General features: G+C 49.8%; 48 protein-coding genes (1 of these 48 running past the window's edge). 44 read left to right on the forward strand and 4 right to left on the reverse strand.

Annotated features, from left to right (window positions below; translation table 11 throughout):
* Positions 1 to 636 precede the first annotated feature (636 nt).
* The 7 genes from ACFVRY_RS12355 (at position 637) to leuS (ending at position 8,977) form a co-directional block, all read left to right on the forward strand.
* Positions 637 to 1,911, forward strand: coding sequence for an MFS transporter (locus ACFVRY_RS12355; protein WP_387500503.1), 1,275 nt, complete (start codon positions 637 to 639; stop codon positions 1,909 to 1,911).
* A 129-nt stretch (positions 1,912 to 2,040) separates the two neighbouring features.
* Positions 2,041 to 2,499 carry a 2-thiouracil desulfurase family protein gene (locus tag ACFVRY_RS12360; RefSeq protein ID WP_387500504.1) on the forward strand — a complete coding sequence of 153 codons (459 nt, stop codon included), beginning with the start codon at positions 2,041 to 2,043 and terminating at the stop codon, positions 2,497 to 2,499.
* Positions 2,500 to 2,630: 131 nt separating this feature from the next.
* A complete protein-coding gene (locus ACFVRY_RS12365) occupies positions 2,631 to 3,782 on the forward strand; it encodes a cysteine desulfurase family protein (RefSeq protein WP_387500505.1) in 1,152 nt (383 codons plus the stop codon).
* 96 nt (positions 3,783 to 3,878) lie between these two features.
* The gene (locus tag ACFVRY_RS12370; RefSeq protein WP_387500506.1) at positions 3,879 to 4,400 is read left to right on the forward strand and encodes a PRC-barrel domain-containing protein; all 522 of its coding nucleotides are present in this window, start codon (positions 3,879 to 3,881) and stop codon (positions 4,398 to 4,400) included.
* Between the two features lie 14 nt (positions 4,401 to 4,414).
* A complete protein-coding gene (locus ACFVRY_RS12375) occupies positions 4,415 to 4,624 on the forward strand; it encodes a hypothetical protein (protein ID WP_066364384.1) in 210 nt (69 codons plus the stop codon).
* A gap of 229 nt (positions 4,625 to 4,853) precedes the next feature.
* Positions 4,854 to 5,921 carry an AI-2E family transporter gene (locus tag ACFVRY_RS12380; protein WP_387500507.1) on the forward strand — a complete coding sequence of 356 codons (1,068 nt, stop codon included), beginning with the start codon at positions 4,854 to 4,856 and terminating at the stop codon, positions 5,919 to 5,921.
* A gap of 605 nt (positions 5,922 to 6,526) precedes the next feature.
* On the forward strand, positions 6,527 to 8,977 hold the full coding sequence (leuS, locus tag ACFVRY_RS12385; protein ID WP_387500509.1) for a leucine--tRNA ligase: 2,451 nt from the start codon (positions 6,527 to 6,529) through the stop codon (positions 8,975 to 8,977).
* A gap of 109 nt (positions 8,978 to 9,086) precedes the next feature.
* Here the strand turns inward: leuS and comER are convergent, their stop codons facing one another.
* Complete coding sequence (gene comER, locus ACFVRY_RS12390) at positions 9,087 to 9,938, reverse strand: late competence protein ComER (protein ID WP_387500510.1); 852 nt, start codon at positions 9,936 to 9,938, stop codon at positions 9,087 to 9,089.
* Between the two features lie 186 nt (positions 9,939 to 10,124).
* Here comER and ACFVRY_RS12395 point away from each other — a divergent pair, with 186 nt between their 5' ends.
* The 7 genes from ACFVRY_RS12395 (at position 10,125) to ACFVRY_RS12425 (ending at position 19,657) form a co-directional block, all read left to right on the forward strand.
* A complete protein-coding gene (locus tag ACFVRY_RS12395; RefSeq protein WP_387500511.1) occupies positions 10,125 to 10,904 on the forward strand; it encodes a ComEA family DNA-binding protein in 780 nt (259 codons plus the stop codon).
* Positions 10,905 to 11,009: 105 nt separating this feature from the next.
* Entirely contained in the window at positions 11,010 to 11,528 is a 519-nt protein-coding gene (locus ACFVRY_RS12400) for a deoxycytidylate deaminase (RefSeq protein WP_387500512.1), read from the forward strand.
* A 201-nt stretch (positions 11,529 to 11,729) separates the two neighbouring features.
* Positions 11,730 to 14,420 (forward strand): ComEC/Rec2 family competence protein, encoded by a 2,691-nt coding sequence (locus ACFVRY_RS12405; protein ID WP_387500513.1) that lies wholly within the window; start codon positions 11,730 to 11,732, stop codon positions 14,418 to 14,420.
* Positions 14,421 to 15,402: 982 nt separating this feature from the next.
* Entirely contained in the window at positions 15,403 to 16,554 is a 1,152-nt protein-coding gene (locus tag ACFVRY_RS12410) for a serine hydrolase domain-containing protein (protein WP_387500514.1), read from the forward strand.
* A gap of 401 nt (positions 16,555 to 16,955) precedes the next feature.
* Positions 16,956 to 17,504, forward strand: a complete 549-nt coding sequence (locus ACFVRY_RS12415) for an RNA polymerase sigma factor (protein ID WP_387500515.1) — start codon at positions 16,956 to 16,958, stop codon at positions 17,502 to 17,504.
* A complete protein-coding gene (locus tag ACFVRY_RS12420; RefSeq protein WP_387500516.1) occupies positions 17,501 to 18,562 on the forward strand; it encodes a hypothetical protein in 1,062 nt (353 codons plus the stop codon). Before ACFVRY_RS12415 ends, ACFVRY_RS12420 begins: the two co-directional genes overlap by 4 nt.
* A gap of 81 nt (positions 18,563 to 18,643) precedes the next feature.
* A complete protein-coding gene (locus ACFVRY_RS12425; protein ID WP_387500517.1) occupies positions 18,644 to 19,657 on the forward strand; it encodes a LacI family DNA-binding transcriptional regulator in 1,014 nt (337 codons plus the stop codon).
* A gap of 98 nt (positions 19,658 to 19,755) precedes the next feature.
* Here ACFVRY_RS12425 and ACFVRY_RS12430 read toward each other — a convergent pair whose 3' ends face one another.
* Entirely contained in the window at positions 19,756 to 20,706 is a 951-nt protein-coding gene (locus tag ACFVRY_RS12430; RefSeq protein WP_387500518.1) for a sugar kinase, read from the reverse strand.
* A gap of 372 nt (positions 20,707 to 21,078) precedes the next feature.
* On the opposite strand from ACFVRY_RS12430, the gene ACFVRY_RS12435 reads away from it, so the two are divergent.
* The 4 genes from ACFVRY_RS12435 to holA all read left to right on the forward strand — a co-directional run bounded on the left by ACFVRY_RS12435 (position 21,079) and on the right by holA (position 25,189).
* Positions 21,079 to 21,720 carry a bifunctional 2-keto-4-hydroxyglutarate aldolase/2-keto-3-deoxy-6-phosphogluconate aldolase gene (locus ACFVRY_RS12435; RefSeq protein ID WP_387500519.1) on the forward strand — a complete coding sequence of 214 codons (642 nt, stop codon included), beginning with the start codon at positions 21,079 to 21,081 and terminating at the stop codon, positions 21,718 to 21,720.
* 353 nt (positions 21,721 to 22,073) lie between these two features.
* On the forward strand, positions 22,074 to 22,622 hold the full coding sequence (locus ACFVRY_RS12440; protein WP_387500520.1) for an RNA polymerase sigma factor: 549 nt from the start codon (positions 22,074 to 22,076) through the stop codon (positions 22,620 to 22,622).
* Positions 22,619 to 23,860 (forward strand): anti-sigma factor family protein, encoded by a 1,242-nt coding sequence (locus tag ACFVRY_RS12445; protein ID WP_387500521.1) that lies wholly within the window; start codon positions 22,619 to 22,621, stop codon positions 23,858 to 23,860. The genes ACFVRY_RS12440 and ACFVRY_RS12445 overlap by 4 nt, the downstream gene beginning before the upstream one ends.
* A gap of 309 nt (positions 23,861 to 24,169) precedes the next feature.
* Positions 24,170 to 25,189 carry a DNA polymerase III subunit delta gene (gene holA / locus ACFVRY_RS12450; protein WP_387500522.1) on the forward strand — a complete coding sequence of 340 codons (1,020 nt, stop codon included), beginning with the start codon at positions 24,170 to 24,172 and terminating at the stop codon, positions 25,187 to 25,189.
* Positions 25,190 to 25,351: 162 nt separating this feature from the next.
* Here holA and rpsT read toward each other — a convergent pair whose 3' ends face one another.
* Entirely contained in the window at positions 25,352 to 25,624 is a 273-nt protein-coding gene (rpsT, locus tag ACFVRY_RS12455) for a 30S ribosomal protein S20 (RefSeq protein ID WP_066364350.1), read from the reverse strand.
* Between the two features lie 179 nt (positions 25,625 to 25,803).
* On the opposite strand from rpsT, the gene gpr reads away from it, so the two are divergent.
* The 22 genes from gpr to ACFVRY_RS12565 all read left to right on the forward strand — a co-directional run bounded on the left by gpr (position 25,804) and on the right by ACFVRY_RS12565 (position 50,318).
* Positions 25,804 to 26,802 carry a GPR endopeptidase gene (gene gpr, locus ACFVRY_RS12460; RefSeq protein WP_387500523.1) on the forward strand — a complete coding sequence of 333 codons (999 nt, stop codon included), beginning with the start codon at positions 25,804 to 25,806 and terminating at the stop codon, positions 26,800 to 26,802.
* Positions 26,803 to 27,086: 284 nt separating this feature from the next.
* A complete protein-coding gene (locus ACFVRY_RS12465; RefSeq protein ID WP_387500524.1) occupies positions 27,087 to 28,502 on the forward strand; it encodes a stage II sporulation protein P in 1,416 nt (471 codons plus the stop codon).
* 28 nt (positions 28,503 to 28,530) lie between these two features.
* Entirely contained in the window at positions 28,531 to 29,022 is a 492-nt protein-coding gene (locus ACFVRY_RS12470; RefSeq protein WP_387500525.1) for a hypothetical protein, read from the forward strand.
* A 219-nt stretch (positions 29,023 to 29,241) separates the two neighbouring features.
* Positions 29,242 to 31,056: a translation elongation factor 4 gene (gene lepA, locus ACFVRY_RS12475; RefSeq protein WP_387500526.1), complete on the forward strand. Its 1,815-nt coding sequence runs from the start codon at positions 29,242 to 29,244 to the stop codon at positions 31,054 to 31,056.
* A gap of 237 nt (positions 31,057 to 31,293) precedes the next feature.
* Positions 31,294 to 32,466, forward strand: coding sequence for a radical SAM family heme chaperone HemW (hemW, locus tag ACFVRY_RS12480; protein WP_387500527.1), 1,173 nt, complete (start codon positions 31,294 to 31,296; stop codon positions 32,464 to 32,466).
* A 95-nt stretch (positions 32,467 to 32,561) separates the two neighbouring features.
* Positions 32,562 to 33,050, forward strand: coding sequence for an N-acetyltransferase (locus ACFVRY_RS12485; RefSeq protein ID WP_387500958.1), 489 nt, complete (start codon positions 32,562 to 32,564; stop codon positions 33,048 to 33,050).
* 222 nt (positions 33,051 to 33,272) lie between these two features.
* On the forward strand, positions 33,273 to 34,304 hold the full coding sequence (gene hrcA / locus ACFVRY_RS12490; protein WP_387500528.1) for a heat-inducible transcriptional repressor HrcA: 1,032 nt from the start codon (positions 33,273 to 33,275) through the stop codon (positions 34,302 to 34,304).
* Between the two features lie 48 nt (positions 34,305 to 34,352).
* Positions 34,353 to 34,913, forward strand: coding sequence for a nucleotide exchange factor GrpE (gene grpE / locus ACFVRY_RS12495; RefSeq protein WP_387500529.1), 561 nt, complete (start codon positions 34,353 to 34,355; stop codon positions 34,911 to 34,913).
* 155 nt (positions 34,914 to 35,068) lie between these two features.
* Entirely contained in the window at positions 35,069 to 36,913 is a 1,845-nt protein-coding gene (gene dnaK / locus ACFVRY_RS12500; protein WP_387500530.1) for a molecular chaperone DnaK, read from the forward strand.
* A gap of 162 nt (positions 36,914 to 37,075) precedes the next feature.
* On the forward strand, positions 37,076 to 38,200 hold the full coding sequence (gene dnaJ / locus ACFVRY_RS12505; protein WP_387500531.1) for a molecular chaperone DnaJ: 1,125 nt from the start codon (positions 37,076 to 37,078) through the stop codon (positions 38,198 to 38,200).
* Positions 38,201 to 38,349: 149 nt separating this feature from the next.
* Positions 38,350 to 38,709 (forward strand): hypothetical protein, encoded by a 360-nt coding sequence (locus ACFVRY_RS12510; RefSeq protein ID WP_387500959.1) that lies wholly within the window; start codon positions 38,350 to 38,352, stop codon positions 38,707 to 38,709.
* A 44-nt stretch (positions 38,710 to 38,753) separates the two neighbouring features.
* Positions 38,754 to 38,933 carry a YfhD family protein gene (locus tag ACFVRY_RS12515; protein WP_066364322.1) on the forward strand — a complete coding sequence of 60 codons (180 nt, stop codon included), beginning with the start codon at positions 38,754 to 38,756 and terminating at the stop codon, positions 38,931 to 38,933.
* 104 nt (positions 38,934 to 39,037) lie between these two features.
* The gene (locus ACFVRY_RS12520) at positions 39,038 to 39,727 is read left to right on the forward strand and encodes a 4'-phosphopantetheinyl transferase family protein (protein WP_387500532.1); all 690 of its coding nucleotides are present in this window, start codon (positions 39,038 to 39,040) and stop codon (positions 39,725 to 39,727) included.
* 176 nt (positions 39,728 to 39,903) lie between these two features.
* Complete coding sequence (locus tag ACFVRY_RS12525; protein ID WP_387500533.1) at positions 39,904 to 40,278, forward strand: hypothetical protein; 375 nt, start codon at positions 39,904 to 39,906, stop codon at positions 40,276 to 40,278.
* A 249-nt stretch (positions 40,279 to 40,527) separates the two neighbouring features.
* The gene (locus ACFVRY_RS12530) at positions 40,528 to 41,088 is read left to right on the forward strand and encodes an RNA polymerase sigma factor (protein WP_387500534.1); all 561 of its coding nucleotides are present in this window, start codon (positions 40,528 to 40,530) and stop codon (positions 41,086 to 41,088) included.
* Positions 41,048 to 42,709, forward strand: a complete 1,662-nt coding sequence (locus tag ACFVRY_RS12535) for a DUF4179 domain-containing protein (RefSeq protein WP_387500535.1) — start codon at positions 41,048 to 41,050, stop codon at positions 42,707 to 42,709. The genes ACFVRY_RS12530 and ACFVRY_RS12535 overlap by 41 nt, the downstream gene beginning before the upstream one ends.
* A 394-nt stretch (positions 42,710 to 43,103) precedes the next feature.
* Complete coding sequence (locus ACFVRY_RS12540) at positions 43,104 to 43,667, forward strand: DNA-3-methyladenine glycosylase I (protein ID WP_387500536.1); 564 nt, start codon at positions 43,104 to 43,106, stop codon at positions 43,665 to 43,667.
* Positions 43,668 to 43,753: 86 nt separating this feature from the next.
* Entirely contained in the window at positions 43,754 to 44,806 is a 1,053-nt protein-coding gene (prmA, locus tag ACFVRY_RS12545; RefSeq protein WP_387500538.1) for a 50S ribosomal protein L11 methyltransferase, read from the forward strand.
* Between the two features lie 2 nt (positions 44,807 to 44,808).
* Positions 44,809 to 45,492: a site-2 protease family protein gene (locus tag ACFVRY_RS12550; RefSeq protein WP_387500539.1), complete on the forward strand. Its 684-nt coding sequence runs from the start codon at positions 44,809 to 44,811 to the stop codon at positions 45,490 to 45,492.
* 158 nt (positions 45,493 to 45,650) lie between these two features.
* On the forward strand, positions 45,651 to 46,415 hold the full coding sequence (locus ACFVRY_RS12555; RefSeq protein ID WP_387500540.1) for an RsmE family RNA methyltransferase: 765 nt from the start codon (positions 45,651 to 45,653) through the stop codon (positions 46,413 to 46,415).
* Positions 46,416 to 46,418: 3 nt separating this feature from the next.
* The gene (gene mtaB, locus ACFVRY_RS12560) at positions 46,419 to 47,753 is read left to right on the forward strand and encodes a tRNA (N(6)-L-threonylcarbamoyladenosine(37)-C(2))-methylthiotransferase MtaB (RefSeq protein ID WP_387500541.1); all 1,335 of its coding nucleotides are present in this window, start codon (positions 46,419 to 46,421) and stop codon (positions 47,751 to 47,753) included.
* A 330-nt stretch (positions 47,754 to 48,083) separates the two neighbouring features.
* On the forward strand, positions 48,084 to 50,318 hold the full coding sequence (locus tag ACFVRY_RS12565) for a translocation/assembly module TamB domain-containing protein (RefSeq protein WP_387500960.1): 2,235 nt from the start codon (positions 48,084 to 48,086) through the stop codon (positions 50,316 to 50,318).
* 186 nt (positions 50,319 to 50,504) lie between these two features.
* Here ACFVRY_RS12565 and ACFVRY_RS12570 read toward each other — a convergent pair whose 3' ends face one another.
* Positions 50,505 to 51,491: a Na/Pi cotransporter family protein gene (locus ACFVRY_RS12570; protein WP_387500542.1), complete on the reverse strand. Its 987-nt coding sequence runs from the start codon at positions 51,489 to 51,491 to the stop codon at positions 50,505 to 50,507.
* Positions 51,492 to 51,584: 93 nt separating this feature from the next.
* Here ACFVRY_RS12570 and ACFVRY_RS12575 point away from each other — a divergent pair, with 93 nt between their 5' ends.
* The 4 genes from ACFVRY_RS12575 to ACFVRY_RS12590 all read left to right on the forward strand — a co-directional run.
* Positions 51,585 to 52,985, forward strand: a complete 1,401-nt coding sequence (locus tag ACFVRY_RS12575; RefSeq protein ID WP_387500543.1) for a class I SAM-dependent rRNA methyltransferase — start codon at positions 51,585 to 51,587, stop codon at positions 52,983 to 52,985.
* A gap of 730 nt (positions 52,986 to 53,715) precedes the next feature.
* Positions 53,716 to 54,786, forward strand: coding sequence for a helix-turn-helix domain-containing protein (locus tag ACFVRY_RS12580; RefSeq protein ID WP_387500544.1), 1,071 nt, complete (start codon positions 53,716 to 53,718; stop codon positions 54,784 to 54,786).
* Positions 54,787 to 54,903: 117 nt separating this feature from the next.
* Positions 54,904 to 56,703 carry an ABC transporter ATP-binding protein gene (locus ACFVRY_RS12585; RefSeq protein WP_387500545.1) on the forward strand — a complete coding sequence of 600 codons (1,800 nt, stop codon included), beginning with the start codon at positions 54,904 to 54,906 and terminating at the stop codon, positions 56,701 to 56,703.
* A gap of 1 nt (position 56,704) precedes the next feature.
* On the forward strand, positions 56,705 to 57,671 hold the 5' portion of the coding sequence (locus ACFVRY_RS12590) for an ABC transporter ATP-binding protein (protein ID WP_387500546.1). It continues 773 nt past the right edge of the window; 967 of the gene's 1,740 nt are visible here — the first part of the coding sequence; the start codon lies at positions 56,705 to 56,707; its stop codon lies beyond the right edge, outside the window.

Here is a 57,671-nt window from a genome sequence, read left to right on the forward strand (position 1 = left end):
TATCGCTTCCGTTCTGCCACGGCTACCACCTCTTCTGGAGTTTATTCTATTATCTATGGGTTGGATTTACCGTGTCCACTTTTTAGTCTAGTTCATTTTGTACCTTATTTTTCTTGAATATAGGCAAATGAGGGAAATAAGGGCATTATTGTATCTTATTTTTCGTAAAAGCACCCTAGAAGGGCATTCTGGAAGATTTAAGGTACAATATTGCACTTAATCTTCATTAACCCTTAGCTGCAGAGGATTTAAGGTACGAAAATGCCGTTAATTGCACTTCGATCCTTCATTAGTAGTGATAAGAGTTCTTTTTAAATAATCCACTATATGTCGTTGCAATTGATTCGCCTCCTTAACTCTCATTTCTTATGTTACTACTATCGGACCCCCCCGGGTACTTTTCAACTATACTCATTCTTTCCCCTGCTTAAGCGGCACCCAATGAATATAATTAATCTCAACTAATTTCGGAGGTGTAATCATATGCGACAGAGAAACTTGGCTGCTTGTTCACTCACAGTATGGAAAGGAAGTACAGACCGGTAGAACTTTCGCACGGCTTAGACTGGAATACATGAAGCCGGGATGAACGTGTACGGATGATTCTGCCGTGAATAGAGAGGCGGACCCGGTTTTATGAAAAGCAAGCTTAATGCAAGACATGTGTATTCCTTTATGGGATTTTGGACATCCCTTGCCAGTGCCACAATGTTTACTACCTATGCGGTGTATCAGGTCATCACACTCGGACTTAGCCCACTGCAGCTGCTGATGGTGGGTGTGGTGCTGGAGCTGACGGTATTGATTTTTGAAGGGATTACCGGTGTAATCGCGGATGTGTATAGCCGCAAATGGTCGGTGATCATCGGAATGTTCATCTTGGGCGTAGGCTTTGTAGTTGAAGGTAGTGTACAGGCGCTGGAGAGCAGCGTTCCGTTGCTTTCAGCTTTTGCGTGGCTCTTAGTGTCGCAGGTTTTCTTTGGCATTGGTTACACGTTCACGAGTGGTGCTGACATTGCCTGGATTGTAGATGAAGTTGGCGAGCAGGAGGCCGGGCGTGTTTTTCTGACCGCCAAGCGGCTGAGTCTGTTCGGAACACTGGCCGGTATTGGCATTAGCGTAGGTCTTTCTACAATCCAGTCTAATCTGCCTTACGTGGCAGCTGGCTTGATGTATCTTGTGCTGGGATTCTTTCTGATTCGGTATATGAGGGAGACGAAGTTTGTCAGACAGGAGAAGAGTGAAGGAACGCCATTTGCGCATTTGAAAAGTATGAAGGGCGCTTGGCTGTCTGGAGCAGGCATGATTCGCCGTCATCCGGTTCTGCTGATGCTGCTGCTCGTTACCGTGTTTAGTGGTGCAGCCTCGGAAGGGTATGACCGGTTATGGCAGGCCCATCTGATCACAGACATCGGTTTCCCCGAAGGAATAACGGCCTCGGTAGCAGTATGGGTCGGATTGATCGCTTTGCTGTCGACACTGGTCAGTCTGCCGGTTGTCTGGCTCGCGGAGAAAAAACTGGATATCAACAGCCGGCCGCTGTTACTCTTCAGTCTAATTGTACTGACTGCTTTGCGGATCGGAGCAATCCTGCTCATGGCGTTTGCTCCCGGCTTCGGGTGGGCGCTTGCCGCTGTGCTGCTGCACGATACGGTCATGACCCTGAACGGACCGATATACAATACATGGCTCAATCAGCACATCGAGAGTAAGTCACGGGCAACGGTGATTTCGATGATGAGCCAATCGGATGCGCTCGGTCAGTCGGCGGGAGGACCGCTGGTAGGCTGGATTGGTAACCGTTTGTCTGTCCGTGCCTCTATCGTCGCTTCAGCTGTGCTGCTGACGCCAGTTCTTGGCCTGTTTGCCAGACAGATCCGGGACCGGGCAGCAGAAAAACAGCGCGAATAAGGCGATTTTCTGGTATACTTAACAGTATAATGTTACTCAAACAAAACGGGCACCGTCCCTGATGGGGATGGTGCATCCGTTTTTTCTTGTGCCTCCAGGACATTATAATTTTTGAATAGAGGTGTTCCGGTGATTCTGGTAAGTTCATGTCTGGCAGGAATGAAAGTAAGGTATAACGGCACGGATTGCTTGCATGAAAGCATTCAGAAACTTCTGGACGAGGATAAGGCCGTGGCGGTCTGCCCAGAACTGCTGGGCGGCTTTACTACCCCACGGGAACCGGCCGAAATCGTTGGCGGAGACGGCTACGATGTACTGGAAGGAAACGCCCGGGTGATGGACAGGTCCGGAGTCGATGTGACTGAGCTGTACCTTCGTGGTGCGCACATTACGCTGGACAAGGCCCGGGAGATGGGGGCCACCGTAGTTGTATTGAAGGAGAATAGTCCGTCTTGCGGCAGCGCAATGATCTATAATGGCGAGTTTTCGGGTGAAAAGATTACCGGGGATGGCGTCACCTCTGCACTGCTGCGTAAACACGGCATCACCGTGATCTCCGAGGATCATCTGGCCGACATATTGGACTGATTGATAAAACTCTAAGTTGAATCTGTGCCTTAATATTAATCCATGCAATAACTTTTTTTGGAAAATTTTCGCCTTTGGCGTTATAATCAAATTACCAATTCCCATATCTATAGAAGTGGAGAACTTTAGCTATGAAATCCATCTACTTGGACCATGCTGCCTCAACACCGATCCATCCTGAGGTAGCGAAGGTCATGCTGAATATAATGACAGAAAGTTATGGCAATGCGTCCAGTGTGCATCAATTCGGGCGTTCGGCCAAAAGAATTTTGAACGGGGCGCGTGATTCCATCGCGGCCTTTTTAGGCTGTTTCCCCGATGAGTGGGTGTTCACTGGCGGAGGGACAGAGAGCGACAATTTGGCACTGTTCGGTGCTGCGGCTGCCTCTATAGACAAAGGTCACCATATCATTACCACGACGGTCGAGCATCATGCTGTGCTGCATACTTGCGAGGAACTGGAGCATCAAGGGTACACAGTTACTTATCTACCTGTTGATGAGACAGGCCGGGTCTCTGTAGCTGATGTGGAGGCCGCGCTGCGTGAAGACACTGTGCTGATCAGTGTGATGTATGGTAACAATGAAGTGGGCACTGTTGAGCCGATTGAAGAGATCGGCCGGTTGGCTGGGGAGCGGGGTATCCTGTTCCACGTCGATGCGGTTCAGGCACTAGGGGCATTGCCGATCAATCTGCATGAGCTTCCTGTGGACTACATGAGCTTCACCGCTCACAAAATAAATGGTCCGCAGGGCATCGGCGGTCTCTATGTACGGCGCGGTGCGCCGGTGCATCCGAGACTGCACGGAGGTCTGCAAGAACGTGGCCGGCGTGCGGGCACAGAGAATCTGGTAGGCGCCGCCGGGTTCGCGAAGGCGGTAGAGCTGGCGGTTCAGGGGCAGGAGCAGCGTAGCGCGAAGGCGCTGGAACTGCGGAAGCTGCTGCAGGATGAGCTGGAGCGTCTGGTCGGGAAGGAGGGATTCGTGGTAAACGGGAATTCCGAGCATTTTTTACCGTCAATATTGAATGTGAGCTTTCCAGGGATTCGAACCGATGTCATGCTGATGAACCTGGATATGGAGGGGATTGCCGCAGCTAGCGGTTCGGCCTGCACCTCAGGATCACTGGAGATTTCCCATGTGCTGCAAGCGATGAAGCTCCCCGGGAATCTTTTGGACACGGCGATTCGTTTTAGCACGGGTTTGGGTAATACTACTGAGGAAATAGAGTATGTTGCCCAAAAAGTTGCAACCATTTTGAATCGTCTGCGTAGTAGAGACTAGGCGTTTCTTCGGTTCTGACATGGAGTGCTGGGATTTGGGCATCTGGCTCTTTGGAATTCCAAGTACACTTCACAAGCAGGGGGACCACGAACAGCCATGAAACTTCAGGATATGATCGGCCTCGCTGTATTTGAGGTTGAAGAAGGTCAGGAAGTCGGGAAAATTGTCGATATTCTGGTGGATTCAAACTGGAATATTACGGGTATTGAACTGGAAAGCAAAACTTTTTTCACCAATCATGTGAAAGTTGTGGCATGGAACGAAATGATCGCCTATGGCGAGGATGCTGTTATGATTCGCAGTAAAGAGTCGATTGAAAAGGCAGAAGCTGACCACATACCATATACTTTTCTTCTGGGCAAACGTAAATTGAAGGATTTGCAGGTCATTACTGCAGCCGGAACGATACTGGGCCGGGTCTCCGATGTTTATTTTGACCAAAAGATGGGAAACACAATAGTAGCGCTGGAAATCAGTGACGGACTTGTGACTGATTTGATCGAAGGCCGCAAATGGCTGCCTTGTTCTGAAGAGATGTCTATCGGTGAGGATACCGTCATGGTGCCCGCGATGAGCGAAGAACGGCTACAGAAAGCCATTAATATTGTTAACGGATAGGTGGAATATATATTATGAAGTGTCCAAATTGTGGCTCTAAAGATATCGGAAAGATCGGCTCGCATCAATTTTATTGCTGGGGCTGCTTTATTGAATTAACGGTGAACGGGGAGAAAATGTCCGTGTACCAGGTGGAGGAAGACGGTACGCTCAGCTCGCTGGACGACCTCTTTCCCGGAGAAGAAATCGCCCAGGATTTCCCGCAGATTCACGCCTCTTCCTGAGTTAGTGTTGGGAATGATCTGAACAGCGGTACATAGGTCATATAACGTCAATTTCCTTTCAGCGAACTCAAGCTGCAGGGTTATTGGCGTTTTTTGGTTTTGGGCACTCTTTTTGCTCGGGAGACGGAGCCTTATTTTGGCGCTGCTGGAGTAGATGCGATTATTTTACTGCGGTAGAACATATACTTATGTACGTAGCCAGTCCAGTTATACGCAGGAGGTCACACTCATGGAGCAATGGTCCCAAAGTAAATGGTTCCGCTGGATGATCGGGGTGCTGCTCTCTCTGATCATTTTGTATTTTGTTTGGCAGCTTCGTCCGATGCTGATGGGCATTTGGGTGTTTTTAAAAGCGATTCTGGCCCCTTTTCTGGCAGCCATGATTATTTCTTATGTGCTTAATCCCGTAGTCAGCATGCTAGCCGGACGCAAAATGCCGCGAAGTGTCGCTGTTCTGCTTATATATGCCGTATTTCTGACAGCTATTGCCGTCATTGCGATCAATCTGATCCCGATGTTCATCGAACAGTTGGAAGAATTAAATGAGCATCTGCCGGAAATGACACTCCGTGCCCAGAGTTTGATGAGCGGCATGAACTCCAAGCTGATACCGCCGGGGGTGGGAATGGGGATGAACAACTGGTTTTTTCAGCTGGAAAATCGTTTGGCAGAAGGGATCTCTAACTTTCTTGATAATATCGGCTCTACCATTAACGTGCTGTTTAATGCCTTCATCGTACCGTTTCTTGTTTTCTATATCCTCAAGGACTTTGAAGTGTTTGAACGGACGATTGTCTCGTGTCTGCCAAGGTCACGGCGAAAATCGATTGTTACCCTGTTTAAAGATATTGATGAGGCGCTTGGAAATTATATTCGCGGTCAATTTCTGGTCTGCTTAATTATTGGAGTGTTTGCGTATATTGGCTATGCGATCATCGGAATGCCCTATGCGCTGCTGTTCGCCAGTGTCGTTGCGGTGTTTAATATCGTGCCCTATATGGGGCCCTTTCTCGGTGCAGCACCGGCTATTGTGATGGCTTCGACCGTCTCGCTGAAGCTCGTGCTGCTGGTTGCACTGGTGAACACCCTGTGCCAGATTGTGGAGAGTAATATTATTTCACCCCAGGTCGTGGGCCGAACGCTTCATTTGCATCCACTGCTGATTATTTTTGCCCTGCTGGTCGGAGGCGAGGTTGCCGGGATGCTTGGATTAATTCTGGCAGTGCCGTTTTTCGCGGCTGCCAAGGTCGTCATTCAGCATTTTGTAGCATATTATATTAGAAGAAAGCCGGTGTAGATGTGGTTAATGATTGACTACAGACGGGGCTATTGTATATAATGTTGTGGAATATTACGATTTATATCGTGAATAGCAGTTCAATGATGAGGAGCATTAGTTCCAGATAGACCGTTATTGCAGAGAGCCGGCACAAGGGTGCGAGCCGGTTGACGGACAGGAATGAACTCACCTCGGAGTAACGATGCAAGCCGCAGAAGTAATGCAATCCCTAGGGAAGGCATCACAATGTGTGTGAACCATCGTCGCCTCACCCCCGCTAAAGGGTGCAAAGTGAGTGGCCGGTAAAGCATATCCAGCCGCTAACTAGGGTGGTACCACGGGAATTCAGACCTCTCGTCCCTAGCGATTATACGCTAGGGATGGGAGGTTTTTTTGAAAATATAAGGATTTATATGTTTACGCTTATAAATCACTTATATTTCTCGCTGAAACGGATACCGTCCATCAGAGGACGGCTATGCCGGTTCTACTTGAATATAAGAATGTATATGCTTCGTGCAGTACATACGGCTTATATTTTTTACGAGAAACGCATGTCTTCCTCTTCTTGAGGATGGCACAGTCGTTTCTTCTAATCAGCAACACTCCAAGGAGGGCATAAGATGAGCGATAATAAAGCAAGCACGTCAGCCAATACAGGCTACCGCGCACAAACCATTGAGCCGAAATGGCAGAAATACTGGGATGAACAGAAGACTTTCAAAACTGGTGAAGAACCGGGCAAATCGAAATTTTACGCGCTGGATATGTTTCCATATCCTTCGGGTGCAGGGCTGCATGTAGGCCACCCGGAAGGCTATACGGCAACAGATATCGTTTCCCGCTATAAACGCATGCGTGGTTTCAATGTACTGCACCCAATGGGCTGGGATGCCTTTGGCTTGCCAGCAGAACAGTACGCGCTGGATACTGGACAGGACCCGCGGGAATTTACGTTCAAGAATATCGACAACTTCCGCCGTCAGATCAAGTCCCTGGGCTTCTCGTATGACTGGGACCGTGAGATCAGCACAACAGATCCGGAATATTACAAATGGACACAGTGGATTTTCATTCAGCTCTACAATCGTGGTCTGGCTTATGTAGCAGAAGTGCCGGTGAACTGGTGTGAGGCGCTGGGAACAGTGCTGGCGAATGAAGAAGTCATCGATGGCAAAAGTGAGCGCGGCGGTCATCCCGTGGTGCGCAAGCCAATGCGTCAGTGGATTCTGAAGATCACCGATTATGCGGAGCGCTTGCTTGAGGATCTGGAAGAACTGGACTGGTCCGAGAGCATCAAGGATATGCAGCGTAACTGGATCGGCAAATCAACCGGTGCGGAAGTGACCTTCGCTATCGAAGGACACGAGTCCAGCCTGCAAGTATTTACGACCCGCCCGGATACTTTGTTCGGAGCCAGCTACTGCGTATTGGCGCCAGAACATGAACTGGTAGACGTAATTACCACTGAAGCACAGCGTGCAGCGATTTCGGAATACCGTGAGAAGGCTTCGCGCAAGAGTGACCTGGAACGTACTGATCTGGCAAAAGAGAAGACCGGCGTATTTACCGGAGCTTATGCGATTAACCCGGTTAATGGTGCGCAGGTGCCAATCTGGATTGCCGATTATGTACTGGCCGGTTATGGAACAGGAGCTATTATGGCTGTGCCGGGTCATGATACACGCGACTGGGAATTCGCGAAGCAATTCGGTCTGAACATCGTAGAGGTTGTGCAAGGCGGCAACATTGAAGAAGAAGCTTACGCAGGAGACGGCCCGCACGTTAATTCCGGGTTCCTGGATGGTCTGAATAATGCAGAAGCTATCGCCAAGATGATTTCTTGGTTGGAAGAGAACGGCAAAGGTCAAGGCAAAGTGACTTATCGACTGCGCGACTGGTTGTTCAGCCGTCAGCGGTATTGGGGTGAGCCAATTCCAATCCTGCATTTGGAAGATGGAACGATGAAGACTGTACCAGAAGATCAGTTGCCACTGATGCTGCCGGATGTTGATGTCATCAAGCCGTCCGGCACAGGAGAATCTCCGCTGGCCAACGTGACCGAATGGGTAGAGACTGTTGATCCCGAGACCGGTATGAAAGCGCGCCGCGAGACCAACACCATGCCGCAATGGGCAGGCAGCTGCTGGTACTATCTGCGTTATATTGATCCACACAATGACAAGGAAATTTGCTCGCCAGAGAAGCAGAAAGAATGGCTTCCTGTGGATCTCTATATCGGCGGAGCAGAGCATGCGGTGCTTCACTTGCTGTATGCCCGTTTCTGGCATAAGGTGCTGTATGATCTGGGCGTAGTGCACACCAAGGAGCCATTCCACAAACTGGTGAACCAAGGTATGATCCTCGGAGACAACAATGAGAAGATGAGTAAATCGCGTGGTAACGTTATTAATCCGGATGAGATCGTGGAAGCTTTTGGCGCAGACACACTGCGTGTCTATGAAATGTTCATGGGACCCCTTGAAGCTACCAAGCCTTGGAACGAGAAGGGCGTGGAAGGTATCCACCGCTTCTTGTCCCGGGTATGGCGCTTGTTCGTGAACGAGGACGGCAGCTTGAGCAGCAAGATTACAGGTGATGGTGGTAGTGACGAGTTCAAACGGACCTGGCACAAGACATTGAAGAAGGTCACTGAGGACTTCGAGCACCTGCGTTTCAATACGGCGATCAGCCAGCTCATGATCTTCATCAACGACGCTTACAAGCAGGAGACGCTGTCTGCGGAAGCGGCTGGGAACTTCGTTCAAATGCTGTCGCCTCTGGCGCCTCACCTTGCGGAAGAGCTGTGGCAGCTACTGGGTCATGAAGGTGGCATCAGTTATGTAGCTTGGCCAACTTATGATGAGGCATGGACGGTGGATGCTGAGGTTGAGATTGTCGTGCAGGTAAACGGCAAAATCGTACAACGCGCCCTGATCCCGCAGGATATGAGCCAAGAAGACATGCAGGCCCACGCGCTTGCACTCCCGAACGTGAGTGCAGCCGTTGAAGGTAAGACCGTACGCAAAATTATTGCCGTTCCCGGCAAGCTTGTAAATATCGTAGTGGGTTAAGCGAAGAACGCAATTTTACCCGCAGCATCGGAGTGATCCGTGCTGCGGGTTTTATTTTGCGGAATACGGGTGAAGCAGTCTGAACGGGGCTTCTTTTCGTGGGAAGTTACTAGCTATCTAGTGAGTTTTTGGGAGTGTCGTCCAATGCGAAGAGCAGATTCAGCTTGTCGACATCCTCGTCGTATTTGTCATGGGTTGTAGAGATCAACTTCTCGAAGACACCATCTAAACTGTGGCGCAAATGGTTCAGCGCTTCCGCTGTTATACCGCCGGGAACGGCGACCCGTTCCTGCAGCTCCTGCGGGCTGAAGTTTCCTTCGGTCAGCAGCTTACCTGTGCCAAGTAACATTTCACCGGCCAGGCGACTGATTAAATTTCCGTCAATACCGGTTGCGACGATAGCGGTATTGATCCAGCGCTCTATGAAATAGCTCAGAAAAGCAGGTCCGCAGCTGGAGAAATCAGAAGCAATTCGAGTATGGGCTTCGTTGATCTCTATAGGAACGCCGATAAATGACAGAAGACTGAGCAGCTTCTGCCTGTCATCCGTATTTAGCCGACTGCCAAAGATGCAAAGTGAAGAGCCGCTCTTGACGCTGTGCGTAATGCTGGGAATCACCTTGGCGATTTTGGATGGCAGAACGCCTTCCAGATGATGCAGCTGCACAGGGCTAGTAATGGAGACTACAATTTGCTCTTTCGTCAAGATAGAGCCGATCTCATCCGTTAACGTTTTGAATTCCAGGGGCTTCACGCATATAAAAAGGATATCGCTTCCGCCAGCGGTCTCGCTGTTGCTGCCGCATAGTTCGATACCGGGATGTCGCGCTTGAAGTTGCAACAGCCTGCCCGGGCTGCGGTTGCTGGCCAGCACCTGACTTGGCTCCAGTGCACCGGAGGAAATGAACGCGTCAATCAACAGACTGCCCATGCTGCCGGTTCCGATAAATCCTATCTTCATCCTAAAGTTCCTCCTTTCCCATGTTGCTTTTTTGAGGAATGACATGAATTCTCTTCGTTATATGTATGCAGGGTAGCCTTGGACTCATGACAGGTTTTGTATAAAACAACAAGAGTTTATATTGCATAGGTTGTATTTATATTCAAAAAAACGAATAGAAGGATGCAGAGAAAGGAGCGAGGTTAGGTGAATAAAGGAACAATCATTGGTGGAATAGCCGCGGCGCTGATTGGCAGCGCTCTGATATGGACTGCGAGCGGCAGTAGTTCCGGTATAGCTGGTTGGGAGACGCTTAACGTAAGCATGGGGGAGGCTATTGGGGTTCCCGTTCATGAGGAAGCAAAAGTGCCAGCTGGTGAAAAAGGCGGCCAGGACAAGGGGGCTTTGTCCGAGTCTGTTCAGCCAGGGGCGGAAGGGGCTGCGGCAAAAGCACCTGTTGCATTGGGGGGCGCAGCTGATGCGGCGGGGGCAAACACAGGGGCGGCGTTGCCTGCAGGAGCTGCAAATGCCACAAATGCTACAGATGCTGCGAACGTTGCAAGTTCTGCAAACGATACAAATGCTGCGAATGCAGTTTCTCCGTCAGGGCAGCAGACGTCTGTGGATGGACAAGCACCGGGCCAGCCGGGTGCCGGAGTGAGTGCTGGAGCAAGTGTTGGAGCAAATGCTGAAACGAGTGCTGGGGCAAGCGCTGAAGTGGGTGCTGGAGCAGGTGCTGGAGTGAGCGCTGCTGCAGCTGCTCCTCCTGCCCCGCCACCCGCTGCCCCGGCTTCCGGTCTGATCAACGTGAATACGGCAACTGTAGCGGAATTAAGGAATTTACCAGGGATCGGGGAGAAGAAGGCGCAGGCCATTATCGATTATCGTAGCAGCAAAGGTGCTTTCAGAGGCGCGACTGACCTGGGCAAGGTTAAGGGGATCGGGCCAAAGGTGCTGGAGAAACTACGGCCACTGGTGACTTTTTAATGGAACCCTTCATGAGCAGGGAGGACTTGTTATCTAGTGCATACATGCGGTGATGTGCTACAATAGTAAACAAATATTTTGAAGTAGAGAAGATGGAGATGGAAGATGACTGTAGTCAAACGCAAAAACTGGGATACCTATTTTATGGACATTGCTTGCATGGTTTCGACCCGTTCGCGTTGTAATCGTCGTCATGTCGGTGCTGTGCTGGTGCAGGGCAAGAAGCTGCTGGGTACCGCCTATAATGGCGCCCCGATGGGAGTGCCGGATTGCTCGGAAGCCGGCTGTATGATCTCGGAGACGGTTGAGATGGCTGTAGTGGACGGTATCGAAACGATGGTCAAGAAGCAGCGCTGTATTCGCACGATCCATGCGGAGCAGAATCTGCTGCTGTTCACAGACCGGATTGACCGTGAAGGCAGTACCGTGTATGTCACTGATGAGCCCTGCTGGACCTGTGCCAATATGCTGGCCAACAGCGGGATTGTAGAGATCGTGTACTATCGTCCTTACCGGAAGGATATGGAGAAAGTCCAGGCCATGATGGCCTCCAAGGGAATTATATTCCGTCAGTTGGAGAGCTATGAGCCACCGCCGGAGACGATGATCACGGTATCGGAATAAACCGGAAACCACGAATTAAATAAGGGATGAACCGGGGGGAAGAACCTCTGTAGACGCATGATTGGTGCGGATACAGGGGTCTTTTTTTATGTTTAGACAAGATGATTGGCATTTGTTGCCGATAAATTTCAATGGATTTGAAGGATCAGAAGGACGAATGCATTCTGTTCTGCTGGATGCAAAGAGAGGGAGGGCGAGAGTTTGAAAGCTAGACCGTTGTTAAGCTTTACTGTATGCTGGGTGATCGGCAGCACTGCGGCCTGCTTGTATTCCGGGAGCAGACTGCTTCTTGCCGGGGCCGGATTATTATTGCTGCTCGCGGCGCTGGCCTGTACGGGGAGGCTGGGTCTGAAATATGCCGCAGTATTGGCACTAGCCTTGATTCTGTCGGGTGGCTACTGGGAATGGAACGAAGTTCATCATGTTAGCCGGCTTCTAGAAGCTCTTCAGTTACAGCCTACGGAGACGAGAGAGATAGAAGTACAGGCAGAGGGATTCATAACTTCTCCGGTGGATCGCGACGGGGATCGTGCAGATTTTACAATGAAAGTATCGGGGATTACTCGTAGTGGAGAGTTAGGAGGACAGGAAGGGGGGAGCCCCGGCAGTGGTCCTGATCACATCGGATTACAACGCAGCGGGAAGACTGGTGGCTCAGGGTCAGGGGAGCAGATTGCTGTGCAGGTGAAATTGCAGGCCGAATCGGAGATTGAGATAGCTGCTGCGTGGAAGCGGGGCGACCTTGTAAAGCTGACAGGTGTACTGGAGCAGCCCCAGGAAGCCCGGAACTTTGGCGGTTTCGACTATAGAGCCTACCTCCAGACTCGGGACATCTACTGGTTGCTGAAAGTAACGGGAGCAGAGACAGTGGAGACAGCGCCACCGGCATCTTGGAGTCTGTCTACGGTGTTACGCTGGAATGATGGAGTCCGGGCAACGCTTGGTGCAGAACTGGATCGTTTATTTCAAAAGCTACACTCAGGGTATATGAAAGGCTTAATTATCGGAATGCAGGATGACCTTGATCCTGATACGTTCCGGCAGTTCTCCCAGTTGGGATTGACGCACATTCTCGCGATATCAGGGATGCATGTAGCAGTGTATGTAGGTGCTATTCTATTTATTTTAAAGCGCTGTCGTCTGACCCGAGAGACGACGTTAACCGTTACGTTCATGCTTGTACCTGTGTATGTGCTTTTGTCCGGGGCGGGACCTTCGGTCATTCGCGCCGGACTGATGAGCATGATTGCTTTGGCTGCTGCGCGTGCCGGGATTCTAAAAGACGGCCTAAACATTCTCTGCGCCTCCGCGCTCGTCATGCTGATCTGGAATCCCTATATGCTGGTAAATGTCAGCTTCCAGTTGTCGTTCCTGGTGACGGCCGGGCTGATGATTTATGTACCGCTGGCGGATGTTTTGCTGCGGAGACTGCCTCGCTGGCTAAGGAGTGCTGTATCCGTAACTATAGTCGCGCAGTTTATTTCTTTTCCACTCACCATCTACTATTTTAACCAATTTTCCCTGATGTCCTTCATTGCCAATCTCGTGCTGGTGCCCTTTATTACCTTTGTTATTTTGCCGCTTGGCACTGTCGCGCTGCTACTGGGGCGTTTATGGGGGGATGCGGCAAGCTTGCTGGCCACCGTTACAGAGCTGCTGAATAATCTCACCTTTGGCTTAGTAGAGTGGATCAACGGATTTCCCAGCGGGGTGATGATCTGGCGTTCACCTTCTCTGCTATGGATCTGTGTCTATTACGTCCTGCTCTTCGGCCTACTGTACTTCGCCAAGCTGCGGATCGAAACGCGGGATAGGGCAAGGCAGTATACAGAAGACGAGACAAGACCATTGGCGGAATCAATGGAGTCTGAAAGAGTCCGGAGTGTGGGCGGAATTAGAGAACTGTCAACGATGTACACCGGATGGAGGGCACCAGCGCTGCGATGGAGTGGGATAATCCTGTTTGCGATGTTTGCAGGATTTAGTCTGCTATTGTATCAGGGCTATCAACCAGATCAGCTTCCGGGTGGCGGAAGCATCAGTTATCTCGACATTGGGCAGGGCGACAGCACTCTGATCACAACCCCAGGCGGGTCTCACATCCTGGTGGACGGCGGCGGGACAGTCAGTTTTGGCAAAAAAGAGGAGTGGCGTATCCGCCGTAATCCATTCGAGGTAGGGGCCAAGGTGCTGGTTCCGCTTCTTAAAAAGCGCGGCATTCACCGCTTGGACGCCATCATTCTGACCCATGCCGATCAGGATCACGCCGGAGGGTTACAGGCTGTGCTGGAGAATATCCCGGTCTCTGCCTTTTTATTCAACGGAACTATGGCCGAGCAGGATTCCTATAAGAAGCTGATGCGGACCGCACTGGAAGCCGGTGTCCGGCTGTATGCTGTACATCAGGGGATGGAGCTGGCACCGGATAAAGCGACACGCTTATTTTTCCTGTGGCCGCAGCCGCTGGACGAAGGAGAAGGTCCTCTTCCAGAGACGGACAACCAGAATCATGCCTCCGTGGTCTTTCGCCTGAATATGAATGAGCGGAATTTCCTGTTTACAGGGGATATGGATATGGAGGCAGAAGAAGAGATTGTCGCCCAGGGGGGAGCATTGGGATTTCGCACTGGACCGCAGGTCGATGTTCTAAAGGCGGCGCATCATGGTAGCAAGACCTCGACGGGCGAGGAGTGGCTGCGGTTCTGGCAACCAGCGGCTACCGTCATCTCTGCGGGCGTTAACAACATGTACGGACATCCAGCGCCAGTGGTGATGGAACGCCTGACCGACAGTGGCACAGCGGTGTATCGCACGGATCAGCAGGGTGAGATACAGATGAAGGTTACGAGGAATGGGATTAAGGTGAGGCATAAGCTGGATGTGGGGGAATGAGATTGAACAGCCATTTTTGACACGTTGTCGGACTTGCTTGGGTGAAGGCACCTGTTGATGTCTCAGTTGAATGAAACTGCTGGTCATATTATCTCTTCTTCCAATGCATAGCGCTACATAGCATGCTTTGAATTCTTACACAGCAAGGAATATGAAAGCGCGATGGCGAATAAGAAAAATATGGTCTTTGTTTCTTGCTTATATACCGTGAAGGAAACATATCTGAAAATACGACAGACTGTGTGTGCATTTTTCGAATAAACAGGCAAATGATAAGAGCAAATCATGGATAACTACTAATGGATTCATGATAACAGCTCCAGCGAGTGATCTTGAAGAAGCGATTACTATGTCTATTTGTGGTTGATTCGTGTTTTGATACATGAAGCGGACTCAGGTGACGTTATTTATACTAAAGCAGGAGAGCTGGACAAGTTATTGCATTGGTAAGGTCAGTGGAGTCCGCTACTAGATAAGGGTAAGTGATGTTTTAGTGTTAATTTTAAAAAAACTAATATTTCAGATTTATGTGAGAATTCCCGATAATTATATTTATATAGGGATGTTGTCATTAAGCTGAAAGGGTGTTCTACATAGAAAAGTATATGAAAGTAATTATTTCTATTCTTTTATCCCAAGTAACGAAAAAGCTATGGCCATATACATGGGGGTATTAGTGATTAGTTTGCTGGGATTTATTTTAACATTACTATTATCAAAAATGTATTTCTATATGAAGATTTCTCTCTTTAATTAAGAGTTGTATAGCCTCTGACGAATTTTTCAGGTGTGTTGTAATCATGAATGTTTAGCCTAAACGTCGTCGTTGAGTGGGTGGGAGAAAGATTACAGGGATGCTGCTTAGGAATTACCGTTCCTCTATGCAAGAGGAGGTATATCATCCAACGCATGTATTGATGTTCTATTTTGAATGCGGTTACATATTCTGTGTGAGTTAAACTTTCGAATGGAGGAAGGACACGTGAACTTTTCAAAATTAGAGGCGTATTTAGATTCGTTCTATAAAGAGAAGAATGTCCCTGGTCTGGGGCTTGCTATGTACCACAAGCATCAGCCAGTATTTGAGCATTATGCCGGGTTTTCTGACGTAGAGAATGGAGTGCGTTTCGGCCAGGACACGATTTTTCGGTTGTATTCTGCAACGAAGGTAATCACATGTACGGCACTTCTGCAATTGTATGAGGCAGGGAAGTTCCGGCTTGACGATCCATTGTCCGCCTATATCCCGGAATACAAGCATATGACCGTACGGCATACGCTCAAGGATGGATCGGAGGAGCTTCGGCCTGCACAACATCCCATCACCATCGAGCACCTGTTCAGTATGACAGCAGGGATCGATCAACGGGATACGAAGGATACGCTTCGTGTGATTGAAGAGTCGAACGGGGAAGGCAAAACGCTAGATGTGATTAAGGCGTTAGCGAGCGAACCGCTCATTTTCGAACCGGGATCACGTTTCAAATACGGTGCTTGTCATGAAGTACTAGGGGCTCTGATTGAAGTGCTGTCTGGACAAACATTTGGGACCTATCTTCAGAACAATATTTTTGATCCGCTTGGAATGAAAAATACTTCTTTCCAGCTGAAGGATGAGAAGCGCTTCTGCAAGCTGTATAATCACTTCAATGGGCAGAACCATACGCATGAAAGCATCGGCGAACATTTTAATCTACAGCCAGGCAGTGCTTATGAGAACGGTGGAGGCGGGTTATATTCGACCGTTCCGGACTATATTATGTTTGCCGAGGCGTTATGCAATTATGGTCTGGCCCCGAATGGCGAGCGGATTTTGAGCAAAGGGACTATTAACGAGATGAGAACAAGACGCCTGAACCCGCAGGCACAGCAGGATTTTGCCCAATTCGGTGGTGTGTACAAAAGCGGTTATAGTTACGGGCTCGGGGTACGCACACTGGTTGAGCGGGAGGAAAATAACGCTCTAAGCCTTAACGGGGAGTTTGGGTGGGATGGCGCCCGCGGTTGTTATGTTGTTGTAGATCCGGAAGCTGAGGTGGCATTGTTCTATGCACAGCAAGAGAGTGGTTCTCCGTGGTTCCGTTGGCACGGCACCATCCGCAACTACGCTTATGCCAGTGTGTGGGAAGATTAAGTTCGCAAATGGGTAGAACAGCGGGATGAGCGTTTGATCATGACCTCATTCCGCTTCATATCATTTATGGCGACGCTACCTCTTTTTTGATGGCTATTTTCACTAAAAGTCTATTAGGAACGGTCGGGATTGGCATATTAACGGTTATGATACTGTGCTTCCTGCTTTAGTGATCTGCATACATAGCACTTAACTATAAAATGTTATACATGCAGTACAATGGGCATTCACGCCTGTTGTATTTTTTCTTTTTTTAGGGGCTATAGGTCCTGCTGCGGAAGAAGAGTTAAAAGGCAAAGAAGGATGAACAACGTGTGGATTAATTTTTAAAGTATATTTTTATGAAAACAGGGAACTTTTTGCATTCTGAAAAGTCATATTGGGCAAGAGGTGAGATACAGGTGCAAAGTAATGAGGCGGGTTATATGGCCAAAGCTGGCTATGCTCCAGCTGTGACGCTACGGGAAATGATGGAGGAATACGGTTCGGATGTGTGGAACTATGCGTTCTTCTTGACCCGCAGCCGCGAACAGGCAAATGATATCAGTCAGGAGGTTTTTCTGAAGGCGTTCCGAAGCATCGGGAAATTCCGCGGGGACTCTTCGCTTAAAACGTGGTTGCTGACGATTACTAGGAACACGGCTTTCAGCTATGGTAAAAGCAACTTTTTGCGCAGATTCATCACACTGGATACGAAGCAGCATCTGCCGGGCGAAGTCCGATCTGCAGAGCAGGAAGCGCTGGGCAATGCGTATGCTAACCGGATTTGGGAGATCATCATGGCGCTCCCGAAGAAGAACAGAGAAGTGTTGGCACTCGACATCCAGCATGGATTATCCATTGCTGAAATGGCGAAGCTGCTGGGAGTAGCAGAAGGAACCGTCAAGTCACGCCTGGCGCGAGCCCGGGATAAGGTGCGGATCGCCATCAAGGAGGAGGAGCGGGAATGAAGGATAAAGCTGGTAGAGAAATTATGAAGATTGAAGATACGAACTGGTACAGAAATGCAGGAAAGCAACCCCTGCGAGAACAGGGCTTCACACCGGAACTTATGCTACGAATCGAACAGGCGGCAGCACATCGTAATTCCCGGGATTTTATTAAATTCAACTTAGGGAAGAGTAGGGTGTTGACCGGGCTTGCTGCTGCATTGCTGGTTCTCTTTTTATTATGGCCAAAAGATGGAATCCAGCAGGGAGACCTGAATTCGGAATCTGCAATAAAGTCCCAGTCAGCTACTTCGTCACAACCATTCCCATCTCCTGGAGCAACAAAGTATTTGCCTACCTTTAATTCAGCTGACTTTGAATTTAATGGAAAGAACTATTTTATGACTCTTCCCCTTGATAGAGACAGGAACGGTTCCTATGCGGCTGATACCTCGGAAGGGATCCTGTGGTCACCGGCTCCGCCGATGAAGAAGCACACAAAAACAAAGCTTCTGTATCCCACGGAGCCATACACATTATATTTGAGCTCCAAGGAACAGACGGAGTTGTCGCCCTATGTAGCTCGCAGAGTATATACCTTCCCGCTATACGCTGGGGGGGCTCAGGCCTATAACTTTTTGGTAGGTATATATGGTTTTGGAGAGAATGTCTTTCTGATCACTGGTGCACAAAATGTAGATGAAATTACAGCTTTCCCATTAAGGATATCTATGCTGAATATGGAGCAAGTGGCGTCCGGTAAACTTGTTAAACCAAGGGAATTATTCACATTAGAGACTTCATCTAACGATCAAAATAAATCGTTTCTCGCGTTTGATCAACAAGGTCAAAGCATTCTGCTAGTGGATATTGCAACCGGGCAGAGTGAGAATGATAAAGATAGGGTTAGGCTTTATGACTTGAAGTCTCAAACTATGCGTGAATTGGATACCGCCATCGAAATGGGAAAGGAGGGTTCCGTTGTCATAGCACAATATAAATTAGTTGGGGTGAAACGCTCGGCGGAAATCTTCATGAAGATTGGATGGCAATGGTATGCGGACGGAGCCCGGCAATAATCCGGCCTGTAGAAATATTCCCGAGAAAAAGCTATACTTTTCCTTAAAGTGTGTTCTTTAGAGAAGAGTGGAGCGGAAGAAATGAAGAAATTAACGATTGATGATGTGGCCCGGAAGGCGGGAGTTTCCAAAAGCACCGTCTCCCAATTTCTAAATCAGCGTTTTAAATATATGAGTGAGGCTACTAAAAACCGGATTGCCGCGGTCATTGAGGAGCTGAAGTACCAGCCGAACGGGCTAGCCCGTAGTCTGAAGCAGAACCGGACGCACATGGTCGGCATTATTGTGGCTAATATCGATTATACACTGTCCATTCACTGCATTCGGGCGATCGAAAGCGAACTTCAGCAGCATGGCATACAGGTGATTATTTGCAATGCGGACGAAGATGCTGAAAAAGAAGCGAAGTATGTGGAGACACTGCTTGCACGTCAGGTGGACGGGTTGATTATTTTCCCGGCAGGGCAGGACGGGTCCGCTTATGCTCATCTAGTAGACGAAGCCTTCCCGCTTGTCTTTATGGATCGGCTGGTAGAGGGGGTATCCACACAAAGCTTGCTGCTCGACAACGAAATGGCAGTGAAGCTTGCCGTTGGGGAACTCACGCGCCAGCGGCATGAACGAATTGCTCTGCTGACGTTGCCGTTGGGTGAACATTCTATCACGCCCCGCAAGGAGCGGCTGGGCGGTTACAAGCGAGCCATGGAGGAAGCCGGACTGGAGCTGCGGGAGGAATACATTGTCAGTGCTGCCAGGGAGAATATCTCTGCCGAGCTGGACCGCCTTACAGCGCTGCCCCAGCCACCGACAGCTGTGCTCGCCGCCAATGATATCGTGTTGGCTGAGATTCTGAAATATGCTAACCGACAATCTGTCTCCATCCCAGAACAGCTTTCGGTTATCGGTATTGATGATGCTGAGTTTGCTCACATCTACAATCCGGTCATTACGACGATTTCCCAGCCCGCTTACGAGATGGGTGTACAGGCTGCCCGGATCATGTTGTCCTGTATAGAGGATAAGGGGGCGAATGTACCGATTACCTACCGTTTTGTTCCATCCCTGGAGCAAGGGCAGTCGGTCAAGATGCTATAAGTGTAAGATCACAACTTGAATGAGCACAGCCGGACGGTCCGCAGACCTTCCGGCTTTCTTTGCATCCTGAGTTCATATCATGCAACGATCGGGCCGCTCTACAGACTCTGCCCCATAAATTGCTCCAGCCTCTCGCGGGTCGGGAGTCCGTCCATGTCCCCCGGGGACATCACGGCCAATGCTCCAATGGCATTGCCTCGCTTCACGGCTTCAGCCGCAGGCAGCTTTTCCAGTAGTCCGCTTATTACACCAACGGCAAACCCATCCCCTGCACCCACGGTATCCACAACCTGATCCACTTTAAAACCCTTCACGTACCCTTCTTCTTGTGCCGACTTAAAATATGCGCCTTCCGGTCCTAGCTTGACGACGACGAGCGGTACACTCCGTGCCAAATAGTAATCGGCAATCTCTTCAGGTGTATCCAGCCCGGTAAGAATTCGCCCTTCGTTCAGCCCTGGCAGGAACCAGTGACAGCGCGTAGCGAGATCGTTGATTGTGCTAACCATCGTATCTGTGTCAGGCCATAGTGCCGGGCGCAAATTGGGATCGAGGGAGACGGTTTTGCCTTTACTTTTCATAAAATCCATAGCGTGCACGGAGAATTCGCGGCAGCTTTGAGACAAAGCAGCTGAAATGCTGGTGGCATGCAGGTGGTCAGCAGCGGCGAAGTAGGACTCGTCAAAATCAGTCAGACTGAGTCTGGACGCGGCGGAATGTTTGCGGAAATATTCTACTTTGGGATCGCCGGAGATGACCTTGGACTTGATCAGCATTCCTGTGGATTGTTCCTTAGTAACCGAAATATGGCTCGTATCTATGTTCTCTTTGTTTAACGCATCAGCTATAAAAGTGCCAAAGTTATCTTGACCAAGCTTGGTCACGTACCCGGTCGGATGTTCCAGGCGGGACAGGCCGACAGCGACATTGCTTTCTGCCCCGGCAAGGCCTTTGGAGAACGAAAATACTTCGTGCAGTGGTCCGGTCTCATTGGCATAGAACATAGCCATCGGTTCGCCGAAAGTAACGGCATTTAGATGTTTATTCATATACTGCTCCTCCTCGGGGGAAGTGGTAAGTTTCTGTAATAACGATTGTTAAATTGAAATTATCACATAAATCGGTTTTGTACAATAACTCATTGCGTTTAGTCGATTATTTTAAAAAGGAATTCATAATAAAATATCGTTGTATTTCCCTTATTTATAAGGATAATAAGGAGTTATAATAATATCTTTCTAGTTTCCATTCGAAAAAAATCATTGACTGTTAGCGCTATTATTATTACTATTTCATTAACGAATTCTGAAAATAATTAGTAAATCTAATAAAATAATTTATCTAAATTATGCTGATTAATTTACTTCTATAACTGCTGCATTCAGATGCTCTGCTCGCGGAGCAAGGGAGGGGAGTTCAAAATGAAGAAGATAAAAGTATTGCAGAATATGGCGTCCGTAGGTGTGGTGGCGGTGATTCGAGCGGATCATCCAGAGGATGCTTATAAGATGTCGGCAGCTTGTATTGACGGCGGACTGAATAATATTGAAGTGACGTTCACAACGCCTTCCGCAGATGTTGCGATTAAGAGGCTGGTTGCAGAATACGGAGACCGTGCGGTGATTGGTGCTGGAACGGTGCTGGACCCGCTGACGGCGAGAATTGCTATTTTGGCAGGCGCGGAATTTGTGGTCAGTCCTTCTTTTGAAGAAGAAACGGCGAAAATGTGCAATCTCTATAGCATTCCTTATATGCCTGGTTGTATGACGCTGAACGAGATGAAGGAAGCGCTGAAGTTTGGTGCGGATGTGCTCAAGCTGTTCCCCGGCAGTGCCTTCGGCCCAGATTATATCAAGGCAGTCAAAGGACCGATGCCTTATGTGAACATCATGCCGACGGGCGGGGTGGATCTGAACAACATGGACAAATGGATTAACGGAGGCAGTCTCGCTGTCGGAATCGGGGGCAATCTGACGGCTCCGGCAAAGGAAGGACGCTACGATCTCATCACGGAACTGGCAGCCCAATATGTAGCCAAATTCAAGGAGATCAAGGGCGCATAAGCTGTTTTAGAAGATGCGCATAACAAGGGTAATGAATCAATAATGAGGCTGGTGGACCGTGTGACGGTACGTCGGTCTTTTTCAATGTTGGCACTTTTGTCCAAGAACCGTGCGGGATATGGCAGTTGGTGTCATTTTTGTAATCAATTTATTGAAAAGAGTATTTGAATGAGAGGCGCTTCCCCTGTATGCTTAGTAAGGATTATCAGATTGTACCGGAAGCAACAAAGGAAATGCCAGGTGCAGCATGACGAAGAAAATAAAGTTTGGTATTCTAAAAATAACGATTACAGGGATGCAACATATTCGCAGTCTTGCGCGTCAGTAAGATTGCATAGAGAGGGGGAACCTTCGTGGTGGAGCAGGGACTCATCAGAGCCGCTCAAGCGGGCGATCGCGACGCTCTAATCACCCTATTGCGAGAAATAGAAGGGACTGTGTACAAGACAGCCTTTTACATTTTGCATAATGAACAGGATGCGCTGGATGCGTCTCAGGAAGCTTTGATCCGGGTGTATACCAAAATTGGTTCCTACGAGGAAAAAGCTCAGTTCAAAACATGGGTACAGCGTATCGTGACCAACATATGCATTGACAAATTCAGGAGAACCAAGCCTACGGTGTCTATGGATGAACATGAAATGGTGTTTCAGGATAAACATGACGTAGAGCGGGAAGTGCTGTCGGGCTATTTGGCCCAGGATATACGTGAAGCGATTGACCAGCTTCCGGAGCATCATCGGACGGTTATCGTACTGCGATATTTGCAGGATTTATCTTACAACGAGATTGCGGACTGTCTGGATCTGCCTCTGAATACAGTGAAATCCTATCTGTTCAGAGCGAGGCAGCAGCTGCAAAATAGACTTCAGGAGTATCAGAAAGGTGGTGTATCGGGATGAGTTGCGCGGAGGTGATGGAATGGATGCACCGTTATTTGGATCATGATCTCAGTCAGGACGAGATATTAGAGATGTTCCGTCATATCGACAATTGTCCTTCTTGCGCGGAGGTCTTTGACTCACTGTCCACATTGTCCAAGTCACTCGAGCAGATGCCGGATGTGAAGCCTCCTTTCAGTCTGGTGGACTCTATTCTGCCGAAGCTGGATGAATTGGATCGTGGTCTTCATCAGCCAAGCACCATCAAGGCCGAGGATCATCCACAGGATGAACAGGTGGTTGTACCGTTCTCACGCAAAGTCTCCCATCAGAAGCCCGCAAGGGGGCATTCCATGGCTAGACGGACAGGCATTGGGGCGGCAGCCGCTGCAGTTATATTGGGTATTGCAATCTTTTATGCACCGCCAAAAATGCCGAGTGCTGAGGTGGACCAGTTATTGAATCGAAGCGCAGATAAGGCTTCGAATAATAATGCAGCTGGCGGAGCTTCTTCCGACTCCTTATTCAAGACAGCGGATGCGGGAACTACTGAAGGGGACGATAATGGAGCCAATTCCAGTGAGAGTGCTAGTACCTTTGGTGCTATGGGTGTCACTGCCCAAGATGGAGGCGGTGCTGCTGATCCTGCGCAGGACGCTGCTCCATCCGCTACGCAAAGTGCTGCACCGGAGGAAGGCGCTGCACCTGCTCCGATCAAGACCAAGGAGCCGGCCAAAACAGAAAAACCAAAGAAGAATAGTCGAGTCACTACACCAACTCCGAAGGCCGCTGTTCCGACAGATCAGGTGCAGAAAGATTTGAAGAATGACGCGGAGAACTCTGACCGAAGCTTGCAAGATTCGGTGAATCCAGCGCAAGAAAATGCACCGTCTCCTGGCGAGGCTGGGGACACTGCGATGGGAATGCTTCCGCCAGGTTCGGCGTTAAATGCAGCGACGACACAGGCATCCTGGACTTCCCTGGACGGACTTCACAAAGCGGAATTAGCCGAGCAGCAATTGGTTATCTATAATCTGGCTGCAGGTGGGTCAGGTGGTGAGCAGGTGGTGACTTCCCTTCCGCTGGAAGGCACATGGGTATCCGGGGAGTGGTCGACGGATGGCACCCAGTTCACTTATGTGACTTCACAACAAGGGACGAATGTGACCAAGACTTTCACTGTGGAGCCTGCTGGCAGCCCTGTTGCCCCTTCGGCTACTCCTACACCGCAGCCGTCTGCAACGCCTACGGGAACCTAAATGTACAAATTGATTCCGGGTTGTCACTTTTTTCAGGGCACTGGAATATACTATGGCAAGAGAGAAGATGGAACCGGAATTTGTAGGTTCGCAGAACATCGGTATGACCGTCGGCTGTGAGGTTTCTAGGGCCTTGCACACCGTCGTTTATATAGATGCGCCGCTGAAACGGAGGGACTTTGGCACAGGCTGCCGGAGTTCCTCCGTTTTTGCGTTCAGTTTTCATGAAAGGATTTTTTTGTTACAATAAGGCTTCGGGAAAGTTCAAGTGAATGAACGCCAGATGAATGAAGAAAAGGAAGTGGCAAGATGGATGCCAAAGCGGCGGCCAAAGATATCAAACAGGGGAAAATTTCACCGCTGTATGTGCTGTACGGCAGCGAAAAATTCCGGATGAATGAATTTGCGGCCATGCTGGAAGATCAATTGATTGCGAAGGAGGATCGTGATTTCGCGGTCATCCCTTTTGATCTGTCCGAAACGCCGGTGCAGGCGGTGGTGGAAGAGGCGGAGACGGTGCCCTTTATGGTGCCACGTAAACTGCTTCTGGTACGGGACGCCTCGTTATTCACTGCGGGCAAAGAGAATGCAAAGCTGGAGCACAGGGTGGATCTGTTGAATGAATATCTACAGCATCCAGTAGACTATAGTGTGATTGTATTTATGGTTAACAGCGATAAACTCGATGAGCGCAAAAAAATCGTCAAAGCCGTGAAGTCCACCGGAACGGTGCTGGCCTTTAATCCCCTAGGAGCAGAAGAGTTGCTCCGGTGGGTAGAGAAGGGCATTAAGGATCGCGGCTGCGTGGCGGCGCCAGGGACAGCTGAAGCGCTGATCGCCAATGCCGGGACTGGGCTACAGGGCTTGACCGGGGAGATGGACAAGCTCTGCTTGTTCGCGGGTCAAGGTGGGACTGTAGACACGGCGGCCGTGGAGAGTCTCGTACACCGTGGCACCGAACAGAACGTGTTCACGCTTGTGGAAGATATTGCGAACCTGCGACTTGATAAGGCGCTGAATACGTTATACGAACTGCTGAAACAACGGGAGGAGCCGATCAAGATTGCGGCACTGATCGCCCGGCAGTTCCGCATGATTTTACAAGTGAAGGATTTATCGGCGCTCAGCTATTCACAGGGGCAGATTGCTTCACAGCTCGGTCTGCATCCCTATGCTGTGAAGATCGCTGGTGAGCAGGCGCGCAAGTTCGGTACCGACCGTCTGCGCCGGATTCTCAGTGCCTTGGCCGATCTCGATTACCAAATGAAGACGGGGGCCGTTGATAAGGTGCTGGGGCTGGAAATGTTCATGCTGAAGCTAGGTGCGTGAGTCTTGAACCGCGCCTGAAACTATAAAAAGCCTGTCCATTCCTGTTATTACAGGGTGGACAGGCTCTTTTGATAGTGCGGAAGAAAGAGCGGTGAAACAAAAAAACCTAACCGTATACAGCATAACGGTCAGGTTCTTCAATGCTCAATATGAAAGTCGTTCTTAGGCTTGAGCCTTAAGAGCGTTCAATTTCTTCGCCAAGCGGGATTTTTTGCGGGCAGCCGCATTTTTATGAACTAGACCTTTAGTAACGGCCTTGTCCAGCTTTTGAGAAGCAGCTTGGAAAGCAGTTTGAGCATTTTCAACTTCCGTGCCAGTCAGAGCTACATCAGCAGCTTTCACGGCTGTACGAAGCGCGGACTTTTGGGAAGCGTTCAGTGCACGGCGTTTTTCGATCGTTTTTACACGTTTTACCGCGGATTTAATATTTGGCATTGCATTCACCTCCTGTAAGACATTCGAAATCATCAAATGATTCACAACTTAAAATAGTTTAGCATGCTCCATACTAAAATGCAACATAAAAAGCTTATAAATTAAAGGGTGCGCTTTGCATAAACGTTGGCTCACACTCGCACACTACCGATAAACGAGCATAGGAGGCTGATATAACAATGGAACTGGATCTGCAACTGTATTCGGTGCGCACGGATTTGGCGCTTGAAGCGAGGGAAATGGCCCAAGGGCCGACAAAATCGCCGATTCCCGGTGTGAACGAGGAAGTCGAAGAATCGGACGGCATTACAATCACCAGGCTTGGTGTGGCGACTCCTGCCGGATCGCAGGCGATCGGACGTGCTATCGGCAATTATGTGACACTGGAAGTGCCGGGTCTGCGCGGCGGGGATACAGGTCTGCAGCAAAAGGTGGCCGAAGCCTTTGCCCGTGAATTTGAGGGTTTTATGACTCGAATCGGTATCGGCAAAGATTCCTCAGCTCTCATTGTCGGCTTGGGGAACTGGAATGTGACGCCAGACTCGCTGGGTCCGCTCGTGGTCGAGAACGCGCTTGTCACACGCCAGTTCTATGAATTGGTCCCGGACCAGGTGTCTCCAGGTTACCGGAAGGTCAGCGCGATTGCTCCTGGTGTGCTGGGGATGACGGGAATTGAATCCAGCGAGGTGGTCCAGGGCATTGTGGATCGCACGAAGCCGGATGTTATTATCGCGATTGACGCTCTGGCCTCCCGCTCTCTGGAGCGAATTAATACTACCATCCAGATTGCTGATATCGGTATCCATCCCGGTTCAGGAATTGGCAACAAACGGCGTGGTCTGACCCAGGAAGTACTGGGTGTTCCCTGCATCGCCATCGGTGTTCCCACCGTCTGCTATGCCTCAACGATAGTCAACAACGTGCTGGAGATGATGAAAAGCCATTTTGGCCATGGTGCCCCTACCAAGGAAATTATGGGGATGCTCGACGATATCTCCGAGCAGGAGCGGCTTACGCTGGTGAAAGAAGTGTTGGAGCCGCTCGGTCATGATCTGATTGTTACACCTAAAGAAATAGATGAGTTCATTGAAGATATCGCTAATATTGTAGCTAGTGGATTGAACGCGGCACTGCACGAGGCAGTCGATCCCGGTAACGTGGGAGCGTACACTCACTAGTCAGATTAGTTCGGAAATTCACCGAGTGACGACCGAGCTTTACGTTCGGACCTTCAGTTCGTCTGATTTAAATTAACAAAAAAGGCTCGGTGATCTGCTGTGATGGCGGCCCGCCGGGTCTTGTTTTTTCATGCGCTGTATTAATTTCATTTCTATTGATTTAATCTCTATTAAGATGTGGGGCCCTATTTGTTTGTCTTCTATTTTCGGTTCTAGCAGCGCTCTTCTACTCATAGATTTGAAGTATAAGAGATTACAGAGGGCTGGAGGAGGACATAACAATAATGAACAAAAAATGGTTTCAGCTATGGAACATCGGCCGGCTGCGGGGAAAAGTGCTGGATATTTTGTCGCTGGGGAGAACGATGCTGCTGCTGGCTGGAGGCTCACTTGTCTTCTTTATGCTGCTGGGCGCTGGTGGAATCGCCGGACAGAAGTTGAACTCTTCCCCCATTCCTTCTATGAAAGGTCTTGCTGCCTCGTTGTCCAGCGGTTTCTTCATGGAAATCCTGGGGATGGAGGTTCCGCATTTGCCTCAAGGCAAGGAAGCGGAGGAACTGTCGCCTAAGAATGTGACATCATTTGTGTTTCAATTGCTGACCAGTGTGAATCCTGGCGATCCCAAAAGTCTTCTGGCCCGCGAGGTGCCGGGAATGGGCGCGGATGACCCTTTTCTACTACGCAAAGGTTCCGGCGGTGTGGCGGGCGCGCCTGCGGACTATCATCCCGGAACAAATGAGCTAGCTTCAGAAGAGGGCGGTCAGGAACATGATCCTCCCGCAATCAACGGGACAGAAGATCCCGGCAGCGACGACGGCTCTGTGCCGGATATACCTGTGGCCACCCCTTCGCCGGAAACAGGCGGAGATGGAGGAGGTGGCAAAAGTGGCGGAAACAGCGGCACAGAGGACACCTCAATCAAACGTGTCCTGATCTATCACTCTCATCCTCGGGAAGCTTTCAACCCCTTGCTGGGAGCGCAGAGCGATAATCCCAGTTCGTCGCTCCCCTCGAAGAATGTCATGGTGGTAGGTTCATATATTGCCAAACGTCTTGAAGAGCATGGCATTGGCACGATTCATTCTCAGGAAGACTATGCCACCAAGGTGAAGGATTACAAATGGAACTTCTCTTATAAATATTCTCGGATCACGGTTAAGGCGGCTCTGGCGGGTAATGATCAGCTGACGGATCTCATCGACATTCACCGTGACTCACAGCGGCATGGCAAAACGACGACAGTCATTGATGGTAAAAGTTATGCTCAAGTCTACTTTATTCTGGGGCATGAAAATAAAGATTGGAAGAAAAACGAGGCTTTTGCGAACAAGATTCATCAGGAGCTGGAGAAGAGCTACCCTGGCCTTTCAAGGGGCATTTGGGGCAAGACCTCTAGTCAGGGGAACGGAGAATACAACCAGTCGCTTTCCCCCAACAGTGTGCTCATAGAGGTGGGTGGGATTGACAACACTGAGGAGGAACTGAAACGGACTGCGGAAATTCTCGGAGATATCATTGCGGATGTGTATTGGAAGAATCAGAAGGCGGATAAGGTCGATGTGCCACAGACTGTAACTGCGCCCACCACAGCGGCTCCAACTGCACAGCCTGGGGGCGAACCATCCGGCGAGAGTACCAAGACAACAGGTGAAGCTGGAGGCCAGGCGGCCGGTAAACCCCTAACGAACAAGGCATCTTAAATTTAGCGTAAGGAGAGAAGGTGAGGAAATGTCGCGAGTCGGAAGAAAACTGACGATGGTTGCTGTCTGGGCTGGCATTGGTATTCTGATTGGCATGCAATTCGGAGGGGGCGGGACCAAAATTTCCGATGTGCTTCCGGGCTGGGATTCCGGGACACAAGCCGCACAGAACATTCCGGCAGCAGCAGGGATTGGGGGAGTAAGGCAGCAGCCTGCTCCCAGCACGGGGGCTCCCCAAACCTATGTTTACGTTCCTATGGCGGTCGATCCCGCAACCGGAGCGTACACGCCGCTCCCGGTGCGCACGGAGACGGGCGCGACGGCACAGACACTGAATAATCAGCCGCAGCAGGAGACGGAGGAGTACAACAATACGACTTTGACGCCGGAGCAAATCCTGGTCCCGGAGGGGCAGAAGCCCACGGTGGATGTGCTGGCTGACAAGACGGCAGGGCTGTTGCAGGAGGCTTCGCAGAAAGGCATTCGCTGGGTCGTCTCGTTGTTTTCTTCAGCGGAGTGAGAGGTCGATCCGGAATCAGTTTTTTTGCAGCGACAAACTTGGTTTCTCACAATCTTTATTTACATGACTCGACTTACGGCAGAGAATGTTCCGTCCATGGGGAGGGTATTCTCTGCTGTTTCACTGTGATTTTATTCCTTACGCCAGCCCGGGATTGCTGGGGAAAGATTGTACTGTTATAATAAATGGATTAACATAGGCTGTCTGTGGGGGTAAGGAATGACTGACGTACAGAAAAGACAACAACAAATTCGCAATTTCTCGATTATTGCACATATAGACCATGGAAAATCGACACTGGCTGACCGCATTCTGGAATACACGGGTGCGCTGAGCTCGCGTGAGATGCAGGAGCAAGTACTCGATCAGATGGATCTGGAGCGCGAGCGCGGGATTACCATCAAGTTGCAGGCTGTTCGGCTAAGCTACAAAGCCGACGACGGTGAGGAATATCTGCTCAATCTAATTGACACACCGGGACACGTCGACTTCACTTATGAAGTCTCCCGCAGCCTTGCTGCCTGTGAAGGCGCGCTGCTGGTTGTGGACGCGGCACAAGGCATTGAGGCTCAGACGCTAGCCAACGTATATCTGGCGCTGGACAACAATCTGGAGATTCTACCGGTTATCAACAAAATCGATCTTCCGAGTGCTGACCCTGAGCGGGTTAAGCAGGAAATCGAGGATGTCATCGGCCTGGATGCCAGTGAAGCAGTACTCGCTTCTGCCAAAGCAGGGATCGGCATCAAGGAAATTCTGGAGCAGGTCGTCAAGCAGGTCCCGGCGCCAACAGGCAGCTCGGCAGATCCGCTGAAGGCACTGATTTTCGACTCTCATTATGATCCGTACAAAGGCGTTATCGTCTATGTCCGCGTTATTGACGGTAGTATCCGTGCGGGCTCGAAGATCAAGATGATGGCTACCGACAAGACCTTTGAAGTTATTGAGGTCGGCGCATTTATGCCACGGATGACCATTGTCAATGAACTAAATATAGGTGATGTAGGCTTTATCGTGGCCGGTATCAAGCATGTTGGAGATACCCGTGTCGGTGATACAGTGACGGATGCTAAGAATCCGACACTTGAGCCATTGCCAGGTTACCGTAGAATCAACCCGATGGTCTATTGCGGTCTTTATCCGATCGAAACATCGGATTACAATGATCTGCGTGAAGCGCTGGAGAAACTACAACTTAACGACGCCTCACTCAGCTTTGAGCCGGAAAGCTCAAGCGCACTCGGCTTCGGCTTCCGCTGTGGCTTCCTGGGTCTACTTCACATGGAGATCATTCAGGAGCGGATCGAACGTGAGTTCAATCTGCCACTCATTACAACGGCGCCAAGCGTTATTTACCGGATTATGCTGACGAGCGGGGAAATGATTCAGATCGACAACCCGTCGCATTACCCGGAAGTCGGCACCATCGATTACGTTGAAGAGCCGTATGTCAAAGCTGCAATCATCGTCCCGAACGATTATGTAGGTACGGTAATGGAGCTTTGCCAGAACAAGCGCGGCGAGTTCGTGAACATGGAGTACCTGGATTCGAATCGGGTCACGATCACTTACCAGATTCCACTGTCCGAGATTGTATATGACTTCTTCGACCAGCTTAAATCGGGCACGAAGGGTTATGCATCCTTTGACTATGAGATTTCCGGTTACCGCCGTTCGAATCTGGTCAAGATGGATATCCTGCTCAACAACGAGCAGGTCGATGCCCTGTCCTTTATTGTGCACCGCGACCGCGCCTACAACCGTGGACGTATCATCTGCGAGAAGCTGCGCGGCATTATCCCGCGTCAGATGTTTGAGGTGCCGATTCAGGCGACGATCGGAACAAAGGTAGTTTCGCGTGAGACCGTTAAGGCGATGCGCAAGAATGTCCTTGCCAAATGCTACGGCGGTGATATTTCGCGGAAGCGGAAATTGCTGGAGAAGCAGAAGGAAGGTAAGAAACGTATGAAGCAGGTCGGCAGCGTAGAGGTGCCGCAAGAAGCGTTTATGGCGGTACTCAAGATCGACGAGTAGGTCGCTGTCATTACAGCAAAATGCTTCATTCATATGAGAACAATCCTGTAAGGGAAGCCGTCAGGCTTCCCTTTTCTAAAGCATAAGGCTCATTCATGCTTCGTACTACTAAACAGGCATATATTATATGAGAAACGGGTACCGTCCTTTACGCGAGGGCGTGCAGCCGTTTCTTCTTACTTTTTAACGATCAGGCATAGCGCCTGACCTAACCTAGATAGAACAAAGGAGACAGCTATGACAACTCAAACCCACGGCCGTCCCCCTGAGGCTGTATATATTCATATCCCTTTTTGCACGAACAAGTGCTTTTATTGTGATTTCAACTCCTATGTTCTGAAGGACCAGCCCGTAATGGACTATCTTCGTGCGCTGGATCAAGAGATGGAGCAGACGGTTAAAATCACTCCGCCCGGCGTGATCCGGACGATCTTTGTAGGCGGCGGAACGCCGACTGTGTTGAAGCCAGATGAGATGGCTTATTTCTTGGCTTCAGTGCGGAGACATTTTCCGAATTGGGCCGATGATATCGAGTTCTCGATGGAAGCCAATCCCGGTACCACCGATATCGACAAACTGGCCGTGATGAAGGAAGGTGGCGTCAACCGGGTTAGCTTCGGCGTGCAGGCATTCCAGAATGAGCTGCTCACCGGAATCGGCCGCATTCATAATGTGGACGATGTTTACCGGAGTTTGGAGAACGCGCGTGCTGTAGGTCTGAACAATCTTTCCGTGGATCTGATGTTTGGCTTGCCCAACCAGACTGTCGATATGCTGGCTGAAAGTATTCGCAAAGCTTTGGAGCTGGAACTGCCGCACTATTCTATTTATAGCCTCAAGGTAGAGGAGAACACGCTTTTCCATACTCTCTTTAACAAGAACAAGCTTCCGCTTCCTAATGAAGAGGATGAGCTGCAAATGTACCTGCTTCTGATGTCGAAGATGGAAGAGGCCGGATACGGGCAGTATGAGATCAGTAACTTCGCCAAGCCGGGTATGGAGAGTCGTCATAATATTACGTACTGGCGCAATCAGGATTATTACGGACTTGGTGCAGGTGCACATGGTTACGTGGGCCGGAATCGGCATATCAATATTAAAGGCGTTAATCCATATGTTGAAGCTGCAAGCAAAGGACTGCCCCGTCTGGATTCCTACCCGGTAACGCCAGAGGAAGCAATGGAGGACTTTATGATGGTGGGCCTGCGGATGCGCGAAGGAATCTCGGATGCATCATTCCGGGCGCAATTCGGGCAATCTATGGAGGACATATTTGCTGGTTCACTGCATAAAATGCTGAATGCAGGCCTGCTTGAGCGAGTGGGCGACGGCTACCGTCTCAGCAAGCAGGGCGTGCTGTTTGGCAACGATGTTTTCGGCGAATTTGTCGGCGCGCTGACAGAGGTTTAATTTTAAAATAACTCTTGAATTCAAATTCACCTTGTTGTATATTTATTCATATTATCAACGAGGGGTGAATTAGAGTGCTTGCCAAACCGGAATTGATGCCTAGTGTTTCCGCTCAGGTGGAGACAGGGGCTATATGCAGAAGTGCCACGGTGGAAGATGTTGAACCACTGTTTCAGATGATAGAAGAATATGCACAGAGTGGTATTATGCTGCCCCGATCCCGGCAAGCCTTGACCCGCCAGATCGACCAATTCGTCATTGCAGAGATTGATGGCAGATTCGTTGGTTGTGGCTCGCTCTGCAAGCTGGGTAATGACCTCGTGGAGATTCGTTCGCTGGGGCTGCGTCCAGAATGTAAAGGCAAAGGGATTGGTTCCCTGATCGTGGATAAGCTGACCGAGGAAGCCAGAAGGCAGAAGATTCCGAAGATCATGGCACTGACCTATGCGGTCGATTTCTTCCTGAGAAATGGATTTACCATCGTTGAGAAGGAGATCTTCCCGGAGAAGGTCTGGACCGATTGTGTGAATTGTAAAAAGCAGCATGCCTGCGATGAAATAGCCGTTCTTAAAATGCTGAACTGACTTGACTTTTGTCAATGTCGGTTCGGTGTTTTTTTTCAAATCAATACAGGATCAATCTCATGAAGAAGAATACCACGACGTAGCAAAAAAAAGCAGTTGCCCAAGATGCTGAACTGACTTGACAATGTTAATGTCAGTTTGGTATTTTTGTAATAGTGGTTAGCACTCATCTAAGTCGAGTGCTAACGAATCAGAAACCACAGGCGGACAGGAGGGAATGCCATGTTAACCGATCGCCAGAGAATGATACTGAATGCTATTGTGGACGATTATATCTCTTCGGCTGAGCCGGTAGGCTCACGCAGCATTTCTAAGCGGGGAGACGTAGGATACAGTCCTGCTACCATCCGTAATGAAATGGCCGACCTGGAGGAACTGGGCTATCTTGAACAGCCTCATACATCGGCAGGACGAATTCCATCTCATAAGGGATACCGTTATTACGTGGATCATCTGGTACCTTGGAATTCTGCTGAAATCGCTGAGATGGGGACAGTCCGTACATTTTTTGCTGAGAAGCTGAATGCAACGGAACAGGTCATCCAGCATGCGGCTATGATTCTTTCCAATATGACGAATTACACTTCCATCCTTCTGGGACCGGAGGTTTTTCATACTTCATTGCGCCATTTTCAATTGCTGCCCCTGGACGATAAGACCGCTGTGGCGATCATTGTCACCAGCACAGGACAGGTAGAGAACCGTACGGTCAATATTCCGCCGGAGATTTCAATCTCCGAGATCGAGAAGGTCGTCAATCTGCTGAACAGCAAGCTGAAGAATGTGCCGCTCTACAAGCTCAAAACCCAGCTCTATACCGAGCTTGGCGAGGAAATGCAGCGCCATATCTCCCATTATGAAGAGCTGATGAAGATGCTTGATACCGCGCTTGATAGTGAGAATGAGCAGCGGATTTATCTGAGCGGGGCCACGAATATGCTGACCCAGCCAGAGTTTAAGGATGTCGACAAGGTCAAGCACATTCTTGATCTCTTGGAAGAGACGCCTACGCTGCTTAAGATGATGTCGCCTGTACCTGGCGGACCTGGTATTCAGGTACGGATAGGAACCGAGAACGACCATGAAGCTTTTGCGAATTGTAGTCTTATTACAGCGACTTATTCCCTTGATGGTCAAGCGCTGGGGAGCATTGGTATTCTCGGCCCTACCCGAATGGAATACGCGAGGGTAATGGGCATCCTGGGCATTTTATCCCGAGATTTGACAGCGATGCTGGCACACTGGTATAAGTGAACAGAGCCATAATGTTTTTCGTGATGATTTTAAGGAGGTGAAGACAACTTGAAAGAGGAACAAGTTCAAGATCCGAATGAATTGAATGAAAATGTTATTAATGAAGAACAAGCGACTGAGGAAACTGTCTCGGAGGCCGGTACTGTATCGGCAGAAGAAGCCGGGGATGCAGCTCGTATGCAAACACTGGCTGATGAATTGCAGGGACGTGTACTTCGTGTACAAGCCGATTTTGACAATTTCCGCCGCCGCACCCAGAAAGAGAAAGAAGAACTGGCGCAATACGCCACCTCCAAGCTCATCAACGAATTGCTTCCGGTTCTGGACAATTTCGACCGGGCCTTGGTTACCGCACCTGCCGGTCCTGAGACTGAGGCGTTCACGAAAGGCGTGAACATGATTTTCCGTCAACTGGATGGGGTATTAAAGTCGGAGGGGCTTACAGCGATGGAATCGGTGGGACAGCCTTTTAACCCTGAATATCATCAAGCTATTATGCAGGTTGAGAGCGAGGAGCACGAAGAGGGTATCGTGACGGAAGAGGTCCAAAAGGGCTATCTCCTGAAAGATAAAGTCCTTCGTCCAGCCATGGTCAAAGTCAGCATGTAGCCTGTCTATATAAGCGGGGATAGCTTTGGCCCGCGAAGTGAAGCAACTGTGCTATTCGCAGCCGGTCTGCTTCTTGAATCGATGGGATTGGGTACACAAAGAGAAAAATTCAAACGGGGCGAATGCTCCATTACATTTTGAGGAGGCAAATTACAGTGAGTAAAGTTATCGGTATTGACCTTGGAACCACCAATTCTTGCGTTGCCGTTATGGAAGGCGGCGAAGCCGTTGTTATCCCGAATCCGGAAGGCGCGCGCACAACCCCTTCGGTTGTAGGCTTCAAGAAAGACGGCGAGCGTATCGTCGGAGAAACAGCTAAACGTCAAGCGATCACCAACCCTGATCGTACAATCAGTTCGATTAAACGCCATATTGGTACGAACCATAAAGAAAGCATTGATGCTAAAGATTACTCTCCACAAGAAATCTCGGCTATGATTCTGCAAAAGCTAAAGTCCGATGCAGAAGCTTATCTTGGCCAAACCGTTACTCAAGCGGTTATCACCGTTCCTGCTTATTTTAATGACAGCCAACGTCAAGCTACCAAGGATGCGGGAAAAATCGCAGGCCTGGAAGTTCTGCGTATCGTGAACGAGCCAACTGCTGCAGCTTTGGCTTATGGTCTGGAGAAATCCGAAGATCAAACGATCCTTGTCTATGACCTTGGTGGTGGTACGTTCGATGTATCTATCCTTGAACTGGGCGATGGTTTCTTCGAAGTAAAAGCTACAAGTGGGGATAACAAACTTGGTGGCGATGACTTTGACGAAGTAGTTATGAATTACCTCGTAGCTGAATTCAAGAAAGAACAAGGCATCGACCTGAGCAAAGATAAAGCGGCTGTACAACGTCTCAAAGACGCTGCTGAGAAAGCGAAGAAAGAATTGTCCGGCGTACTTACAACTACAGTATCCCTTCCGTTCATCACTGTGGTTGACGGCGTACCTCAGCACTTGGAGCTTAACTTGACTCGCGCTAAGTTCGATGAGTTGACTGCTGGTCTGGTAGAACGTACTTTGGGCCCAACACGTCAAGCATTGAGCGATGCAGGCATGACTCCTGCTGACCTTACAAGAATCGTACTCGTAGGCGGATCTACACGGATTCCTGCTGTACAAGATGCCATTAAGAAACTTACTGGCAAAGAGCCTCACAAAGGTGTTAACCCGGACGAAGTGGTAGCCCTTGGTGCTGCTGTTCAAGCGGGCGTTCTGACAGGCGACGTTAAAGACGTAGTCCTGCTTGACGTAACTCCATTGTCCCTGGGTATCGAAACTGCGGGCGGCGTCTTCACGAAGATGATCGAGCGCAACACAACGATCCCTACAAGCAAATCTCAAGTGTTCTCGACCTTTGCTGACAGCCAGCCAAGCGTGGAAATTCACGTTCTGCAAGGTGAGCGTCAAATGGCGAACGGTAACAAAACGCTGGGACGCTTTATGCTCAACGAGATTCCACCGGCACCACGTGGTGTACCGCAAATCGAAGTTACTTTTGACATCGATGCGAACGGTATCGTGAACGTATCGGCTACCGATAAAGGCACCAACAAGAGCCAGAAGATCACCATTACTTCTTCCAGCGGCTTGAGCGATGCTGAAGTTGAACAAATGATGAAGGATGCCGAGCTGCACGCTGAGGAAGACCGCAAGCGTAAGGAACTGGTAGAAGCGAAGAACAATGCTGACCAACTCGTGTACTCCACTGAGAAAGTAATCAAGGATCTTGGTGACAAGGCCGACTCTTCCGAAGTTGAGAAGGCTAATGAAGCTAAAGACAAGGTAAAAGCGGCTATTGAAACCGACAATCTTGAAGAAATCACAGCGGCTACAGAAGCGTTGAACGAGATCGTTCAACAGTTGTCCGTGAAGCTGTACGAGCAAGCAGCAGCTGAGCAAGGTGCTGCCGGCGGCGAAGGCGCTCCTGAAGGCGCGTCTAAGAAGGACAATGTAGTAGATGCGGATTATGAAGTTGTTGACGACGAGAAGAATCAAGGGTAACCTTAGACGATAAGTGTCGTAAGTGGGGGAAGGTCAAAACCGGGTCATCCCGTGTTTTGGCTTTCCTTTTACATGTAACAGGGTTAAGTGTATGCACCGTCTGAACAGATAGAGGAATAGAATTAATTGTTGGGCGGAATCAGAGGTACGGAGGTGAATGCATTGGCAGATAAACGCGATTATTATGAAGTACTGGGCCTTGGAAGAGATGCTTCAGACGACGAGGTCAAGAAAGCCTATCGTAAGCTGGCCCGCCAGTATCACCCGGACGTGAACAAAGCCAGCGATGCCGAGGCTAAATTCAAGGAAGTGAAGGAAGCCTATGACGTTCTGAGTGATGGTCAGCAGCGTGCAAGATATGACCAGTACGGCCATATCGACCCTAACCAGGGTATGGGTGGTGGCGGCTTCGGCGGTGGTGGAGACTTCGGAGGTCTAGGCGATATCTTCGATATGTTCTTCGGTGGCGGCGGACGTCGTGATCCTAACGCCCCGCAGCGCGGCGGTGATTTGCAGTATACAATGACCATTGAGTTCAAGGAAGCGGTGTTTGGCAAAGAAACCGACATCACAATTCCGCGTACCGAGAACTGCGACACCTGCTTTGGCTCCGGTGCTAAGGCGGGTACAAAGCCTGAGACTTGTTCGGTCTGCCGCGGTAGCGGTCAGCAGGAGTTCGTACAGAATACGCCACTCGGTCAAATGCGCAACCGTCGTCCATGCTCGAATTGTAGCGGGACCGGTAAAGTCATTAAAGAGAAATGTACCACTTGCGCCGGCAACGGTAAGGTGAAGAAGCAGCGCAAGATTCATGTTCGCATTCCAGCTGGTGTCGATGACGGCGCACAACTGCGTATGACTGGTGAAGGTGAAGGCGGTTTACGCGGCGGCCCTGCGGGCGACCTGTACATTGTTATCCGTGTGAAGCCGCATGATTTCTTTGAGCGCGAGAATGATGATATTCTGTGCGAGGTACCGCTTACCTTTGCTCAGGCAGCACTCGGTGACGAGATTGAGATCCCGACTTTGACTGAGAAAGTTAAGCTCAAGATCCCAGCTGGGACGCAAACGGGTACTTTCTTCCGTCTGAAGGGCAAGGGTGTACCACGCTTGCGTGGTAACGGCCAGGGTGATCAGCATGTCAGAGTCATCGTAGTCACGCCAAGCAAGCTGAGTGAAGAGCAGAAAGACTTGCTGCGCCAGTTCGCGTCCCACAACGGGGAGAATACGCATGAGCAGGAGCAATCCTTCTTTGACCGTATGAAGCGCGCGTTCCGCGGGGACTGATGCATATTTGCTCTATAGGCAGCAGGCCGGAGGTTATCCTCCGGCCTGCTGTTTTTTTGTATTGGAATAGAAGCATAAACTCAGGGGAGTTAAGACAATATAACCTTAGCAGCATGCGGAGCTTGATTACAATGGAAAGCGGGGATATCATGCCGGAACGTTTTATTTTGTCCTATTTTAAAAGCCCGGAGGAAGCTGAGGGGGTCTCCAGAAAGTTGCAAGCGCTGCGGGTAGTTGAGCTCTCGATCGACCGCTTTAGCAAATATGGTGGAAACGGTCCGGTCCAAAGCATTAATCCGGTCACTGGGAATATTGCCGGCATGGCTTCAATGACCGCCGACCGTAACCATACCGGCATCCTTGCAGCAGCGGATACCAGTGCCAGCGGAATGAGCCACGGGGGGGATGGCGGTCCCACGGGCAGAGATATTTTATTGACCGTAGTGGTGGAATCGGACTCGTATGACAGAGCGCTACGTCTGATTGAGGAAGCTGGCGGCTTTATCTAAACGATAGGTAGCATGACTAAATCTGAAAGGAGTGTGAGGCCAAGATGGATAGAGAGAACTCCAAAATTTTCTCCAAGACAGAGAAGCAGAAGATGTTGTACGAAGCCAAAGCGGAGGATGTTGAATTCTCAGCAGCAGAAGCAGATCATGATGATTTGGAAGCTCAGGAGCGATCGTTGGAAGCTGATAAGCGGCAACTGCACGAGATTTTGAAGAAAAAGTAAAAGAAAATATTAGAAATTGCCCCACTTGATGGGGCTTTTTTGCGTGTTAGGGGTGTATAATCAAAAGGAGTAGTGCTCAATAAACATAAAGCTGGGTGATGATATTGTCGCAAATTGTAGTATTGGAAATTCCCGGTAAGCTAGACAGTAATACATATGAATTCTGGAAGTCCAAGGTTTCGGTGCAACGCCGTAATGGGATCGGCAGATTCTTGCGTCTTGAGGATGCTTACCGCTCCCTGTTTGGAGAAATTCTGGTTCGGACATTGATTCGCCAGGAACGGGGTATTCCCAATCAGGAAATTCATTTTCAGAAGAATGAGTATGGAAAGCCACATCTGGAAGGCGAAGAGAGTTTTTCCTTCAATGTCTCTCATTCGGGTAAGTGGGTGTCCTTGATTTATGGAACAGGCAGACTTGGAGTGGATATCGAAGAGATCCGGCCCATCGACTTGACTATCGCGGAACGTTTCTTCTCAGACGAGGAATATGAGGATTTAATGTTGCGGCCGGAGGAAGCGCGGACCGATTATTTTTACGAGATATGGACGTTGAAGGAGGCTTATGTAAAAGCGCTCGGCAGCGGGCTATCCCACCCCTTGACCTCATTCTCTGTACGCAAGCACCCTGATGGCTCAGCCCGACTCTCGCCTGACGCTGGGACTTACTATTTCAAAACCTATGATATTAACAGTGCTTATAAGTTTTCCGCCTGCTCCAGTCAGGAAGATCTGCCGGATCAGTTCGTCCTTCAGGATATCCAGAAACTTCAGCAGTTCTGGTTGAATGATTGAATTCGCTTTCATATTTGATTTTGAAAATTAAAGGACATTTCATTACGCATGAAATCATGACCCGGAACAAGTTTGAGAAATCGATTGAGGGTTGGATTGAAAAGTATGGTCTTCCTGGTTAGCGTGTCGCATCCCTTGCTATCAGAGAATTTGTTGCAGAATCTGGAGGAGAGACAATGGACAACATCATATTATGGGGCGGACTCGTGCTGGTGATCGCACTACTCACCTATCTTAATCAGAAGCAGCGCTATTCTTCCAGCGTCAAGCTTGCCTACCGTGAACTGCGTGAGCTGGCGCAAAAGATTGGCGATGGTCAATCCTCTAACGCTGATCTTAGCCGCTGGGAAGAGGCTTTGGCGGAGCTGGAGAATCATCCCAATGAGTTCAACAAGCTGGAAAATGAGCTAGGGCTACGGAGTACGTTCGCTTCTTACTTGGAGCAGCATTATCCGCAGGATACCAGACTTCCGGCATTGCAGGGGGCAGCTGCGTACCGCAAGGACAGTGTCTGGGGAATCAGGATCGGCGATTACAACTCCAAGAAATAAATGGTGAATGCTGTGGCATACATATTCGAACCGATGGAGGACAAGCAGAGCGCTTGCCCTCTTTGTTTTAAAATATAAGAATTTTTATGTTTTACACTATAAATCATTCTTGTATTTCTCGCTGAAACGGATACCGTCCCGTAGAGGACGGCAAAGCCGTTTCTACTTGTTTCTTTGCATATTCTGAGTGAACCTTTTGGGCGGTTCAATTGTTATATAGATATCCGAGACGAGAGAGGAGGGGGAACATTGGAGAGCAATCGGGAGCTATTCGAAGCCTTTAACAGGGATGTGTATCGAACCTGCTACTACATGGTGCATAATGCGGCAGATGCGGAGGACCTGACACAGGAAGTATTCATTACAGTCTTCCGCAGCAATCGGGAACATATCGAGCATTTACGGGCCTGGATCATGAAAATAACAGTCAACCATTGTCTGAATCACTTGCGACGACGGCGCAGCCTGAATGAGAAGGTTGCAGATCACCCATATTTGTTTACAGGCAATGAAGAGAAGCCTGTAGACCGGCTGGCGGAGGAACGGGAATCCACAGTGGAATGGGCAGGGTATATGAAGCGTCTGCCTGACAAAATCAGGGCAGTAGTGACACTGCGTTACATGCATGATTTCAGTCTAACAGAGATTTCTGGCTTGTTGTCGATCCCCTTGGGAACGACGAAATCCAGACTGCACAAGGGACTGCGATTAATGAAAGGCATTCTGCTGGAAGCAGGGGTGCACACCCAAGACAGGGAGGAAGAAGCTTATGGACAAAATAGAGCCTACGCTAAAGCGTCAATTAAATAAGGATGAGAACGTGCCTTATCCTGATTTTGAGAACATGTGGAGCAGGATGGAGGAAGCAGGGCATACCTCAGCCGTGGTGGATTCTATACCGGCCCGTGTATCTACACGCCGCCACAAAAGCTGGCGCAGAATTGCAATGGCTGCTTCCCTCAGTGCACTGCTTGCCGCAGCTCCAGTGTATGCCGCCATTCATTATGATTGGGGCAACCTGTTGCAGGACAAAGGGGGACTTCAGGCCGTTCTGGATCAGAATAGGGGTCAGTCACTGGGGCAGACGATCAGCAGGGACGGTGTTACGCTAACACTTCGCACGGCGATTGTGGATGAGAACCGGACGGTCATCTTGTACAACTTGGATGTGGGGAAACGAGTGGATACCGAGTTCTGGGATCTTAAGGACTTGAGCCTGAAGGATGAGCATGGAAAGAATAGCGAAGGAGAATTTAGCTATCTGCAGTGGGATGAGAAGAATCAGAGATATAACGGTTATTTCGAGAGTGATTGGTCCCCGCAGCAGGAGACGGCGAAGGTTACGCTGACAGCGGATATTCTTCAGTTGTACAGTCAGCAGGAAGAAAACTTGCAACTGGATAGTAGTTCCGAGCAGGTACAGAGCTTCCAGATCGGCAAGGACGGCCTGCAAAAGATCGAGGTCAAGGCTTTCAAGCAAAGCGTGGATAAAATACTTTTCTCCTCGGCGATTACTTTCGATCAGACTGAAGCCAAAGCCTGGGCTTTTCCGCAGATTACGCCAGTTGTCCAAGGAAAGACGCTGCACGCACTGTCTGGAAGTACCTACGGTCAGCCGGGGGATCATGGCGAATATACAACCCAGCAATATTTTAAACGTAGTGACTTGCCTGCGGGACAGACGACCTACAAACTGCAATATACCAAGGTGGAAAAAAATATAGACGGACCTTGGAAATTTGACCTGCAGTTGAGTAAAAAGCAAATGGAGAGCGGAACGATCAAGACGGCGCTGAATCTTCCGCTAGAATCTGGCGATGACAATCATATCATTGAGAAAATGGTGGTGACTCCTACCCAAATCCGGGTGGCCGTACGATCTAAGGTCAAAGGGTTCGCGGATATACCGTATCAAAAAATCTCTCTTGAAGTCAATGGACGGACTCTTGAAGGCGGGTTGTACCGTTCGCCCAAGGATGATCCCTACTTGCGTAGCTACAAGTTCGAGTTGCCTTCGGATCTGGTAATTACCAAGGAGACACCGATTACTTTTGTAGGAAAATATAAAGTTACGACCCATCAAGATGACAAAATACCGGTTCTCTTGACTGACATCTCCAATAAAAAGCAGACGTTGAACAGTGAGGTTGGCGGTTATCCCGTTCATTGGACGTACTACATGCAGGGTGAGGACTTGTATGTGGAGACCGGAAGTGAGGATGCTCATTTTGGCGGTATTAACCAGACCCATATTAATCTTGGCGCCGATAGAATTATAGGCAAACCGGTAACAGTCAACTTTTCCGGTGATGGCAATAATAAGGCTATTGATGTCTATAAGGGTTTTAAAGAGAAGGAAGCCTCTCTCTATATGTTCTACTACACGACCGACGATCCGGACAAAGAGACCCGGGTGCAGCTGCAGCCTTAGTGCGGGCCGTTGAATAGATTGAACTAAAAATTATCACAAGGGGAGAGGAATGTAGGGGAATTTTGGAACTGTAGGAGCGTTAGCGTCCGCCTGAAAGCTTTCCGCAGGAAAGCTCGCATCGGAAGCATAAGCTCTCCGGATTTTATCCGCGAATAGCGGTATAATCCCAAGAAATCTGGAGACAACAGCGGCCGGAAGTCCAAACATTTTTCGCAATGATGACCTTAGCCCATGTAAAAATTCTAAGTTTAATCTATATATTAACCTTATTTTAATGGGGAGAACCTTGTGTTCTTCCCTTTTTTTCGTATACATTAAGAAGACGTTGCCAAGGCAGGGCAAAAGAAGGAGTCTATGAGACACCACGATATTAAAGAGAGAGAGAGAGGAGGAGATGACGATTAAAAGATGTGATTGGGTCACCGCTGATCCCTTGTATATCGCTTATCATGATACGGAATGGGGACAACCCTTGTATGACGATAGGGCGTTGTTCGAACTGTTGATGCTGGAGGGAATGCAGGCAGGGCTAAGCTGGTTTACGGTGCTGCAAAAGCGGGAGCGCTTCAGGACAGTGTTTGACGGTTTCGATCCTGAGAAGATTATCGCTTATGATGAGTCGAAAATCGCCGAGCTGATGCAGGATGCCGGGATTATCCGCAATCGGTTGAAGATTCTATCCGTGATCAATAATGCGCGTGTGTATCAGGAGATTAGCCGGGAGGAAGGCAGCTTTTCAAGTTATGTATGGAGCTTTGTCGGCGGAACGCCCGTCCTGAATCACTGGAAGAGCAGGGCAGAAGTGCCTGCCAGCACCCCGCAATCTGATGACATGAGCAGTGCGCTGAAGAAGAAGGGCATGAAATTCGTCGGCACCACCATTTGTTATGCCTTTATGCAGGCTTCCGGCATGGTGAATGACCATACCCTGGACTGTTTCTGCAGGAGTCAAGGTTAAGCGTGTCTATGCGTGCAGTTTGGCGCTCAGGCAAGGAGAAATGTTATACTGGTAATGTTCGCAAATTTAAGGAGGATTCCAACAAGATGTTATGGCATGAAGTAACGATACATACAACCGAAGAAGCGCAAGAAATGATATCTAATTTTTTATATGAAGCAGGCGCTGGCGGTGTTTCCATCGAGGAATCCGGCATACTGGGCAAAGTGCGGGATACCCGTTACGGCGAACTGTATGATGAGCCGCTGAATGATATCCCCGAAGGGGAAGCAGTAATTAAAGGGTACTATGCAGAATCTGTGGACATGGATGGAGTGATTGCAGAGTTGACTCCCCGTGTAGAGGAACTGCGGGAATATGGCATTGATCCGGGCAAGGCTCTAATCTCCTGGAAAACTGTGGATGAAGAAGAATGGGCGCATGCCTGGAAAGAGTATTTCAAGCCACTGCGCGTATCGGAGCGCTTGACCATCAAACCGACGTGGGAAGAGTATACACCAGAAAGCCCGAACGAAAAGATCATTGAGTTGGATCCTGGTATGGCCTTTGGTACGGGCACACATCCCACGACAGCTTTATGCTTGCGGGCGCTGGAGAAGAATATCACCGGCGGTGAAGAAGTCATTGATGTCGGCACCGGGTCCGGCATTTTGGCTGTTGGCGCGATGCTGCTGGGCGCAGGTTCTGTGCTGGCGCTGGATCTTGATCCCGTTGCCGTGGAGAGCGCGGTGGAGAATGTGGCGCTAAATCGGCTTGAACAGTTCATTACTGTAAAAGAAAGCGACTTGCTGTCGCTGCTGGGCGGCGAAAAGGCCGCTGATACAGCGGCGGGAGATATGTGGCCATCGGCAAGACCAGAAGCCAATGCCTCTGTACAGTCTAAAGCTAATCCTGCCGGTGACAGTCTTGGCGTTACGCTGCCAGTGCAAATTGTGGTAGCTAACATTCTCGCAGAGATTATCGTGCTGTTCACAGATGATGTTTACCGGGCGCTGAAGCCGGGCGGCATCTACATTACCTCCGGCATTTATAAGGACAAGGAAGGTCTGGTGTCGCAGGCACTGACGGCCTCCGGCTTTGAGATTATCGAAATTACCCGTGAAGAAGATTGGGTGGCATTTACAGCCGGAAAGAGGTAAAGATGGATTTTTTGCGAAATTTTATTAGTATACCGCTTGAACAGTTACCGTTTTTTTTGATCACACTATTGATCGCATTTACCGTGCATGAATTTGCACATGCTTATTTTGCGAATAAATTCGGCGATCCCACAGCACGGCTACTGGGACGGATGACGCTGAACCCTGCCGTTCATTTTGATTTCCTGGGTGTTATTTTGATGTTGTTGGTCGGTTTCGGTTGGGCGCGGCCCGTTCCGGTTAATCGGGACAACTTCAAAAACCCCCGCCTGATGGGGATTATTGTGTCTATTGCAGGACCAATCAGTAACTTGTTACTGGCGATTCTCGGAACGTTGATCTACGCGGCGCTTCTGGCGACGGGTACGATCGAAGCTATTACCAATGTCCGGTTGCTTCAGGCCGTGTATTTGTTCTTCGGCATGTTCATTCAGTGGAACTTCTTCTTGTTCCTGTTCAACCTGATTCCGCTGCCACCACTGGACGGCTACCGGATTGTAGAAGATCTGGCCCCACGTTCGATCCGCGGGCGGCTGCAGCAGTATGAGCAGTGGGGAAGCCTGATTTTCCTGCTGATTCTATTTATTCCGGCATTGAGAGTGTACACGATTACTCCGCTGCATATTTGGGGAGATCAAATGACTCGAGGTTTTCTAAAAATGTTCCTCTGGATGTTCGGCAGTTAAAGCCGGGCAATAAGGCTGGTCACAGCATGGCAAAAGTTGTATGATGGTTTTTGGTGTAAAGAAGGCATATCATATGTTGCGCCGGATGGCGGGGGCTGGCCTGTAGAGGCAGAACTTGCGTCCCCCGGCGCCTGAATAACGAACAGGATGTTGATACGATGCAGCGATATTTTGTGATACCGGAGCAGTTTAGCGGCGATACCGTAACTATCGGCGGCGAGGATGCTCGCCATATCGCCAAGGTCATGCGCGGCAAGGAAGGGGACAAGCTGATTGTCAGCGATGGGTCCTCCCGTGAAGCCTTGGTTGAAATTGTTCAGATTGAAATTGGAGAAGTTACAGCGAATGTAGTGGAAGTCCTGGAGATGACGCATGAACCGCGCGTCAAGATCACAGTAGCCCAAAGCCTTCCTAAAGGCGACAAGATGGAGACTGTGATCCAGAAATGTACTGAGATCGGTGCCGTGTCCTTTCAGCCGTTCCTGTCAGAGCGCACCATTGTGCAGTATGACGAACGTAAGGAAGGCAAACGGTTGGAACGGTGGCGCAAAATCTGTAAGGAAGCCGCAGAGCAGGCCCACCGGAACATCATCCCTCCGGTAGAGCCTCCGATATCGTGGAAGCTTTTGCTGCAATCGTTTGCGGAATATGATGCCGTGTATTTTTGCTATGAGAAGGAAGAGGGCCTGCAACTGCGTAGCGCCGCGGGTCCAAAGCTTGAAGCCTTGAAGGACCAGTCTACTGTCAAAATAATGGTGGTAGTTGGACCTGAGGGTGGCTTTACAGTCGATGAGGCCGCGAAAGCAGAGGCAGCCGGAGCCGTGCCTGTGGGTCTTGGACGACGCATCCTGCGCTGTGAGACGGCAGGAATGGTAGCTGCAGCATGCCTGTTATATGAATCTGGAGAAATGGGGGGAGCTTAAGAGATGTCATCCGTAGCGTTTTATACGTTGGGTTGCAAAGTTAATTTCTATGATACCGAAGCCATCTGGCAGCTGTTCAAAAATGAAGGTTACGAGCAGGTGGATTTCGAGAGTACCGCCGATGTGTATCTGATCAATACTTGTACTGTCACCAATACTGGTGATAAGAAGAGCCGCCAGATGATCCGCCGCGCTGTACGCCGCAACCCTGAGGCTATCGTAGCCGTTACGGGCTGCTATGCGCAGACGTCCCCAGGGGAGATTCTTGATATTCCGGGTGTCGATCTAGTTATCGGTAACCAGGACAGGGATCAGATCATGACGCATGTGAAGAATATTCTGCAGTCGCGCCAGCCGGTGAATGCGGTTCGCAATATCATGAAGACCCGTGAGTTTGAGGAAATGGACGTACCGGCCTTTGCTGACCGGACACGGGCGTTCCTGAAGATTCAAGACGGGTGCAATAACTTCTGCACCTTCTGTATAATTCCTTGGTCGCGCGGACTGTCGCGCAGCCGTGATCCGAAGAGCATTGTCACTCAGGCACATCAGCTTGTGGAATCCGGTTACAAAGAATTCGTACTGACCGGTATTCATACCGGAGGCTATGGGGATGACCTCGACAACTATCGTCTATCCGATCTGCTCTGGGAGCTGGACAAGGTAGATGGACTGGAGCGCGTACGGATTTCTTCCATTGAAGCCAGTCAAATTGACGAGAAGCTGCTTGAAGTGCTGAACCGTTCCTCCAAAATGTGCCGTCATCTGCACATCCCGCTGCAAGCCGGACATAACCATGTGCTGAAGACGATGCGCCGGAAGTATACAACCGAAGAATACTACGCCAAAATGCAGCTGATTCGTCAGGCCATGCCGGATGTCGGTATTACAACTGATGTCATTGTTGGATTCCCGGGAGAAACCGATGAAATGTTCCGTGCCGGCTATGATTTCATGAAGGCGGTCAATTTCTCGGAAATGCACGTATTCCCTTACTCCAAACGGACAGGTACACCAGCTGCCCGCATGGATAATCAGGTGGATGAAGAGATCAAGAATGCCCGTGTGCAGGAACTGATTGACTTATCCGAGGAAATGCAACTGGCGTACGCACAGAAGTTTGTTGGCCAGACGCTGAATGTGATTCCCGAGCGGTCTGCGAAGGATGCTCCAGGCCGGAGTACACAGCATGGTTTCAGCGACAATTATTTGCAGGTCTTCTTTGAAGGCGATGATTCCCTGCAAGGTGAGCTATGCCAGGTGAAAATCACGCAAGCAGGCGTCAATGAATGCCGCGGCGAGTTGGCTTCAGTGAAACAGGCCAGCCTATCTTTCTAAAATTTGTAGAAACAAAAGCCAAACAGTCATTCCCTAGTTTATTTTGGAGTGGCTGCTTGGCTTTTTTATGTTCTTGGCTCCCCTCAGTAAATTAGGTAGCGGTGTAAGCGAAACGTCTTTTGAAGAAGGAATCACATTCGGTAGTGAAATTTCGCATAAGGCGTTGGCACTGCTTTTAATGGAAATTTTATAGTCATAAAGTCCTGAATTGTGAATTTAAGCCCCCTTAATTTCAGAAAGAGTAAACACTTCGATGCAAAATGTCGATAGTAGTGGAAGAGTGTGGGAATGTACCCTCCCAGGACAACATCAGAATGAAGGAGAGAAATGATGACTGTGAACAGGAAAATGACGAAGTTGCTTCTCATCATAACACTGCTGGCTACCGTAGTATTTCCGGGAAGTGTCTTTGCTGAAAAGGGAGATATCAACTCGATAGAGTTTGAGAGTTCAGCCAAATTGGATCTCGTAGTCGGCCAGACACCGAAACAATTGAAGGTGTTCGCCAATGTAGAGGGCTCTTCTTCCAAGAGAGACGTAACGGGTGCGGTGACCTGGAAATCTTCCAATACCACTGCTGTACAAGTTATGAACGGCCTTTTGACACCGCTTGACAGTGGCACAGCCATTATTACGGCTACTTATAATAGTATGCTTACTACAATTGAAGTTTCTGTGACTCATCCATTTAAAGACCTGAAGATTGAACATAAAGAGGGCAACTACAAGCTGGGAGACAGCGAAGAGAAGCGGGCAATCAAAGCAACGGTGCTCGGTGGAAAGTCGATTACCGAAGCGACTGATGTTACAAAAGATGTTGAATGGTCCAGCTCTGATACCAGTGTATTGACGATATCGGACGGTAAAGTCAATCTTCTTAAAGAAGGTAAGGTAACGATTACTGCGAAATACAAAGGCCTGACGGCTACATATAAGACTGAAGTTGAAGTTGCTTTTACCGAGATTGAGATCAAGCAGAACGGCAAAGTGGTCAAGGATGTTGAGACCCTGCCCGGAGACAATCCTATCAAATTAACGGCTTTCAGCAAACCGGCTTCGGTGTCGGATTCGGAAGATTTAACTACCAAGGGAGACTGGAGTTCCTCCAATCCGGCTGTAGCTACAGTTAAGGACGGGGAACTCAAGATTCTGGCCATAGGCAAAACGGTGGTTACGATCACAAATCTGGGCGTCAAAGCCTCCGTAGACGTCTATGTTCGCTCGCCTTATGAAGCGCTTCTGCTGACACCTGCCAAGGATCAGACGCTGTTCATGGGCGAAGTGCTGGATGTGAAAGCAGAGGTAAGAGATGCGGTCAACTCCATTCCGAATGTATCCCAGAACACTACCTGGACATCCAGCGACCAACTGGTGGCTACAGCCAAAGCAGAAGCAGACGCTGCGGACATTACGGCTAAGGGTGTGGGAGACGCTACAATCAAAGCCGAGTACAGAGGAATCAGCAGAGACATCAAGGTAAAGGTGCTGCCAACCATCACATCTATCGAAGTTGAGAAGGCAGAGAATGAAAAGTCCGAGAAGGAAATGTTCAAAGGCGATACGTTGAGCTTGCCCAAGGTAAACGGCACCAAATTTGACGGCTCCAAGCTTGATCTGAGCCAGGAGATGGAGTGGACGTCCGGCAATGCAGAGATCGCTCTGATCAAGGACGGCAAGATTGAAGGTAAATCTGCAGGTACTGTCACTCTGACTGGTAAAATTAAAGAGGGCGGCGCCACCGCGTCCAAAGCGGATATCCGCAACAAGAGCGTGGAACTGAAGCTTACCGTTCAGGATAAAGTACTGGTACTGATCGGACCTGAGGACAACTTTGTAGTGGTCACCGGTGAAGAGAAGGCTGTGCCTTCGGTAAGAGCGGTTATGGAGAACGGTGACGAGCGTGAGACCTCAGATAAGATCAAGTGGGAGATTACGGGCACGAATGCCGTACTCAAGACAAGTGCAAGCGGTCAAACCATTAAAGGACTCACTAAAGGCAGTGCGAGCCTGAAAGGGACGTATGCTAACAAGACTATTACAATCCCGGTAACCATCGAACAGAAGATCACCAAGATTGTAGTGGAGCCGGCTTCACTGGAAATGAACATCAAGAACAGTAAGACAGTTAAGGTCACGGCTTATTATTCCAACGGAAAAACAGGCAATCTGTCCAGCAGCATCAAATGGGAATCCAGCAATCCTGCAGCGGCTACGGTGAATGGTTCTTCCGTAAAAGCTGTAGGCGAAGGTACGACTACATTGAAAGGCTCCTATCAAGGCATTGATATCAGTCTGAAAGTCAACGTGATTCCCAAGCTGAGCAAGCTGACAGTTAATGAAACTCGCCTCCAACTGGCTCCAGGAGCTAAGCAGACGGTGGTGGTTACAGCTCTGTATGATACCGGTAAAACAGTTGATGTGACAGGTCTTGTAACCTGGACCAACTCGAAGCCATCGGTTGCAAAATGGTCGATTGGTAGCATTACAGGGGTGGCGAAGGGATCGACATCCTTTAAAGGCAAATTCGACGGTAAGACTGTATCGGTCTCTGTCACAGTCAAGTAATTGCAGCATTATGCTAAAAATAGTTGGAAGATGGAAAGAACTGCAAGCCTGACTATCGGGCCTTTGCAGTTCTTTTTTTATGACATGCATCTTTTCTTCTTTGTATTAGATGAAACGGCCCAATTGAAGTATAATAGTACAGCGACAGCAGAAGTGCCGGTAAGGTGTATGCCATGGAAGCGCATGTTAGGACTGGAACCGGGTCTCCAGCCTGGACCATAACTGCAGGTAGCACAGTGGCAAGACCAGTGCCGAGCAGACGATGTTGAAAATGGTCTGAGCGTGCGCAATCTGTGCGCCAGAACCTCCGCCAATCCAGGCGGAAAGACTTTGCAACGGGCCGATGAGCGGCAGGAACAGCAGTGCGCCGCCTACGTTGAGCGCCACATTCGTCCAGGCGACGAAGGTTCCGGCAATGGAACCCCCGATGGATGCGATCACGGCTGTGACGCATGTGCCGACATTCGCGCCCAGCACAATGGCAATCCCCACCTCAGTTGGCAAGGCCCCTGAGGTGGCAACGCCGATGGCCATGCCAATGACAGCAGCGCTGCTGTGTACAAGCGCGGTCAGGCAGGCACCGGCGACGATGCCCCAGAGGGCGCTTGTGGCTGCATGGTCCAGGAACCACCAGTACAAGCCGTTTTCCTGTAGCGCTGGGCCAATCGACTGCATGATTTTGATGCCCCACAGGACGAGTGAGAAACCGGCGATAGCCAGGCTAATGTATTGGAGCGGCGTGGATAATCGCTGGAGCGATGATGCTACAGGATGGTTAGGCGACAGCTCACCGAGGATAACCGCAGCACCCCATAGGCTGAGCGAGACGGCCAGCAGTGGCGAAGAATAGGAGCTGATCTGCAGTCCGATCAGTTCTGTAGTCAGGGAGGTGCCGATGTTGCTGCCGAGAATAATGCCCAGTGTGCGGGCATAGGTGAGCAGCCCGGCATTCACCATACCGATCGTCAGCACGGTGACGGCGGTGCTGCTCTGCAGCAGGGCGGACAGCAGACTACTGGCTATCATGCCTTTTAACGGTGTAGCCGTTGCTTTATTCAGGCCAGCCTTCAGCAGCGGACCGGCCAGTCGGGACAAGGACTTCTCCATCAGCTTCATACCGGCTAGAAAAATAACAAGACCATATATGACAGGGAACAACAGATCACGGATCATAACAACATGCTCCTTTGACTGGGGTTGTACACCAATATATGAAAGTAGCGCAGTGGACATGTATAAAACGATAAGATCAAGGAGTTGAAGTCATTGGCATCAGTAATTCTGGAACGTAGCCGTAAAAAAAGACTGGAGCAGGGCCATCCATGGGTATATGGCAGTGAAGTGGCCTCGGTGGAAGGAGAGCCACAAGCTGGCAGCTTGGTCGATATTATGAATCATCAGGGCCGGTTTCTGGCATCAGGGTACTATAACCCTGCATCGCAGATCCGGGTCCGGGTAGTGTCCCATCAGCATCTGGAAGAGATGGACACAGCGTTCTTCGTGGAGCGGTTCACGAACTGCCTGCGACATCGGAATCGCTTCCTCCCGGGCGCAGACGCGTACCGGTTGGTCTACGGCGAAGCCGATTTTCTGCCGGGACTGATTGTGGACCGGTTCGGAGACGTTCTGGTCGTGCAACTGCTGACGCTGGGCATGGACAAGCGGCGGGCAGAGATTGTAGAGGCGCTGGTGCAGGTGATGGCACCGCGCGGGATTTATGAGCGCAGCGACGTCAGCGTTCGCGAGCTGGAGGGGTTGGAGCAGGTAACCGGGCTTCTTTACGGGGAATGCCCCCGTCATGTGACGGTTACCGAGAATGGCCTGAAGCTGATCGTAGATATCGTGGAAGGCCAGAAGACAGGTTACTTCTTCGACCAGCGTGAGAACCGGGCCTCCATTGCACCGCTAATGACAGGCTGGGGGGAACGCAGCGGCATTACGCTGCAGGAGGTTGATGCAGAGGATGGCTCACGCCAAGTGTTGCCGGTTAACAAAAGCGGCAAGACAGTGACCTTCCCATACTGGGACGGCGCTACCGTATTAGAATGCTTCTCGCATACAGGAAGCTTTACCTTGCATGCCTGCAAATACGGCGCCAAGAAGGTGACCTGTCTTGACGTGTCCGCTCATGCTATTGAAAGCGCCAAGACCAACGTAGAGCTGAATGGATTCAGTGATCGGGTGGAATTCGTAGTCGACGATGCGTTCCAATACTTGCGCAATCAGGTGAAGGGGTTGGAAGAACGCTCCGAACGTGCTACCGCGGTAGCGGGGCAGGATTCTGGCGCCAAGGCAGCCAAGGCGGATACAGCCAAGCCGATGACCGCTGGCGGCGGACGGACCTTTGACGTGGTCATTCTGGACCCGCCTGCTTTTGCCAAGACAAGAAGTGCCGTAGCAGGAGCTTGCCGCGGATATAAGGACATTAACTTGCATGGCATGAAGCTGGTGAACGAGGGTGGATATCTGGTAACGGCAAGCTGCTCCTATCACATGCAGCCAGATTTGTTCCTGGAAACCATCGGGGAGGCAGCTAAGGATGCTGGTAAGGTACTCAGACTGGTCGAGTGGCGTGCTGCTGGCAAGGACCACCCGCAAATTCTCGGTGTGGATGAAGGACATTACCTGAAATTCGCGATCTTTGAAGTGCGGAGCAAGAGTAATTAAATCTCCCGTTAGGTACGCTGGATGTGCGAGCGAACCTAACATGTGAAAATGGAAGCTGCCCTCGTGGGCAGAATAAGAGTGTCGAGAACGTCTACGGACTTTTCGGCACTCTTATTTTTATGTGTGGAGACTTGCTTTGATTTGGTTTTATGTAAGACAAATTGTAAGTAAAGTAAAATAAAAGAAATTAACCAAGAGCTAGAAGAAACGAAAGGGAAGAGTTGGAGCTGTAGGAGCGAATGCACTCGCCTGAAAGCTTTCCGTAGGAAAGCCGGTATCGAAAGCATAAGCTTTAGACAGATTTCAACAGCAATATAGTGTGAACTTAAAAATCTAACGTCCTGGGTGGGTGAATTCCTCGTATACAAGGGCGTAACTTGGTGTACCTTGTGTATCCCGCGTTCGAGCTTAAGAGAAACTTTAATAACAGGAAAATATACCGTTAGATACTTACTTTCACTGTATTTTTCATGAATAGAGGGAATTTCTCCCGTTAAAAACCTCGTTTATCCCGCAATTAGCTAGTAATGAGGTGATTACAGGAGTTTTTCCAGTTGTTTGTAGAAAAGGAGCCGTTTTAATGAAAATAACATGAGTCATTCCCGTTATTCCAATCACCGCAGTGAAGACCAAGCCTTAAGTGAGAATCTTAAGTTCGTCTTATATGATTGATAATAATTCTCATTTGCGTATATAATGAACCCAAAGCAAGAGGAAGTGGGGCTAAGGGATGGAGCATAATGCGAATGTACACGACCATGAAAGAATAGATGCTAAAAAGACGCTTTCCTGCGAAGGGTTCAGTCATACTTACCGCCTTGACGGAGGACATTTCGAAATTAAGCCACCGGAAGAGATTGGGGCTGGGTCCTGCCGTAGTCTGCTCACCCGCGGTAATATTCAGATGACTAACTTCAGCCTTACTTTTAACAGGGACATACAGGCTAACGGAGAGTTCAACTCCCCGCGGACAGAGCTGGTGTTCTGTCTTGGGCACGGAATTGAATGGGGTACTTCGCTGAAGGGAGATAACTTTGGCATTGATACAGGGCAGAGCGCTCTGCTGTATGGTGGCGTACGGGCTGAGAATTGCCAGTATGTGCGGGATGCCAATTATCGTTTTCTCAGTATGGATATGAGCCCGGAGCAGTTCAAGCGGATGACGAGCGGGCTGACCGAGGATGAACGGCTCCGTTTTACCGGAAACGAGGCTGTGTTTTTCAACAAAAATAGAATTACGCCTGACATCCGGCTTGTTCTGTCGCAAATTTGGGAATGCCCCTATAGCGGAGGTGTTAGGGAGCTCTATTTGGAAGCGAAAATGCTGGAACTGTTCGCTGTTTACCTCAATGAATCGCTGTACGAAGTGGAGCGGATTCCGCAAACCGTTCGGCTATCCAGAGACGATATGGCCAGCTTGCAGCAGGCAAGGGAGATTTTACAGCGGGATTATATCGAGCCGCCGACATTAGCAGCACTGGCCCGGAACATCTGTCTCAATGAATTCAAGCTCAAAAAAGGATTTAAGGAGATGTTTGGTTATACCGTGCATGCTTATGTGATTGAACAGCGGATGCAGCAGGCACGTCATTTGCTGGAGCAAGGCAGCCTGACCGTAACGGAAGCTGCGTACCGGGTAGGGTACGGCAATGCCAGCCACTTTGCAGCAGCATTCCGCAAAAAATTCGGGGTTCGGCCTGGAGAATATGCCATTCGTTCCCGAGGTGCAGGTCCGAACAGGACGGAATGGATGGCTGACGATGATCAAAATGAGAATTTGCCCGGATTGCTCCCTTTTTGATTCATAATAATCCCGCAAGGAGTAGAGTTGGACAGCGATACTCCACTAATATAGTGCACAGAGAATGATTCTCAGTGCACTTTTTTTGCGCTTTTAAACCAATTGGGGGAAGATGTCGTGAGTAAAACCAAATCTGGCCTGCCCAGACTTTTGGAGATTGCCGGGGAGAAGAAAACTCTTCTGTTCCTGTCGGGTGTGTTCTCCTCCGCCAGTGCCGTGCTGATGCTAGTGCCCTATATATCAGTATATTTCGTGCTGGCGGAGCTGCTACGTCACGCTTCGGCGCCGGGACAGGCCGATGGAAGCTATATGATACAGTGGGGCCTTATTGCACTAGGAGGGCTAGTCTTAGGATTGCTGTTACTTTACGCCGGAGGCATGTGCTCGCATATTGCAGCATTTCGTATTCAGTACAATCTCAGGGTGCGGATGACGGAGCATCTCGGCAGGCTGCCGCTGGGATACCTCACAGGGACCTCAACCGGAGCCATCAAAAAAACGCTGGAGCAGAATGTAGAGAAGGTGGAGAACTTTATTGCACATAAGCTGCCCGATCTCATCAGCGCTCTGGTGACGACCATTGTGATGATCTTTGCCATGTTCTGGCTGAGTCCTCCGCTGGCGATCGCCTGTCTGGTGCCTATTTTGCTCGGCTTTGTTGCTCAAACGCTGTTGATGATGGGTAGCAGGGGCAAGGAAGGCATAAAGCTGTATTATGATTCCCTGGAACAGATCAATGCTTCGGCCGTGCAGTACATCCGGGGGATGCCTGCGGTGAAGGTTTTTGGGCAGACGGTCCATTCGTTCCGCAAGTTTTACAGTGATATGGTGAATTATCGTGATCACTCTTTGAAAATTACAGACCGATATCAGAATGGCTACATTATGTTCAAAACCTTGTTGTCTTCACTGTTCACCTTTATTTTGCCGGTAGGTGTTTTTCTGTTGAGCGGCCAGCCGGACAATATGTCTTTAGCTATAGTACTGTTGTTCTTTCTAGTCATGGCTCCGGGAATCTCTGCACCACTCTTCAAACTGCTGATGCTGGCCTCCAGTACGAGGGATATTGGGGAGGGAGTGGCACGAATGGATCAGCTTTTGGCGCAGGCCCCAGTACCGATTCCACAAGATCCGCAGTCACCGCGTACTTTTGACATCGAGTTTACGGAGGTGACCTTCTCCTACGGGAATCCGGAAGAACAGGCTGCTGATGCTCTGCGTGCGGTGTCTTTCCGAGCGAGGCAGGGCGAGGTGACTGCATTGGTGGGTCCTTCAGGGTCTGGAAAATCGACGGTAGCGAGTCTGGTCCCGCGCTTTTGGGACCCGCAATCCGGGATCATCAGCATCGGAGGTGTAGACATCCGCCAGATTGCGATGGATGAGTTAATGAACACGGTCGCTTTTGTCTTTCAGGAGACCTTTTTGTTCTATGATACGCTCTATGCCAACATCGCCGTAGGCAAGCCGGGAGCTTCGCAGGAAGAAGTGCAGGCTGCGGCGATAGCGGCACAATGCGATGATTTTATCTCCAGGTTACCGAAGGGCTATGATACGCTCATCGGTGAAGGGGGCGTCTATCTTTCCGGCGGGGAGGAGCAGCGCATTGCCGTAGCCCGGGCGATTCTTAAAAATGCGCCGATTCTTGTGCTGGATGAAGCGACCGCTTTTGCCGACCCCGAGAACGAGCATAAAATGCAGCTTGCCCTCACTGAACTGATGCGTGGCAAGACGGTTATCGTCATCGCCCATCGGCTGTCTTCGATCCGCGGGGCGGAGCAAGTTCTCGTGCTTCGGAACGGATCCATCGTAGAGCGTGGAAATCACGGAGAACTGATACAGATGGAAGGGCTCTACGCTCAAATGTGGCACACCTACAGTGATACCGGAGATTGGCTTATCGAAAAGGAGGTGCGTTGATATGAAAATGCTACGCAATATTACCGCCGGACATCCGGAAAAATTGCTTCAGCCTGTCCTCTATTCGCTCTTGTCCAATCTTGTGAATGTACTGCCCTTTGCCCTGATTATTGAAGCGGTACGACTGATTTTTGCACCTTATATTACGCCGGGCGCGGTATTACAAACTGAACGGCTGTGGTGGATTTGCGGAGGGCTTGCCGGTGCGATGATTCTGATGTATCTCAGTGAGATTCCCGCTTATCGTTCAGCTTACCGCGGAGCTTATGAGGTTGCTGCTCAGGGACGGGCTGAATTAGCCGAACATTTGCGGAAGCTCCCACTGGGGTATCTGACCCGGCGCGATCCTGGCGATCTGGCGAATATGATGATGGGAGACTTCACTTTAGTAGAAAGCGGTCTCTCCCATATGTTGCCCCAACTGGCTGGGGCTTTTGTATTGCCGATTCTTGCGCTGGCTGGGCTGATTCTGCTCGATTGGCGTATGGCCCTCTGCATGTTCGCTGCCTTGCCCGTAGCGCTGCTGATCATGGTTGTGACGACAGGGCTGCAGCGCAAGCTTGGTGCAGACCATATGAAGGCTAAACTGAATGCTGCCAATCGCCTGCAGGAGTATCTGAATGGAATACGTGTGATGAAGGCCTATAATTTGACCGGAGAACGTTTTGTCCGTCTTGACGATTCATTTAAAGTGCTGATGAAGGAAAGTATCAAGCTGGAGGGGATATTTGGACCCGTAATTCTGCTAGCAATGGCTCTTTTACGCGCGGGTCTGACGCTTCTAATCTACGTGGGTGTCCAGCTTCTGCTGGGTGGAGAGATTAGCATTCTGAATCTGGCGGTGTTCTTGATTATAGGGACCCGTATCTATGATCCGCTCAACACAGCGCTCTCCAATTATGCCGAATTCCGCTATAATGAGCAGGCAGGCGAACGGATTGTGGAGCTGCTCCATGAGCCGGTAATGA

The organism is Paenibacillus sp. NPDC057934 (assembly GCF_042887565.1).
Lineage (GTDB): Bacteria > Bacillota > Bacilli > Paenibacillales > Paenibacillaceae > Paenibacillus_AQ.

Bases quoted from the DNA above. Each gene is read 5' to 3' on its own strand.
- ACFVRY_RS12375 (WP_066364384.1), top strand. From the start codon at position 4,415: ATGAAGTGTCCAAATTGTGGCTCTAAAGATATCGGAAAGATCGGCTCG.
- hemW (WP_387500527.1), top strand. From the start codon at position 31,294: ATGACAACTCAAACCCACGGCCGTCCCCCTGAGGCTGTATATATTCAT.
- ACFVRY_RS12570 (WP_387500542.1), bottom strand. From the start codon at position 51,491: ATGATCCGTGATCTGTTGTTCCCTGTCATATATGGTCTTGTTATTTTT.
- lepA (WP_387500526.1), top strand. From the start codon at position 29,242: ATGACTGACGTACAGAAAAGACAACAACAAATTCGCAATTTCTCGATT.
- ACFVRY_RS12515 (WP_066364322.1), top strand. From the start codon at position 38,754: ATGGATAGAGAGAACTCCAAAATTTTCTCCAAGACAGAGAAGCAGAAG.
- ACFVRY_RS12510 (WP_387500959.1), top strand. From the start codon at position 38,350: ATGCCGGAACGTTTTATTTTGTCCTATTTTAAAAGCCCGGAGGAAGCT.
- hrcA (WP_387500528.1), top strand. From the start codon at position 33,273: ATGTTAACCGATCGCCAGAGAATGATACTGAATGCTATTGTGGACGAT.
- prmA (WP_387500538.1), top strand. From the start codon at position 43,754: ATGTTATGGCATGAAGTAACGATACATACAACCGAAGAAGCGCAAGAA.
- ACFVRY_RS12555 (WP_387500540.1), top strand. From the start codon at position 45,651: ATGCAGCGATATTTTGTGATACCGGAGCAGTTTAGCGGCGATACCGTA.
- ACFVRY_RS12370 (WP_387500506.1), top strand. From the start codon at position 3,879: ATGAAACTTCAGGATATGATCGGCCTCGCTGTATTTGAGGTTGAAGAA.
- ACFVRY_RS12470 (WP_387500525.1), top strand. From the start codon at position 28,531: ATGTCGCGAGTCGGAAGAAAACTGACGATGGTTGCTGTCTGGGCTGGC.
- ACFVRY_RS12465 (WP_387500524.1), top strand. From the start codon at position 27,087: ATGAACAAAAAATGGTTTCAGCTATGGAACATCGGCCGGCTGCGGGGA.
- gpr (WP_387500523.1), top strand. From the start codon at position 25,804: ATGGAACTGGATCTGCAACTGTATTCGGTGCGCACGGATTTGGCGCTT.
- ACFVRY_RS12365 (WP_387500505.1), top strand. From the start codon at position 2,631: ATGAAATCCATCTACTTGGACCATGCTGCCTCAACACCGATCCATCCT.
- ACFVRY_RS12420 (WP_387500516.1), top strand. From the start codon at position 17,501: ATGAAGGATAAAGCTGGTAGAGAAATTATGAAGATTGAAGATACGAAC.
- ACFVRY_RS12425 (WP_387500517.1), top strand. From the start codon at position 18,644: ATGAAGAAATTAACGATTGATGATGTGGCCCGGAAGGCGGGAGTTTCC.
- ACFVRY_RS12580 (WP_387500544.1), top strand. From the start codon at position 53,716: ATGGAGCATAATGCGAATGTACACGACCATGAAAGAATAGATGCTAAA.
- rpsT (WP_066364350.1), bottom strand. From the start codon at position 25,624: ATGCCAAATATTAAATCCGCGGTAAAACGTGTAAAAACGATCGAAAAA.
- comER (WP_387500510.1), bottom strand. From the start codon at position 9,938: ATGAAGATAGGATTTATCGGAACCGGCAGCATGGGCAGTCTGTTGATT.
- ACFVRY_RS12550 (WP_387500539.1), top strand. From the start codon at position 44,809: ATGGATTTTTTGCGAAATTTTATTAGTATACCGCTTGAACAGTTACCG.
- ACFVRY_RS12525 (WP_387500533.1), top strand. From the start codon at position 39,904: ATGGACAACATCATATTATGGGGCGGACTCGTGCTGGTGATCGCACTA.
- ACFVRY_RS12400 (WP_387500512.1), top strand. From the start codon at position 11,010: ATGACTGTAGTCAAACGCAAAAACTGGGATACCTATTTTATGGACATT.
- ACFVRY_RS12565 (WP_387500960.1), top strand. From the start codon at position 48,084: ATGACTGTGAACAGGAAAATGACGAAGTTGCTTCTCATCATAACACTG.
- leuS (WP_387500509.1), top strand. From the start codon at position 6,527: ATGAGCGATAATAAAGCAAGCACGTCAGCCAATACAGGCTACCGCGCA.
- ACFVRY_RS12535 (WP_387500535.1), top strand. From the start codon at position 41,048: ATGGACAAAATAGAGCCTACGCTAAAGCGTCAATTAAATAAGGATGAG.
- ACFVRY_RS12380 (WP_387500507.1), top strand. From the start codon at position 4,854: ATGGAGCAATGGTCCCAAAGTAAATGGTTCCGCTGGATGATCGGGGTG.
- ACFVRY_RS12445 (WP_387500521.1), top strand. From the start codon at position 22,619: ATGAGTTGCGCGGAGGTGATGGAATGGATGCACCGTTATTTGGATCAT.
- ACFVRY_RS12435 (WP_387500519.1), top strand. From the start codon at position 21,079: ATGAAGAAGATAAAAGTATTGCAGAATATGGCGTCCGTAGGTGTGGTG.
- ACFVRY_RS12430 (WP_387500518.1), bottom strand. From the start codon at position 20,706: ATGAATAAACATCTAAATGCCGTTACTTTCGGCGAACCGATGGCTATG.
- mtaB (WP_387500541.1), top strand. From the start codon at position 46,419: ATGTCATCCGTAGCGTTTTATACGTTGGGTTGCAAAGTTAATTTCTAT.
- holA (WP_387500522.1), top strand. From the start codon at position 24,170: ATGGATGCCAAAGCGGCGGCCAAAGATATCAAACAGGGGAAAATTTCA.
- ACFVRY_RS12485 (WP_387500958.1), top strand. From the start codon at position 32,562: ATGCCTAGTGTTTCCGCTCAGGTGGAGACAGGGGCTATATGCAGAAGT.
- ACFVRY_RS12540 (WP_387500536.1), top strand. From the start codon at position 43,104: ATGACGATTAAAAGATGTGATTGGGTCACCGCTGATCCCTTGTATATC.
- ACFVRY_RS12355 (WP_387500503.1), top strand. From the start codon at position 637: ATGAAAAGCAAGCTTAATGCAAGACATGTGTATTCCTTTATGGGATTT.